Source organism: Mycolicibacterium brisbanense (genome assembly GCF_001570425.1).
GTDB lineage: Bacteria > Actinomycetota > Actinomycetes > Mycobacteriales > Mycobacteriaceae > Mycobacterium > Mycobacterium brisbanense.
Window position 1 is genome coordinate 56875 of sequence record NZ_BCSX01000046.1, and the last position, 56575, is coordinate 113449.

General features: G+C 67.2%; 59 protein-coding genes and 2 tRNA genes (2 of these 61 running past the window's edge). 22 read left to right on the forward strand and 39 right to left on the reverse strand.

From position 1 onward, the window contains the following. A protein-coding gene (locus tag RMCB_RS26745; RefSeq protein WP_029372130.1) for an Rv0361 family membrane protein crosses the window boundary here: on the forward strand, window positions 1-38 show its 3' end. Its footprint begins 604 nt before the window's first position; 38 of the gene's 642 nt are visible here — the last part of the coding sequence; its start codon lies off the left edge, out of view; it ends in the stop codon at window positions 36-38. Window position 39: 1 nt separating this feature from the next. Here RMCB_RS26745 and mutM read toward each other — a convergent pair whose 3' ends face one another. The 10 genes from mutM to RMCB_RS26795 form a co-directional block, all read right to left on the reverse strand. Continuing rightward, window positions 40-894, reverse strand: a complete 855-nt coding sequence (mutM, locus tag RMCB_RS26750) for a bifunctional DNA-formamidopyrimidine glycosylase/DNA-(apurinic or apyrimidinic site) lyase (RefSeq protein ID WP_062831174.1) — start codon at window positions 892-894, stop codon at window positions 40-42. Window positions 895-897: 3 nt separating this feature from the next. After that, window positions 898-1590: a ribonuclease III gene (gene rnc, locus RMCB_RS26755; RefSeq protein ID WP_029372133.1), complete on the reverse strand. Its 693-nt coding sequence runs from the start codon at window positions 1588-1590 to the stop codon at window positions 898-900. Then, window positions 1587-2174 (reverse strand): YceD family protein, encoded by a 588-nt coding sequence (locus RMCB_RS26760; protein WP_062831175.1) that lies wholly within the window; start codon window positions 2172-2174, stop codon window positions 1587-1589. Before RMCB_RS26760 ends, rnc begins: the two co-directional genes overlap by 4 nt. A 58-nt stretch (window positions 2175-2232) precedes the next feature. Next, complete coding sequence (gene sepIVA / locus RMCB_RS26765) at window positions 2233-2970, reverse strand: cell division protein SepIVA (protein ID WP_029372137.1); 738 nt, start codon at window positions 2968-2970, stop codon at window positions 2233-2235. A 148-nt stretch (window positions 2971-3118) separates the two neighbouring features. Then, complete coding sequence (gene coaD, locus RMCB_RS26770; protein ID WP_062831176.1) at window positions 3119-3607, reverse strand: pantetheine-phosphate adenylyltransferase; 489 nt, start codon at window positions 3605-3607, stop codon at window positions 3119-3121. 11 nt (window positions 3608-3618) lie between these two features. Further along, window positions 3619-4173, reverse strand: coding sequence for a 16S rRNA (guanine(966)-N(2))-methyltransferase RsmD (rsmD, locus tag RMCB_RS26775; RefSeq protein WP_072278550.1), 555 nt, complete (start codon window positions 4171-4173; stop codon window positions 3619-3621). Further along, window positions 4170-7589, reverse strand: a complete 3420-nt coding sequence (locus RMCB_RS26780; RefSeq protein WP_062831178.1) for a pyruvate carboxylase — start codon at window positions 7587-7589, stop codon at window positions 4170-4172. The genes rsmD and RMCB_RS26780 overlap by 4 nt, the downstream gene beginning before the upstream one ends. A 49-nt stretch (window positions 7590-7638) precedes the next feature. Then, entirely contained in the window at window positions 7639-8265 is a 627-nt protein-coding gene (locus tag RMCB_RS26785) for a vitamin K epoxide reductase family protein (protein WP_062831179.1), read from the reverse strand. Further along, window positions 8262-9134, reverse strand: coding sequence for a DsbA family protein (locus RMCB_RS26790; protein WP_062831180.1), 873 nt, complete (start codon window positions 9132-9134; stop codon window positions 8262-8264). Before RMCB_RS26790 ends, RMCB_RS26785 begins: the two co-directional genes overlap by 4 nt. A gap of 34 nt (window positions 9135-9168) precedes the next feature. Continuing rightward, the gene (locus RMCB_RS26795; RefSeq protein WP_062831181.1) at window positions 9169-10266 is read right to left on the reverse strand and encodes an alpha/beta hydrolase; all 1098 of its coding nucleotides are present in this window, start codon (window positions 10264-10266) and stop codon (window positions 9169-9171) included. Window positions 10267-10279: 13 nt separating this feature from the next. Between RMCB_RS26795 and RMCB_RS26800 the strand changes: the two genes are divergently transcribed. Beyond that, a complete protein-coding gene (locus tag RMCB_RS26800; protein ID WP_062831182.1) occupies window positions 10280-11098 on the forward strand; it encodes an aldo/keto reductase in 819 nt (272 codons plus the stop codon). Between the two features lie 5 nt (window positions 11099-11103). Then, on the forward strand, window positions 11104-11946 hold the full coding sequence (locus RMCB_RS26805) for an aldo/keto reductase (protein WP_062831183.1): 843 nt from the start codon (window positions 11104-11106) through the stop codon (window positions 11944-11946). Window positions 11947-12037: 91 nt separating this feature from the next. On the opposite strand, the gene RMCB_RS26810 is transcribed toward RMCB_RS26805, so the two are convergent. Further along, the gene (locus RMCB_RS26810) at window positions 12038-12625 is read right to left on the reverse strand and encodes a TetR/AcrR family transcriptional regulator (protein WP_062831184.1); all 588 of its coding nucleotides are present in this window, start codon (window positions 12623-12625) and stop codon (window positions 12038-12040) included. Between the two features lie 65 nt (window positions 12626-12690). On the opposite strand from RMCB_RS26810, the gene RMCB_RS26815 reads away from it, so the two are divergent. Then, complete coding sequence (locus tag RMCB_RS26815; RefSeq protein WP_062831185.1) at window positions 12691-13197, forward strand: GNAT family N-acetyltransferase; 507 nt, start codon at window positions 12691-12693, stop codon at window positions 13195-13197. A gap of 218 nt (window positions 13198-13415) precedes the next feature. Here RMCB_RS26815 and RMCB_RS26825 read toward each other — a convergent pair whose 3' ends face one another. Both RMCB_RS26825 and RMCB_RS26830 read right to left on the reverse strand, forming a co-directional pair. After that, the gene (locus tag RMCB_RS26825; RefSeq protein ID WP_062831187.1) at window positions 13416-14810 is read right to left on the reverse strand and encodes an amidohydrolase family protein; all 1395 of its coding nucleotides are present in this window, start codon (window positions 14808-14810) and stop codon (window positions 13416-13418) included. Between the two features lie 148 nt (window positions 14811-14958). Then, window positions 14959-15606: a TetR/AcrR family transcriptional regulator gene (locus RMCB_RS26830; protein WP_062831188.1), complete on the reverse strand. Its 648-nt coding sequence runs from the start codon at window positions 15604-15606 to the stop codon at window positions 14959-14961. 118 nt (window positions 15607-15724) lie between these two features. On the opposite strand from RMCB_RS26830, the gene RMCB_RS26835 reads away from it, so the two are divergent. Genes RMCB_RS26835 through RMCB_RS36120 form a run of 4 tightly spaced genes read left to right on the forward strand, consistent with a single transcriptional unit; the run spans window position 15725 to window position 19178 of the window. After that, a complete protein-coding gene (locus RMCB_RS26835) occupies window positions 15725-16567 on the forward strand; it encodes an alpha/beta fold hydrolase (protein ID WP_062831189.1) in 843 nt (280 codons plus the stop codon). Continuing rightward, complete coding sequence (locus RMCB_RS26840) at window positions 16564-17457, forward strand: alpha/beta fold hydrolase (protein WP_062831190.1); 894 nt, start codon at window positions 16564-16566, stop codon at window positions 17455-17457. Before RMCB_RS26835 ends, RMCB_RS26840 begins: the two co-directional genes overlap by 4 nt. 3 nt (window positions 17458-17460) lie before the next feature. Next, complete coding sequence (locus RMCB_RS26845) at window positions 17461-19035, forward strand: FAD-dependent monooxygenase (protein WP_062831191.1); 1575 nt, start codon at window positions 17461-17463, stop codon at window positions 19033-19035. Beyond that, complete coding sequence (locus RMCB_RS36120) at window positions 19032-19178, forward strand: hypothetical protein (RefSeq protein ID WP_165606332.1); 147 nt, start codon at window positions 19032-19034, stop codon at window positions 19176-19178. The genes RMCB_RS26845 and RMCB_RS36120 overlap by 4 nt, the downstream gene beginning before the upstream one ends. 63 nt (window positions 19179-19241) lie before the next feature. Here the strand turns inward: RMCB_RS36120 and RMCB_RS26850 are convergent, their stop codons facing one another. Genes RMCB_RS26850 through RMCB_RS26860 form a run of 4 tightly spaced genes read right to left on the reverse strand, consistent with a single transcriptional unit; the run spans window position 19242 to window position 23996 of the window. Next, a complete protein-coding gene (locus tag RMCB_RS26850) occupies window positions 19242-19952 on the reverse strand; it encodes an HNH endonuclease family protein (protein ID WP_062831192.1) in 711 nt (236 codons plus the stop codon). Further along, window positions 19949-20119, reverse strand: a complete 171-nt coding sequence (locus tag RMCB_RS36125; protein ID WP_165606333.1) for a hypothetical protein — start codon at window positions 20117-20119, stop codon at window positions 19949-19951. Before RMCB_RS36125 ends, RMCB_RS26850 begins: the two co-directional genes overlap by 4 nt. Beyond that, the gene (recG, locus tag RMCB_RS26855) at window positions 20116-22371 is read right to left on the reverse strand and encodes an ATP-dependent DNA helicase RecG (RefSeq protein WP_062831193.1); all 2256 of its coding nucleotides are present in this window, start codon (window positions 22369-22371) and stop codon (window positions 20116-20118) included. Before recG ends, RMCB_RS36125 begins: the two co-directional genes overlap by 4 nt. Continuing rightward, a complete protein-coding gene (locus RMCB_RS26860) occupies window positions 22371-23996 on the reverse strand; it encodes a fatty acid kinase ATP-binding subunit FakA (RefSeq protein ID WP_062831194.1) in 1626 nt (541 codons plus the stop codon). The genes recG and RMCB_RS26860 overlap by 1 nt, the downstream gene beginning before the upstream one ends. 261 nt (window positions 23997-24257) lie before the next feature. Here RMCB_RS26860 and rpmB point away from each other — a divergent pair, with 261 nt between their 5' ends. Together rpmB and RMCB_RS26870 are read left to right on the forward strand one after the other, a co-directional pair. Then, window positions 24258-24452: a 50S ribosomal protein L28 gene (gene rpmB, locus RMCB_RS26865; RefSeq protein WP_029372156.1), complete on the forward strand. Its 195-nt coding sequence runs from the start codon at window positions 24258-24260 to the stop codon at window positions 24450-24452. 112 nt (window positions 24453-24564) lie between these two features. Continuing rightward, window positions 24565-24927, forward strand: a complete 363-nt coding sequence (locus tag RMCB_RS26870) for a hypothetical protein (protein ID WP_131805585.1) — start codon at window positions 24565-24567, stop codon at window positions 24925-24927. Between the two features lie 12 nt (window positions 24928-24939). On the opposite strand, the gene RMCB_RS26875 is transcribed toward RMCB_RS26870, so the two are convergent. Next, the gene (locus tag RMCB_RS26875) at window positions 24940-25608 is read right to left on the reverse strand and encodes a uracil-DNA glycosylase (protein ID WP_062831196.1); all 669 of its coding nucleotides are present in this window, start codon (window positions 25606-25608) and stop codon (window positions 24940-24942) included. Between the two features lie 148 nt (window positions 25609-25756). Next, the gene (locus RMCB_RS26885) at window positions 25757-26728 is read right to left on the reverse strand and encodes a thiamine-phosphate kinase (protein ID WP_062831197.1); all 972 of its coding nucleotides are present in this window, start codon (window positions 26726-26728) and stop codon (window positions 25757-25759) included. Between the two features lie 122 nt (window positions 26729-26850). Here RMCB_RS26885 and RMCB_RS26890 point away from each other — a divergent pair, with 122 nt between their 5' ends. Further along, window positions 26851-27078: an Lrp/AsnC ligand binding domain-containing protein gene (locus RMCB_RS26890; protein WP_036425396.1), complete on the forward strand. Its 228-nt coding sequence runs from the start codon at window positions 26851-26853 to the stop codon at window positions 27076-27078. 10 nt (window positions 27079-27088) lie between these two features. After that, the gene (locus tag RMCB_RS26895) at window positions 27089-27673 is read left to right on the forward strand and encodes a DUF3515 domain-containing protein (RefSeq protein WP_062831198.1); all 585 of its coding nucleotides are present in this window, start codon (window positions 27089-27091) and stop codon (window positions 27671-27673) included. 1 nt (window position 27674) lies between these two features. Here RMCB_RS26895 and RMCB_RS26900 read toward each other — a convergent pair whose 3' ends face one another. From RMCB_RS26900 to RMCB_RS26910, 3 genes are all read right to left on the reverse strand, one after another. After that, the gene (locus tag RMCB_RS26900) at window positions 27675-28796 is read right to left on the reverse strand and encodes a D-alanine--D-alanine ligase family protein (protein WP_029372162.1); all 1122 of its coding nucleotides are present in this window, start codon (window positions 28794-28796) and stop codon (window positions 27675-27677) included. Window positions 28797-28858: 62 nt separating this feature from the next. After that, window positions 28859-29962 (reverse strand): cystathionine gamma-lyase, encoded by a 1104-nt coding sequence (locus tag RMCB_RS26905; protein WP_062831256.1) that lies wholly within the window; start codon window positions 29960-29962, stop codon window positions 28859-28861. Between the two features lie 5 nt (window positions 29963-29967). After that, entirely contained in the window at window positions 29968-30966 is a 999-nt protein-coding gene (locus RMCB_RS26910) for an NAD(P)H-dependent glycerol-3-phosphate dehydrogenase (protein ID WP_201028358.1), read from the reverse strand. A 65-nt stretch (window positions 30967-31031) separates the two neighbouring features. Here RMCB_RS26910 and cofC point away from each other — a divergent pair, with 65 nt between their 5' ends. From cofC to mutT1, 3 genes are read left to right on the forward strand one after another with little or no spacing between them, the layout of a single operon-like run. Beyond that, window positions 31032-31694 (forward strand): 2-phospho-L-lactate guanylyltransferase, encoded by a 663-nt coding sequence (gene cofC, locus RMCB_RS26915; protein WP_062831199.1) that lies wholly within the window; start codon window positions 31032-31034, stop codon window positions 31692-31694. A 22-nt stretch (window positions 31695-31716) separates the two neighbouring features. Further along, a complete protein-coding gene (locus RMCB_RS26920) occupies window positions 31717-33927 on the forward strand; it encodes an RNA degradosome polyphosphate kinase (protein ID WP_062831200.1) in 2211 nt (736 codons plus the stop codon). 55 nt (window positions 33928-33982) lie between these two features. Next, a complete protein-coding gene (mutT1, locus tag RMCB_RS26925; RefSeq protein ID WP_062831201.1) occupies window positions 33983-34912 on the forward strand; it encodes an 8-oxo-(d)GTP phosphatase MutT1 in 930 nt (309 codons plus the stop codon). Between the two features lie 63 nt (window positions 34913-34975). Here the strand turns inward: mutT1 and RMCB_RS26930 are convergent, their stop codons facing one another. From RMCB_RS26930 to leuC, 3 genes are all read right to left on the reverse strand, one after another. Further along, the gene (locus RMCB_RS26930) at window positions 34976-35590 is read right to left on the reverse strand and encodes an HU family DNA-binding protein (protein ID WP_062831202.1); all 615 of its coding nucleotides are present in this window, start codon (window positions 35588-35590) and stop codon (window positions 34976-34978) included. 203 nt (window positions 35591-35793) lie between these two features. Then, a complete protein-coding gene (gene leuD / locus RMCB_RS26935) occupies window positions 35794-36387 on the reverse strand; it encodes a 3-isopropylmalate dehydratase small subunit (protein ID WP_029366035.1) in 594 nt (197 codons plus the stop codon). 11 nt (window positions 36388-36398) lie between these two features. Beyond that, window positions 36399-37841 carry a 3-isopropylmalate dehydratase large subunit gene (gene leuC, locus RMCB_RS26940; protein ID WP_109784439.1) on the reverse strand — a complete coding sequence of 481 codons (1443 nt, stop codon included), beginning with the start codon at window positions 37839-37841 and terminating at the stop codon, window positions 36399-36401. A gap of 111 nt (window positions 37842-37952) precedes the next feature. Here leuC and RMCB_RS26945 point away from each other — a divergent pair, with 111 nt between their 5' ends. Further along, the gene (locus RMCB_RS26945; protein ID WP_029366037.1) at window positions 37953-38654 is read left to right on the forward strand and encodes an IclR family transcriptional regulator; all 702 of its coding nucleotides are present in this window, start codon (window positions 37953-37955) and stop codon (window positions 38652-38654) included. Between the two features lie 155 nt (window positions 38655-38809). On the opposite strand, the gene RMCB_RS26950 is transcribed toward RMCB_RS26945, so the two are convergent. The 5 genes from RMCB_RS26950 to RMCB_RS26970 all read right to left on the reverse strand — a co-directional run bounded on the left by RMCB_RS26950 (window position 38810) and on the right by RMCB_RS26970 (window position 42609). Beyond that, window positions 38810-38882: transfer RNA gene (locus RMCB_RS26950), tRNA-Glu, on the reverse strand. 58 nt (window positions 38883-38940) lie between these two features. Beyond that, a tRNA-Gln gene (locus RMCB_RS26955) sits at window positions 38941-39015 on the reverse strand. A gap of 115 nt (window positions 39016-39130) precedes the next feature. Then, entirely contained in the window at window positions 39131-40582 is a 1452-nt protein-coding gene (gltX, locus tag RMCB_RS26960) for a glutamate--tRNA ligase (protein WP_062831204.1), read from the reverse strand. A gap of 37 nt (window positions 40583-40619) precedes the next feature. Continuing rightward, the gene (locus tag RMCB_RS26965; protein WP_062831205.1) at window positions 40620-41396 is read right to left on the reverse strand and encodes a fumarylacetoacetate hydrolase family protein; all 777 of its coding nucleotides are present in this window, start codon (window positions 41394-41396) and stop codon (window positions 40620-40622) included. Window positions 41397-41433: 37 nt separating this feature from the next. After that, window positions 41434-42609 (reverse strand): alpha/beta hydrolase family protein, encoded by a 1176-nt coding sequence (locus tag RMCB_RS26970; RefSeq protein WP_062831258.1) that lies wholly within the window; start codon window positions 42607-42609, stop codon window positions 41434-41436. A gap of 101 nt (window positions 42610-42710) precedes the next feature. Between RMCB_RS26970 and RMCB_RS26975 the strand changes: the two genes are divergently transcribed. Next, entirely contained in the window at window positions 42711-43907 is a 1197-nt protein-coding gene (locus RMCB_RS26975; protein ID WP_062831206.1) for an MFS transporter, read from the forward strand. A gap of 19 nt (window positions 43908-43926) precedes the next feature. Here RMCB_RS26975 and RMCB_RS26980 read toward each other — a convergent pair whose 3' ends face one another. Together RMCB_RS26980 and RMCB_RS26985 are read right to left on the reverse strand one after the other, a co-directional pair. Continuing rightward, entirely contained in the window at window positions 43927-44682 is a 756-nt protein-coding gene (locus tag RMCB_RS26980) for a lytic transglycosylase domain-containing protein (protein WP_029366041.1), read from the reverse strand. 3 nt (window positions 44683-44685) lie between these two features. After that, window positions 44686-45684: a VWA domain-containing protein gene (locus tag RMCB_RS26985; protein WP_036422015.1), complete on the reverse strand. Its 999-nt coding sequence runs from the start codon at window positions 45682-45684 to the stop codon at window positions 44686-44688. A 116-nt stretch (window positions 45685-45800) separates the two neighbouring features. Here RMCB_RS26985 and RMCB_RS26990 point away from each other — a divergent pair, with 116 nt between their 5' ends. Further along, window positions 45801-46760, forward strand: a complete 960-nt coding sequence (locus tag RMCB_RS26990; protein WP_062831207.1) for a VWA domain-containing protein — start codon at window positions 45801-45803, stop codon at window positions 46758-46760. Between the two features lie 116 nt (window positions 46761-46876). Continuing rightward, a complete protein-coding gene (locus RMCB_RS26995; RefSeq protein ID WP_062831208.1) occupies window positions 46877-47056 on the forward strand; it encodes a hypothetical protein in 180 nt (59 codons plus the stop codon). A 15-nt stretch (window positions 47057-47071) separates the two neighbouring features. Here the strand turns inward: RMCB_RS26995 and RMCB_RS27000 are convergent, their stop codons facing one another. The 4 genes from RMCB_RS27000 to serA form a co-directional block, all read right to left on the reverse strand. After that, entirely contained in the window at window positions 47072-47632 is a 561-nt protein-coding gene (locus RMCB_RS27000; protein WP_029366045.1) for a hemerythrin domain-containing protein, read from the reverse strand. A gap of 125 nt (window positions 47633-47757) precedes the next feature. Further along, window positions 47758-48324: a hypothetical protein gene (locus tag RMCB_RS27005; protein ID WP_029366046.1), complete on the reverse strand. Its 567-nt coding sequence runs from the start codon at window positions 48322-48324 to the stop codon at window positions 47758-47760. A gap of 106 nt (window positions 48325-48430) precedes the next feature. Beyond that, window positions 48431-49441, reverse strand: a complete 1011-nt coding sequence (locus tag RMCB_RS27010) for a 3-isopropylmalate dehydrogenase (protein WP_062831209.1) — start codon at window positions 49439-49441, stop codon at window positions 48431-48433. Continuing rightward, window positions 49438-51024: a phosphoglycerate dehydrogenase gene (gene serA / locus RMCB_RS27015; RefSeq protein WP_029366048.1), complete on the reverse strand. Its 1587-nt coding sequence runs from the start codon at window positions 51022-51024 to the stop codon at window positions 49438-49440. The genes RMCB_RS27010 and serA overlap by 4 nt, the downstream gene beginning before the upstream one ends. Before the next feature lie 59 nt (window positions 51025-51083). On the opposite strand from serA, the gene RMCB_RS27020 reads away from it, so the two are divergent. The 3 genes from RMCB_RS27020 (at window position 51084) to RMCB_RS27030 (ending at window position 53494) form a co-directional block, all read left to right on the forward strand. Beyond that, the gene (locus RMCB_RS27020) at window positions 51084-52511 is read left to right on the forward strand and encodes a phytoene desaturase family protein (RefSeq protein ID WP_062831210.1); all 1428 of its coding nucleotides are present in this window, start codon (window positions 51084-51086) and stop codon (window positions 52509-52511) included. After that, a complete protein-coding gene (gene wrbA, locus RMCB_RS27025; RefSeq protein ID WP_062831211.1) occupies window positions 52508-53107 on the forward strand; it encodes an NAD(P)H:quinone oxidoreductase in 600 nt (199 codons plus the stop codon). Before RMCB_RS27020 ends, wrbA begins: the two co-directional genes overlap by 4 nt. A 102-nt stretch (window positions 53108-53209) precedes the next feature. After that, window positions 53210-53494 carry a hypothetical protein gene (locus RMCB_RS27030; RefSeq protein ID WP_081661221.1) on the forward strand — a complete coding sequence of 95 codons (285 nt, stop codon included), beginning with the start codon at window positions 53210-53212 and terminating at the stop codon, window positions 53492-53494. 71 nt (window positions 53495-53565) lie between these two features. Here RMCB_RS27030 and ilvC read toward each other — a convergent pair whose 3' ends face one another. The 3 genes in view from ilvC to RMCB_RS27045 are tightly spaced (at most 47 nt apart) and all read right to left on the reverse strand, a layout consistent with a single transcriptional unit that may run on beyond the window. Further along, a complete protein-coding gene (gene ilvC, locus RMCB_RS27035) occupies window positions 53566-54579 on the reverse strand; it encodes a ketol-acid reductoisomerase (protein WP_062831212.1) in 1014 nt (337 codons plus the stop codon). Between the two features lie 47 nt (window positions 54580-54626). Continuing rightward, window positions 54627-55142, reverse strand: a complete 516-nt coding sequence (ilvN, locus tag RMCB_RS27040) for an acetolactate synthase small subunit (protein WP_029366053.1) — start codon at window positions 55140-55142, stop codon at window positions 54627-54629. After that, window positions 55142-56575 carry the 3' portion of an acetolactate synthase large subunit gene (locus RMCB_RS27045; RefSeq protein ID WP_029366054.1) on the reverse strand. It continues 429 nt past the right edge of the window, so the window shows 1434 of its 1863 coding nt (coding positions 430-1863); its start codon lies beyond the right edge, outside the window; the stop codon is at window positions 55142-55144. The genes ilvN and RMCB_RS27045 overlap by 1 nt, the downstream gene beginning before the upstream one ends.

The following is a 56575-nucleotide window of genomic DNA, read 5'->3' on the forward strand; positions in this document are numbered from 1 at the left end:
ATTCGCCCGGGCTGGCGAATCTGCCGTCGCTGCCCTGACTTAGCGCCGGGTCCGCGGGCGCGGCTGGCACTTCGGGCAGTAGAACGACGACCGGTTCATGAACTTGTCCCGCTGCATCACCGCACCGCACCGCCGGCAGGGCTCACCTTCGCGGCCGTAGGCGTCCAATGATCGCTCGAAATACCCGGATTCGCCGTTCACGTTGACGTAGAGCGAATCGAACGACGTGCCGCCTTGGCCCAGCGCCTCGGTCATCACGTCGGCGGCCGCGTCGAGCAGCTCCCCGAGCCGGGCGCGCGGCAGCGCCGACGCCAACCGCGCCCCGTTCAGTTTGGTGCGCCACAGCGCCTCGTCGGCGTAGATGTTGCCGATACCCGATACCACGGTCTGGTCCAGCAGCTGGCGTTTGATCTCGGAATGCTTGCGCCGCAACACCGTAACCACGGCATCGCGGTCGAAACGGGGATCGAGCGGGTCACGGGCGATATGCGCGACGGGTTGCGGAACCTCGGAGCCGTCGACGTCGACCAGGTCGGTCAACTGCCAGCCGCCGAACGTCCTCTGGTCGACGAAACTCAGCGCGGTGCCGTCGTCGAGCAGCGCAGCGATCCGCAGATGACGATCATCGGCAATGGGGCCCAACAACATCTGCCCACTCATACCGAGGTGCACCACCAAGGCCGCCCCGTCGGAAAGCGTCAGCCACAGGTACTTTCCGCGCCGGCCCGTACCGGTGACCCGAACGTCGAGCAGTCGGGCGGTCAAATCGGCGGGGCCTGCCTCGTGCCGGCGCACCGCCCGCGGATGATGCACGCGCACCGCGGTGATGGTCTTGCCCGCGACATGCTCCTGCAGCCCCCGCCGAACGACCTCTACCTCAGGGAGTTCGGGCACCGATCACCCACCGTCGAGCGCCTGCCAGGCCGCCGCGGCAGCCTTCAGTTCGGCTTCTTTCTTGGTGCGGCCCACTCCGCTGCCGTACTCGACCTCACCGACCACCACCGTGGCGGTGAACTCCTTGTCGTGATCGGGACCGGTCGAGGTGACCAGGTAGCCGGGCGCACCCATTCCGCGTGCGGCGGTCAGCTCCTGCAGGCTGCTCTTCCAGTCCAGACCCGCCCCCAAAGTCGGTGCGGTGTCGAGGAGTTCGCTGAACAGCCGCAGGATCACCTCGCGGGCGGTATCCAGGCCATGCTCCAAATAGATTGCGCCGAGCAGCGATTCAACGCCGTCGGCGAGAATGCTGGATTTGTCGGCGCCACCGGAGTTTTCCTCACCTTTGCCCAGTAACAGGTGGGCACCGAGGCCGCCGTCGCTGAGTCCACGGCCGACATCGGCCAGCGCCTGGGTGTTGACGATGCTGGCCCGCAGTTTGGCCAGGTCTCCCTCGGACCGGTCCGGGTGACGGTGATACAGCTCCTCGGTGATGGTGAGCCCGAGCACGGCGTCACCGAGGAACTCCAGCCGCTCGTTGGTGGGCAGGCCGCCGTGTTCATACGAGTAGCTGCGATGGGTCAGCGCAATGGTCAGCAATTCACTGGGAAGCACGACCCCGAGTGCCTCCAGCAGCTGTGCATGCGCTTCACTCATGCCTGATGTTGATCCCCACCGTCGGGCGGCAGCAGCGTGGCCAGCTTCGCCCACCGCGGATCGAGCTGCTCGTGGTGATGCCCGGGTTCGGCGGTGGCCAGCGGGACGCCGCACTGCTGGCACAGTCCCGCGCAGTCCGGCCCGCAGAGCGGAGAGAACGGCAGCGCCAGGCCCACGGCGTCGATGATGGGCTGCTCGAGGTCGACGGTGTCATCGATGACCCGTCCCATCTCGTCGGATTCTGTGGTCTCGTCGGTGGCACTGTCGGGGTAGGCGAACAGTTCGGTGAGGTCGATCTCGATGTCGCCGGTGACCGGCGTGAGGCATCGGGCGCATTCACCGACCGTCGGTGCGGCAACCGTTCCGGTCACCAACACCCCCTCCGAGACAGATTCCAGCCGCAGGTCCAGCTCAAGTGGTGCCCCCGCCTCGATGGCGATGAGTTCCACACCGATGCGTACCGGGCTCGGCACCGTTTCGCGGTGAGTCATCATCGAGCCGGGTCGCCGGCCGAGTCGGGAGATGTTGATGACCAGCGGCGACCGTGGATCGCGGTGCCTTCCGGCGTTTGCGTGCGTCGCCATGCAGCAATCCTACGGCGACCGGGTCAGCCGAAAATAACGCCTACGGCACCCGGGGCGGTCACCGCGTGGCGTAGTCGTGCGTTCCGGCCGCGGTGCGTAGCTGGTGACGGCCGCGGCCGACCGAGCGCAGCGTTCCGTTGAGGAATTCCTCGAACTCGGCCAGTTTGCTGTCGACGTAGATGTCGCACTCGCCGCGCAGCCGGTCGGCTTCGGCATGTGCAGCGTCGACCAGCCGGGTCGCCTCTGCGGTTGCCGTCGCGACGATTTCGGTCTGCGACACCAGTCGCTGCTGCTCCTTGATGCCCTCCTGGACGGCCTTCTCGTACGAGAGGTTGCCGCTTTCGATCAGACGATCGGCTTCGGCCTTGGCCCGCCCGGTGCTGGCCTCGTATTCCCGCTTCGCCGCAGCGCTGACCCGCGCGGCCTCCTCGCGCGCCTCCCCGACCATGCGTTCGCTGTGCTGGCGGGCCTCGGCGACCATGCGATCGGCCTGCGATTTGGCGTCGGCCAGCAGGCGGTCCGCTTCGCTCCTGGCGTGGTTGATCATGCCGTCCGCGTCGGCGTTGACCTTTGCCATCACGGACTCGGAGTGTTCCTTGGCCTCGCGCAGCAGCGAGTCCCTGGCGTCGAGCACGTCCTGCGCGTCGTCGAGTTCGCCGGGGATGGCGTCCTTGATGTCGTCGATCAGTTCCAGGACGTCCCCGCGCGGAACCACGCAACCCGCGGTCATCGGTACGCCACGCGCTTCTTCGACGATGGCGCCCAGCTCGTCGAGCGCTTCAAAAACTCGGTACACGGCTATACCCTCCAGGCGTCGTTGTTAGTGACCAGTGTGCCTGGTGTTACGCCTGTGACTGGGGAGGATTGCCGGTGTGTCGCTACCGGCCGCTTCCCGCCCAACGTGAGCTTGTATGCGAGATTCCGGCGAAATCGCACACACAAGCTCAGACTGAGCGGCTTCCGCTCAGCTTTACCTGCAGCCGCCGGTTGACCGGTTCGGGCAGCAGAGCCGAGACGTCACCGCCCAGTGACGCCACCTCCTTGGCCAGCGACGACGATACGAACGAGTACCGCGGCGTGGTGGCGACGAAGAAGGTGTCGACCCCGGCCACGTGCTTGTTCATCTGCGCCATCTGCAGCTCGTACTCGAAGTCGGTGCCCGTTCGCAGTCCCTTGACGATGGCCGTCAGCCCCCGCGATTTGACGAAATCCACCACGAGCCCCTGCCCGGATTCGACGCGCAGGTTCGGGAGGTGCTCGGTCGATTCGACGATCATCGCGATGCGCTCGTCGAGGTCGAACATCCCTTTCTTGTTGGGGTTCACCAGAACCGCGACGACGACCTCATCGAACTGCGCGGCGGCCCGTTCGAAGATGTCGACATGGCCGAGGGTGACGGGGTCGAAGGATCCTGGGCATACGGCGCCACTCATGAGGCAGCACGCTACGCGAGTTCGGCGAACTCCACGCGGGTGTCCCCGTAGCGACGCTCACGCCACGGGTCCCAGCCGTCCGGCCAGCGCACCGAAGGCCCCGACGCTGCCCGTTCGATGACCATCACCGTGCCCGGCCGCACCCAGCCGGCGGCAGTCAGCCCGGCGACCAGCGCTTCGACGTCGGCGACGGCGACCTCATAGGGCGGATCGGCGAACACCAGGTCGACCGGACGGGCCGCGGCGCCTGCGACCACGGTCGCCACCGGCGCGCACCGCACCGTCGCCCCACTCGCGCCGAGCGCGGCGATGTTGTCGGCGATGACGGCAGCGGCCCGCCGATCGGACTCGACGAACAGCGCCGACGCCGCGCCACGCGAAAGTGCTTCCAGCCCAAGGGCACCCGAGCCCGCATACAGATCGAGCACGGCGACACCGTCGAGGTCGAGACGGGCCGCCAGCACGTTGAACAGCGACTCGCGCACGCGGTCCGTGGTCGGCCGCGTGCCCCGGGCGGGCACCGCGATGCGGCGCCCGCCATAGCTGCCGGAGACGATGCGGGTCAGGCTGATTCCTCGGTGGCTTCGCTCCTGCCCGACGAACCCACCACCACCAGCAGGTCCCCGCCTTCCACCTGGCCGGTCGGTGCGACGGCCACGCGAGATACGGTGCCGCCCTTGGGCGCGGTGATCGCGGCCTCCATCTTCATGGCTTCGATCGTGGCGATGGTGGCGCCGGCCTCGACGACGTCACCGACCTTCACGTTGACGGTGACCACACCGGCGAACGGAGCCGCGACATGGTCGGGGTTGTTGCGGTCGGCCTTCTCGGCGGCCGGGACGTCACTGGCGATGCTGCGGTCACGCACCAGCACCGGACGCAGTTGGCCGTTGAGAATGCACAGCACCGTGCGCATTCCGCGTTCGTCGGCATCGGAGATCGCCTCAAGCCCGATCAGCAGCTGGACACCCTTCTCCAACTCGACCCGGTGCTCCTCGCCCTGCCGCAACCCGTAGAAGAACTGGTTGGCACTCAATTGCGAAGTGTCGCCGTACTCTTCGCGGTGCGCCTCGAATTCCCTTGTGGGCCCGGGGAACAGCAAACGATTCAGGGCGGCCTGGCGTTTCGGCCCGGGCGTGGCCAGCAGCGCCTCGTCCTCCGCCGACAGCGGCTGCTCGGGCTTGGCCGGACCCCGCCCCGCCAAAGCCTTGGTGCGCAACGGTTCCGGCCACCCGCCCGCCGGGTCGCCGAGTTCGCCACGCAGGAAACCGATGACACTGTCGGGGATGTCGTAGCGGGCCGGGTCGGCGGCGAATTCATCGGCCGTCACGCCGGCACCCACCAGGGCCAGCGCCAGATCCCCGACCACCTTGCTCGAGGGAGTCACCTTGATCAGCCGGCCCAGCACGCGGTCGGCACCGGCGTAGGCGTTCTCCACATCCTCGAACCGGTCGCCCAGTCCCAACGCGATGGCCTGTTGCCGCAGATTGCTCAGCTGCCCACCCGGGATCTCGTGGTGATACACCCGGCCCGTCGGGCCCGGCAGTCCGGACTCGAACGGCGCGTACACCTTTCGCAGCGCCTCCCAGTACGGCTCCAGATCGCACACCGCCCGCAGGGACAGGCCGGTGTCGTACGGGGTGTGCGCGGTCGCCGCCACGATCGCCGACAGTGCCGGCTGAGACGTCGTCCCGGCCAGTGGCGCGGCCGCCCCGTCCACGGCCGACGCCCCGGCCTGCCAGGCGGCCAGATACGTCGCCAGCTGTCCACCCGGGGTGTCGTGGGTGTGCACATGCACCGGCAGATCGAACCGGGAGCGCAACGCCGACACCAACGCGGCCGCGGCCTGCGGACGCAGCAGCCCGGCCATGTCTTTGATCGCCAGCACATGGGCTCCGGCAGCGACGATCTCCTCGGCCAGCTTCAGGTAGTAGTCCAGGGTGTAGAGCTGCTCCCCCGGGTCGCTGAGGTCGCCCGTGTAGGACATCGCGACTTCGGCGATGGCCGTTCCGGTCTCGCGTACCGCATCGATCGCCGGCCGCATCGACTCCACGTTGTTGAGTGCGTCGAAGATCCGGAAGATGTCGATCCCGGTTGCCGTCGCCTCCTCGACGAACGCCGAGGTGACCAGCTCCGGATACGGGGTGTAGCCGACCGTGTTGCGGCCGCGCAGCAGCATCTGCAGGCAGATGTTGGGCACCGCTTCCCGCAGCGCGGCCAGCCGCTCCCACGGATCTTCCTTCAAGAAGCGAAGCGCCACATCGTAAGTCGCGCCACCCCAGCATTCGATCGAGAGCAGCTGCGGCATCGACCGAGCCACATACGGCGCCACCTTGAGCAGGCCCGTGCTGCGCAGCCGCGTGGCCAACAGCGACTGGTGCGCGTCGCGGAACGTGGTATCCGTGACGCCCAGCGCCGGGCTCTGAAGCATCCACCGCGCGAACCCCTCGGGCCCCAGCTCGACCAGCCGCTGCTTGGAGCCTGCGGGCGGGTCTGCCGCAAGATCCACCGCGGGCAACTTGTCCTGCGGGTACACCCTCGACGGACGCTCTCCGTGCGGCTTGTTGACCGTCACGTCGGCGAGGTAGTTGAGGATCTTGGTGCCGCGGTCGGCCGGGGTGTGCGCGGTCAGCAGCTGGGGTCGCTCGTCGATGAACGACGTATTGATGCGGCCCGCCCGGAAATCGGGATCGTCGAGCACCGCCATCAGGAACGGGATGTTGGTCGACACACCGCGGATCCGGAACTCCGCCAAGGCGCGCCGCGCTCGCACCACGGCCGTCGCGAAATCCCGGCCGCGGCAGGTCAGCTTGACCAGCATCGAGTCGAAATGTGCCCCGATCTCCGCGCCGGTGTGGGTGCCGCCGTCGAGCCGGATACCGGCACCACCGGGAGAACGGTAGGCCGTGATCCGCCCGGTGTCGGGACGGAAACCGTTGGCCGGATCCTCGGTGGTGATCCGGCACTGCAGCGCCGCGCCGCGGATCTTCACCGAATCCTGGCTCAACCCAAGGTCTTCCAGCGATTCCCCGGACGCGATGCGCAACTGGGAGGACACCAGGTCCACATCGGTGATCTCCTCGGTCACCGTGTGCTCCACCTGGATGCGCGGATTGCACTCGATGAACACGTGATGGCCACGCTCGTCGAGCAGGAACTCGATGGTGCCCGCGCACGAATAGTTGATCTGTCGAGCCAGCGCCACCGCGTCGGCACAGATCCGCTCACGCACCTCCGGATCGAGATTCGGGGCGGGCGCAAGTTCGATCACCTTCTGGTGACGCCGCTGCACGCTGCAGTCGCGCTCGAACAGATGGATCACATCGCCCTGGGTGTCGGCCAGGATCTGCACCTCGATGTGGCGGGGGTTGATCACCGCCTGCTCGAGGTAGACCATCGGATCGCCGAACGCCGATTCGGCCTCGCGGCTGGCCGCCTCGATGGCCTCGGGCAGTGCGGCGGGATCGCTCACCCGGCGCATACCGCGGCCGCCGCCACCGGACACCGCTTTGACGAACAACGGGAACTGCATACCGGCGGCCACCGCAACGAGCTCGTCCACCGACGCCGAGGGCTCGGAGGACGCCAGCACCGGAAGACCCGCCGCCCGCGCCGCCGCGATCGCGCGGGCCTTGTTGCCCGTGAGCTCCAACACCTCGGCGGACGGGCCGACGAACGTGATGCCTGCTTCCGCGCACGCCGAGGCCAGCTCGGGATTCTCCGAGAGGAACCCGTAGCCCGGGTAGATCGCGTCGGCCCCGGCATGGCGAGCCACCCGGATGATCTCGTCCACGGACAGGTACGCCCGCACCGGATGGCCGGCCTCACCGATCTGATACGACTCGTCGGCCTTGAGGCGGTGCAACGAATTGCGGTCCTCATAGGGATAGACCGCGACGGTCGCGATGTTCATCTCGGTCGCCGCGCGGAATGCGCGGATGGCGATCTCGCCACGGTTGGCCACCAGCAGTTTGGAAATCACGCGGGTAACCCTAGCCGCAGCACTGTGACGCGGTGTTACATCGGCTGCGTTACAGCAGCGTCGACCAGTAGTTCCAGAACCGCGCCGTGATCAGAAGGATCACCGCGGCGAACCACAGCGCCACCAGCGACCATCGCCACTGGTGGATGACCCGTAGCACCGCGTTGCCGTGCAGCGGCTCCAGGGCGATCGAGGAGGCCACCACCAGCAGCGGAATGGTGACCGCCCAGACCCCCATGCAGTACGGGCACAAGGCGCCGATGCGGTAGAGGCTCTGGAAGATCAGCCAGTGCACGAACACGGCCCCGAGCAGGGTGCCGGCCGCCAGACCCGCCCAGTACCAGCGCGGCAGACGCACATTCGCGACCGCGAGGACACCGGTGACGACGACGACGGTGAACCCGACGATGCCAATCAACGGGTTGGGGAAGCCGAACACCGACGCCTGGGGCGTGACCATCACGGAGCCGCACGACAGCACCGGGTTGATGCTGCACGACGGGACGTACTTGGGGTTGATCAGTATTTCGATCTTCTCGTACGTCAGCGTCAGCGCGGCGGCCAAGCCGACCACCCCGGCGATCAGCACCCATACGGCGCTGGCCTTGGCGACCTCGACGCCGGGCTGTTCGACGGACTGCGCGGCTTCTGCCTGCGACTCCGTGGTCACGGTCACGAACCCGGTTTGGCCGGGGCCGGCGAACCCGCGGAAGCAGGTTGCTGCGGTGCGGCCGGGGTGCCGCCTGCAGGAGCCGCGGGAGCGCCTGCCGCGGGAGCGGCCGGAGCACCGGCAGCCGGGGCCTGCGGCGTGACGGCGGTCAGCCCGGGCACGTCACCCACGATTTCCTTGACCTTGGCGACCAGCGCATCCGGCGTGCTGGGCTGGTAGTCCTCGCCGTTGATCCGGACCGTCGGCGTCGAGTTGATGCCCCCGGCGGCGGCCATACCCTTGACCATGTCGACGTAGGTGCCCTTGGTGATGCAGTCGGGCGCCTTGCCCGCGGCACCGGCCTGGCGGGCGAGTTCGATGAGCCGGGCGTTGTCCGGGTAGATGCCGCCCCCTTCTTGGGGCTGCAACTCCTTGGTGTACAGGGCTGTGTGGAAGCGGCGGAACGCTTCGATGGACTCGTCGGCGACGCAGTAGGCAGCCCCACCAGCGCGCGACGAGTACCCATCGCCGGACCGATCCAGGATGGCCACCATGTGGTAGTCGACGGCCACCGCGCCCGAGTCGATCATCTTGCTGATGGTCGGGCCGAAGGCGCGCTCAAGGTTGCCGCAGGCCGGGCAGAGGAAGTCCTCGTACAACGACAGCACCGCTTTGGGTTCGCTGGTGCCTTCTTTGGTCACCACGTTGCTCGCCGCCACCCGGATGGCCCTGGCCTCACCGGAAGCCGGCTTCTTGTTGCCGGTCATGACGATGTAGAGCACCAGCGCGGCGGCGAATATCACCACAACAGCGGTCAGGCCGATTTGGATCAACAGGTTGCGTTTGCGATCCGCTGCCTTCAGGTCGTACTTGGCGGTCTTCTTGGGTTTGGCCACGGCGCCAAGCGTACCGGCGGCTCGGGTGTGGGCCTCAGGCGTGGCTGAGATGTGCTCGCAGGGCAGAGATCATCGCGGTGGTCGCGGTGGCGCTGCCGCCGCCCAGCGGGAAGAAGTTGCCGAAGGCGTGGATCAGCGAGCGTTCCACGCGAAGATCGACCAACACCCCGGCCTCCTTGAGGGCGGCCGCATATCGGTTGCCCTCGTCGCGCAGCGGATCGAAACCCGCGGTGAAAACCAGGGCCGGCGGCAGTCCGGACAGGTCTGCGGCGAGCAGCGGTGACACGATCGGGTCCTCGGGGCTGATGTCGGATCCGCCGAGATAGTGCTCGAAGCACCAGTCGATATCGCGCTTGGTCAAGAAGAACCCGTCGGCGAACAACGTGCGCGAGCGGGTCTCACTGGAGAAATCCGTGACCGGGTAGAGCAGAAGTTGCAGGTCGGGCAGGGGTAAGCCGTCGGCGTGGGCCCGCTGGCTGACGACGGCGGCGAGATTGCCACCCGCACTGTCGCCGCCGACCACGATCCGTGTGGCGCCCAAGCCCGCGGCGTGCTGCAACGCCCACTGGTAGGCCGCGTAGGCGTCCTCGGCGGCGGCCGGGGCCTTGTGTTCGGGAGCCAGCCGATAGTCCACCGACAGCACCTGGATTCCGCCGTCACGGCAGATCAACCGGCACAGGCTGTCGTGCGTGTCCAGGTCGCCCAGTACGAATCCGCCGCCGTGAAAGAACACCAGCAGCGCCGACGTCGGGGCCGGGCCCGATCCGTCGGGCACGTAGTGCCGCGCAGGAATGGGTCCGGCCGGTCCTGGAATCGACATTGCGGAGACGTCGGCGCGGATCGGCGGACTCAGCAGCGACGCCTGCGCCCGCAACTGGGCGCGCGAGGATTCCACGCCGCCGTCGGGCCGGAAGTCGCCGACCAGGCCACCCAGTCCGGCGGCGCGCTGCGCCAACAGCATCATCTGCAGCGTGGAGTCCAGGGTGTTGCCGTCCAATTCCACGGGGTGGGCGCCGAGCAGCAGTCGTTTGCTCCGCTCGGGGATCCGCGGCAACGCGGCGAAGGTGAGCTGGGTCGCCCGGTGGAGCAGGACCTGCTTGGCAGTGCCCCGGCCTGGCAGACTTTCACTCATGGCAGCTCCCTCTGTGAACCCACGCGTCACACTCAACGACGGTAATTCCATACCTCAGGTCGGCCTGGGTGTCTGGCAGACCCCTCCGGACGAGACCGAGCGCGCGGTCACCGCTGCTCTGCAGTCCGGCTACCGCCACATCGATACTGCCGCTGCTTACCAGAACGAGGTCGAGACGGGTAGGGCCCTGGCTTCCGCGGGCGTCCCGCGCGACGAGGTGTTCCTGGTCACGAAACTGTGGAACAGCGACCAGGGTTACGACGCCACCCTGGCCGCATTCGAGGCAAGTCTGGACCGGCTCGGTGTGGATTACCTGGACCTTTACCTGATCCACTGGCCGGTGCCCGCCAAGAACGCCTACGTCGACACCTTCAAGGCGTTCGCCCATCTGCGGGATCAGGGCCGCATCCGGTCGATCGGCGTCAGCAACTTCGAACCGGAGCACCTCAAGATCCTCATCGACTCCACCGGCATCGTGCCCGCGGTCAACCAGATCGAACTGCACCCGTTGCTGCCGCAGCGCGAGCTCCGTGAGGTTCACGCCCAGCTCGGGATCGCCACCGAGGCGTGGAGCCCGCTGGGCCAAGGCTCGCTGCTGGCCGATCCCGTCATCACCGAGATTGCCACCGCACATGGGAAAACACCGGCCCAGGTGCTTATCCGATGGCACATCCAGCTGGGTAATATCGTCATCCCCAAGTCGGTGAACCCCGAACGGATTGCGAGCAATTTCGACGTGTTTGATTTCGAGCTCAGCGAGCAGGACATCGCGTCGCTCGAGAACGGCACCCGGTTGGGCCCCGATCCTCGAACCTTCAATTTCACAGGGTAGGTGACATGACCCCATCGGACGGGTCGGCGATTCCCACTATCACGCTCAATGACGGCAATACGATTCCGGTCGTCGGTCTGGGAGTCGGAGCGCTGTCGGATTCCGAAGCCGAGCAGGCGGTTTCGGCCGCATTGCAGGCGGGCTACCGGTTGATCGACACCGCGGCGTCCTACGGCAACGAGGCCGGGGTCGGTCGCGCGATCGCCGCGTCGGGCATCCCGCGAGAAGAGATCTACGTCACCACCAAGCTGGCCACGCCCGACCAGGGCTACCAGTCCTCGCAGAACGCCGCACGCGCCAGCCTCGAACGGCTCGGCCTGGACTACGTCGACCTCTACCTCATCCATTGGCCCGCCGGCGACACCAGCAAGTACGTCGACAGCTGGGGCGGCCTGATGAAGGTCAAGGAAGACGGCGTCTCCCGCTCGGTCGGTGTCGCGAACTTCAGCCCTGAGGATCTGTCGACCATCATCGGCCTGACCTTCTACACGCCGGCGGTGAACCAGATCGAGCTGCACCCGCTGCTCAATCAGAGCGCGTGGCGGGCGGCCAACGCCGAGAACAACGTCGCCACCGAGGCCTACAGCCCGCTCGGCGTCGGCAACCTCCTGGACAACCCCGCCATCACCTCCGTCGCCGAAGCGCACGGTAAGACCGCGGCCCAGGTGCTGATCCGCTGGAGCGTCCAGCTCGGCAACATCGTCATCTCCCGGTCGTCCAACCCTGACCGGATCGCCTCCAATCTCGGCGTGTTCGATTTCGAGCTCACCGACGACGAGATGACGACCATCAACGGGCTCGACGACGGCACCCGGTTCCGACCGGACCCCGCGACCTACACCGGATAACTCCCGCTAACTCCGGCGAGACTTTCTCCGGCGAGCAGACACTCCGGTCCGCGACACGCCGCGGTTCCGGGACCGCCATGTCTGCTCGCCGTCAGTCGGTGCCCAATGTCGCCAGGTGGACCCGGACCGCTCGGTTGACCCGGTCCTTGTCACCGGTGGCCAGAAGATCGAGCAGGCCGCCGCGGAGCACGGCCAGCGCCAGGGTGCGACGCGCGATCCCGTCGGCACTGCTCTTCTCTTGCGGCGCTTGATATTCCGCCAAGACTTCCAGCCAGTCCTCGACCGTGTCACGCGCGAAACCCGCCCACGCACCGTCAGGTTCCACCAGTGAGCGGGCGTAGGCCTCGGCCCACAGTTTGAGCAGCGGCTGATGCTCGTCGGCGGCGAGCCATCCCCAGATCTCTTTGACGGCTGCGCCGAATCCGACGCGATCGCAGTCAGCGGCGTGGCGTATGCGGTCTATCAGGGCCAGCTCGTCGGCGCGGGCTCGCGCCAGCAGCGCGCGTACCAGGCCGTTCTTGCTCCCGAACAGGAACAGCAGCACCCGTGGGCTGGACCCGATCGCCGCCGCCAACGGCCGCAACGACATCTCGGCCAGACCATGGGTCAGCGCGTACCGATAGGCGCTCTCCAGAAGTTCGATCTGCCGAGCGGACGGGGTTGTCGGATCCGTGGCCACGTTGATAGCCTAGCGCTACTGAAACGAGTGTGTCAGTGATTTGTTTGACGATCGGAGGCGCGTCGATGTCGTTGAGTGTCGACCAATCGCGGGTCGTGGTGCGCCGCGTGGACCGCCCGGGCGATCTCGGCTGGGTGGTGATGGCCCACGGCGAGATCTACCACGAGCAGTTCGGCTGGAACGCCGATTTCGAGGTTCTGGTCGCCAGGATCGTGGCTGACTTTGCCGCAGAACACAATCCGGCAACCGAGGCGGGCTGGATCGCCGAGGTCGACGGTGAACGAGCCGGGTGCATCTTCTGCGTCAAGGGCGACGAGCCCGGCGTTGCGAAGTTACGGATCCTGCTGGTCGCCCCGCGGGCCCGGGGCCTGGGACTAGGTGCTCGACTGGTCGACGAATGCTTGCGGTTCGCGCGTGACGCAGGCTACCGGCAGGTCACGCTATGGACCAACGACGTACTGACCTCGGCTCGAAAGATCTACCAGGGGTTCGGGTTTCGACTCATCGATGAAGAACCTCACCGCAGCTTCGGACAGGACCTCAACGGCCAGAACTGGATTCTCGACCTCTAGACGCCGACGCTGGTGCGAATGGTGCTGGCGCTGAACCACTCGACGCCGCTACTTCCGGGACGATTCCAGCAGGGGCCGCAGCCCCAGAACGTCGAACAGGTTGAACTCGAGGTCACGAACGTTGCTGGAACGCCACGCGGGCTGTACGCGGCCTTGTCGTCCGAAGCCGATCGCGAACCACGGCGGAACCCCTCGGACGCGATGTACTGCGGCTTTCGCTAACTATCGCAGCGCGTTTGGCGACGGAGGTGCCGGTGCACCACCGTGCGCACGACGCGGCGACGTGTGCGGGCGAGCGGACCGGTCGCGCGGATCTTGTGTGCGAATCGTTCGCCCGACTGCTGCAACCGATCTTGGACTTCGTCGACGTCCGTGTCGACAAGCGCGTGGTGGCGCTTGCGCCAGCGCCCGGCGATCATGACCGCTTCGATGTTGGCGATGCTGGCCTGCAACGCCGCGGCGATCGGGTCGTGGGCCGGCCACAGGTTCAGCGCGCGGGCGTCGATGACGACGAGATCGGCTTGCATTCCCGGGGCGAGGTGACCGACCTTGTCAGCCAGGCCGAGGGCACGCGCACCGTGGACGGTCGCCCACGACAGCGCCTGCTTGCTGGTGAGTGCGGCGGTCGGCGCACTCAATCCGGTTCGTTGAAACTCCTGGTCGTGGGCCAGGCCTCGTTGGCGGGCCAGGTTGATCCGGGCGGCGGTGAGAACTTCGCCGGATACCGCCGTTTCGGTGTCGGTACCGAGCGACGGCGCGGCACCGACGCGCAGCAGTTGTTCGGTGATCGCGGTGCAATGCCCCTGACCCAGTTCGTTTTCTGGGGTGGAGGTGAAGCTGACTCCGGAGTCGGTGAGCTTCTTGACCCACTCGTCGCTTAGGCCGGTGCCGTGCACGATGTTGACGTGGGGACCCCACAAGCCCGCAGCGCCGACGGCATTCCAGCCCGGTCCGGGCGTCCCGGCGCTCTGATGCATCGACGCGATCACGCCACGGTCGACGGCAGCCCGCAGGTCCGCGATCGCCACATCGGAGGCCGATAGTTGTGGGCCCTTGATCGCCATTCCAGCGGTAAGCAATGAGTTCCGGGAGATGGGTCCGTCGAGGAGGCGATCGATTTCGCGCACGTCATGAGGTTTGGTCGGGCCGCCATGGCCTGTGCCGTGCAAGAAGACTGCGCGGATGCCGGCGGTGGTCAGCGCGTCGATGGCGGCGTCGGCATGGCCAGGTGTCAGGCAGTTGTGACACCAGTCGCCCACAGTCGTTGTGCCACAGTTGATTTGATTCAACGCACCGGCCAATGTCCCGATGTGCATGTCGCCCTGGGTGTATCGGCGGGCGACGTGGCCGTGAGTGTGGGCCAGGTATTCCAGCAGCGACCAGTCCCCGCCGGCGAACCGTAGCGCGGTCTGCCACGTGTGTAGGTGGGCGTTGACGAGTCCGGGGATGACGATGTGGTCCTTGACGTCGACAACGTCGGTGCCGGTCGGATCGAGGTGGTCGCCCATCGCCGCGATGCGATCGGCCTCGACGAGGACGTCGATGCGTTCAGTGTCGGGGCGATGCGGCGCCATGGTGATCACCCGCGCACCGCGTAGCAATATTCGGCTCACCGTTGTCTCCGATTCTCAACTGGGGCTCGCCATAGACCGCGCCCTCACGCCGTAGGCGACTCTGGGCAACTCGACGCCACTATTTGTGGTTACACCGTATCCATTAAGGCGTCGGGATGTCAACCACTGTTTCGGCTGACCGCCACCCTCACGTCGAAGTCGGGACGGCTGTCGGTAGATCGGCGTCGTCGAGCAGCTGGGTCAGGCCGTTGAGGATCAATTCCAGCCCGAGGCTGAACTCGCGTTCCAGGCCGACTGGCAGGTGGTCGGCCACCGCCACGGTGGCGGGATAGGACTGCGGGTCCTGGGCGCGCCAGGTTTCAGGGAGTTCGGCGTCGTCATCGGTCGGGTGCTCGCCGAGCTGGATGGCGAATCCGAGGACGAAACGCGCCACTGTCGCATAGGCCTGTGCGGCCAGCTCGGGGCCGAAACCTGCGGCCAGTAAAGCTGCGATCATAAATTCGCGCTGCCGCATTGCGTTGGGTCCCATCGGAATTCGCTCGGCCAGCAACCGCGCCACTTGCGGGTGTGCACGGAAGACTTCGAACAGCGTGCGTGCGCCCGATTCCACCACCTGCCGCCACGGCATTTCGCGTGCCGCGGCCGCATCGATGTCGGCCTCACCAAGCACGGTGTCGATGACATGGGCGATCAGCTGCGCGCGCGATCTGAAATGCCGGTACAGGGTGGCAGTGCCTGAATCCAAACGCTGGGCCAGTGTCCGCATGGTCAGCGCCTCGGCGCCGTCCTCGTCGACGATCTCGGTGGCCGCGGCGATGATGCGCTCCACCGGCACGGCGGGTCGCCCTCGCGACCGTTGAGTCGACCGCGGTGCCGGTTTTGAAGTCGAGGTCACCGCCCCAGTATCACTGATTCTTGACATACGACGGAATTATGGCAACACTGTATCCATTATGGCTCTCCGTGATATCGATGTTCACTCGGACTCGCAGTTCGCCGCCGTCGACGGGATGCGGATCCATTACCGACGGTCGGGGACGGGGCCGACGGTGGTGCTGCTGCATGGCAGTGCGTCCTCGCTATACGGCGTGGAGGCTGTCGCGCATCGGCTGTGGGGTTCTTTCGACGTCATCCGTCTGGATCTGCCGGGCTTCGGCGTGACCGGGCCGCGGCCCGACCGTGATTACCGGGTCGCCACCTACGCTGCGACGCTCGCCCGGTTCCTGGACGTTATCGGCGTCGGGCGATGCGCGGTGGCTGGCAACTCGTTGGGCGGCAACATCGCCTGGAATCTTGCCCTTGATCACCCCGAGCACCTGCAGCTGACCGGGCTGGTGTTGATCAACGCTACCGGCTATCCGGACAAGCAACTGCCGGCCGGCATGGCACTGGCGCGCAACCCCGTCATCGGTCAACTGTTGAGACGGTTCATGCCCCGGCGCGCCGTCGAGCGCAGCCTGCGTCAAGCCCTCGGGCCGAACTGCGACATTGTCGATGCCGCGATGGTGGAGCGTGCGCACCGGTTGTGGAATCGGCCCGGTAACCGCTCGGCGTTCGTTGATTTCCTGACCACCGACCAACCCGATCGCAGCGCCGAGATCCAGAACATCGACGTGCCAACCCTGGTGCTGCGCAGCGCCGACATGGATGGCCAACACTTCACCCGTGACATCGCCGGCAGCGTCGAAAAAGTCCATCCGGTCGGTGGGCATCTGCTGCCCGAGGAAGACCCCGCATGGGTGGCCGACGCCATCACCCAGTTTCTGCAATCGCTCCCATCAAGGAATGCGCAATGAAGTACTTTGTCGCAGCCGGAGAAGGCCGCCGACTCGATGCCACCACGCGGCGCAGTCTGCGCGGCAGCTACATTCAATTGAGCGATGGTGTCACGCATTACGAGCTGACCGGGCCTGACGGCGGCGACGTCGTCGTCCTGGCCGGCGGGCTGACCATCCCGTTGTTCTACTGGGATGAGCTGGCCGCCGAGCTGCACACGCGCGGACTGCGGACCCTGGCCTACAGCGGCTACGGGCGCGGCTATTCCGACCGCATCGTCGCCCGCTATGACCAGACGCTGTTCGTCCGCCAACTTCGCGAGCTCATCGAGCGCCTCGAGGTGCCTGTGCCGTGCCATGTCGTGGGCACGTCGATGGGCGCGCTCGTCGCGATGGCGTATGTGAGCAACCACGTCGCAAGTACCGCCACCCTGACTCTGGTGGGACCGGCTGGCCTCAGCCGCCAACCGGTGATCCCGAAACTGTTGCTGGGCAACGACTTCACCGCCAGCGTCGTCGCCAAGCACCTCGGCCGCCGCATCCTGCAGCAGCATCTGGGACACAACGTCGCCGACCCCGCGCGCGCCGCGGAACTGGGGGTCATGGTCGGTGACGCCTACCGCTACGAAGGCTCGATCTACGCCTTTTTCCAGACACTTAAGCACTTTGGGTTGTTCGACCGCGCCGAGCTCTACCGGCAGACCGGCACGCTGCCGGTGCCGATCCAATTGATCTGGGGCAGCGAGGATCACGTCACCCCGATCAGCAGCCTGGATCAAGTCCGCAAACTGCTGCAGCCCAGCCAATGCCACATCATCGACGACTGCGGCCACATGGCCCCCTTCGAACGCCCCGCCGTCGTCGCCGACCAACTGGCGACCTTCTATGACACCTTCGACAGATCGGCTTAACCCATGACAACGACCACTACCACCGATGTCTTGATCGTCGGCGCGGGACCCGCGGGCACCACCCTGGCCATCGACCTCGCACGCCGCGGCGTGACGGTACGCCTCATCGACAAGGCACCGCACGCCTTCGACGGGTCCCGCGCCAAAGGCATCCAGCCCCGCACCCTGGAGGTTCTCGACGATCTGGGTGCCCTGGGCGACATCATCAACCAGGGCGCCCTCTACCCCCCGATGGGCATCCATCTCGGCCCGATCACCATCCCATTCCGGATGATGGAGAAAGGGAAACGCGGCCCCGATGTCCCCTACCCCGATACCTGGCTGATCCCGCAACACCGCACCGACCGCGCGCTGCGCGCCCGGTTCGAATCCTTGGGCGGCCGTGTCGAATTCGGCACCGAACTGATGGAGTTCACCGATCACGACACCCATGTGACCGCGCACGTCGCGACCTCCGGCGGCGCCGAGGACATCACCGCGCGCTACCTCGTCGGCGCTGACGGCGGCGCCAGCCGAGTCCGCAGAGCCCTCGGCATCGAGTTCGGCGGCTCCACCGACGAGGCCGACCGCATCCTCATCGTCGACGCCGCCGTCTCGGGTGGGCTGTCTCGCAAGTACTGGCACGTGTGGCCGGGCCTCAAGGGACGTTTCGTGGGCGCCTGCCCGCTGCCGCACAGCGACAAGTTCCAATGGATGATCCGGCTCTCACCCGACGAAGCAGCCCCCCAAGAACTCGCGCAGATCAACGCCCGCATCCACGCGCACACTCGCAACAAGCGACTCGCACTGCATGACATCGCCTGGCAGTCGGTGTTTCGCCCCAACATCCGCCTCGCGGCCAACTACCGCCGCGGCCGTGTCCTGCTGGCAGGTGACGCCGCCCACGTCCACACCCCCGCCGGCGCGCAGGGCCTCAACACCGGCATTGGCGACGCCTACAACTTGGGCTGGAAACTCGGCCAAGTGTTGGCAGGAGCCGACGATCAACTCCTCGACACCTACGAACACGAACGCCAACCCATCGCCGCTAGCGTGCTCGGCCTGTCTACCAAGAAATACGAAGGTATCGGCAAGTTCGACCCGTCGAGCATCCGGCGCGGCAAGGACGAAAAACAACTCGCCCTGACCTACCACGGCGGTCCACTGGCTCCCCTGGCTGCGGACCGCACCAAGACGCTGCAAGTCGGTGACCGCGCGCCGAACGCCGACCTCGTCGACGCCGATGGCCACCGCGTACGACTGTTCGATTCCTACCGCGGAGCGCATTTCACCGCGCTGGCCTACGGCGCACATGCCGCCGGCGCGTTGGCCGAACTCGACTGGCCCGCCGCCGGCGCGCAACTCACGCGCGTCATCGTCGACACCAGTAACAAGGGCGATCTACCAGACGGGGTGCTCACCGACCCTACGAGAGAATTCGCCCGCATCTACGGGTTGTCTCGAGACACACTGTTGCTGATTCGCCCCGACGGCTACATCGCCCACATCGCGATCCACAACATCGCCGAAACGACCCGCACCGCTGTACAATTCGTGACCCCGCACAGCGTGAGATCAGCGCCATCGAAGCGATCATGATCGTCGGCGCCGGAGCGCGTACCCCGGACGATCAAAACGGAAGGCGCAGTGGCGGTGTGGCCACGGTGCTACTGGCGTATGCGTTCGCCGTGATCATGGCCGGCACCACGCTGCCCACCCCGCCGGTGCGTTGGCTCCGTTGATGGTTTCAGCAGGTGGCGTGCATGCTCGGGGCCCTCATCGTGACGGCGCGAAAAACCCCACACTCATCGGCTGCTCGGGCATGTTGCCGCCGCGTCACGCAAGACTGGCACCGACGGTTCATCAACCGCCAACCCATAGCCCCGCATCACCGCGATGAACTGCATCGCGTACTGGCAGTGAAACGCTGCATTCGGCGGCATCCACGACGCCGGCTCTTTATCGCCCTTGTCCTGGTTCGCCTGCCCCTGCACCGCAAGGAGATTGGCGGGATCGTTGGCGAACCGGACGCGCAACGATTCCGGCCATGTCCACGCACCCTGATCCCATGAATAGGCCAGCGGCACGATGTGCTCGATCTGTATTGCCGCACCAGACTTGTTGCCGCGCTGGAAGTTTACCGTCGTACTGGTGTATGGATCGTGCAGCACACCCGTGGCCACCGCACGCGGGCAGCGACTGATCGCCACATAGGTCTTGTCGATCAGATCGCGATCAAGGATGTCGTTTCTCGTATCACACTGGTTATGTCCGCCAGGCGCATCGGTGTCATCGGTCCACGCCTCCCCGAACGCCGCACGGCGATAATCTCCATGACGGACACGGACCGGCACCACCGGCACTCCAGCGAGAACATCAACCCCAACAGTTACCGTCGGCAGATCAGCCCCGGCCACCGACATCGATGGACCGGCCGACGACATTACCGTTTGCACAGCCACCACAACTGCCAGCACCGCAGCCGCACCCGACCAAGCCATCCTCGCCCGGCTCATCGGAGCGTTCCCGACTTGAACTCAACCTCTTGTAGCGTTTTGCCCAACACAGCAAACCCCCCAAGGAAGCGGGTGTCGCAGCCGTCCCGGACCGGAATCTCGGCGATCCCGGCGAGCACGTCGATGCCCGGCGCGACCGCGATGGCCAGCCATGCCGGCCGGTTCATGACTTGTCCAGGTACTCGACCCGGTCGGTCTCGACGAACTGGGCTGCCAGCAAGGCCATCCCGGCATTGTTCGGGTCGGTCTCGTAGAGGGATTCGCAGTATTCCCTGGCGTCGGTGATCACCTCGAGGTGTTCCCGCAGCGACAGGAAGCGGAGATTGATGGTCCGTCCGGACTGGTTGAGCCCCAACACATCTCCCTCACGACGCTCGTCGAGGTCGAGATCGGCGAGGGCGAAGCCGTCGAGGGTGCCCGCGACGGCCTTGATGCGCTCCCCCGCCTTGGAGGTCTCCGGGAGCCGGGTGGCCAGCAGGCACAAGCTGGGATGCTGCCCCCGACCGATGCGGCCGCGCAGCTGGTGCAGCTGGCTGATGCCGAATCGGTCGGCGTCCATCACCACCATCACCGTGGCGTTGGGCACGTCGACGCCCACCTCGATGACGGTGGTGCACACCAGGACGTCGAGGTCACCGGCGCGGAACGCCGACATGACCGCATCCTTCTCGTCGCCGGACAACCGGCCGTGCATGAGGCCCAGCCGCAGCCCGGCCAGGGGCCCGCGCTGCAGCCCGTCGAACAGCTCGGTGACGGTGACCGGCGGGGGCCCGGCCTGCCTGCCCTCCTTGGCGCCGTTGGTGTCCTTGTCGGATTCATCGATGCGCGACGCCACCACGTACGCCTGACGGCCCGCGGCCACCTCCTCGCGGATCCGCGCCCACGCCCGGTCCAGCCAGGCCGGCTTCTGCGACACGAAAATCGTGTTGCTCGTGATGGGCTGGCGGCCGCGAGGCAGTTCCCGCAGCGTCGAGGTCTCCAGGTCGCCGTACACGGTCAGGGCGACGGTGCGCGGGATCGGGGTTGCGGTCATCACCAGCAGGTGCGGAGTCAAGCCCTCAGGCGCCTTGGCACGCAAGGCATCTCGCTGCTCGACTCCGAACCGGTGCTGCTCGTCGACCACGACCATGCCGAGGTTCGCGAACTCCACCGCGTCCTGCAGCAGCGCGTGGGTGCCGATCACGATGCCCGCCGCGCCCGAGGCGACCTCCTCACGCGCCTGCCGCTTCTGCGGCGCCGACATCGATCCGGTCAGCAGCGCGACCCGCGTACCGTGCTCAGCTCCGCCGAGCTCGCCCGCCATCGCCAACGGCCCCAACGCGTCGCGCACCGACCGGGCATGTTGGGCGGCAAGGACTTCCGTCGGCGCCAGCAACGCGCACTGGTAACCGGCATCGACCATCTGCAGCATCGCCAGCACCGACACGATGGTCTTGCCGGAGCCGACCTCGCCTTGCAGCATGCGGTTCATCGGGCGGGTAGAGGCGAGCTCGGCCGACACCACGTCGAGCACCTCACGCTGGCCCACGGTGAGGTCGAACGGCAGTGTCCGCAACAACTCGGCGGCCAGCCCGTCGTCGGTCCACGGCGCGGGCGGGCCGGACTCGCTCAACTCGCCATGGCGCCGGGCCACCAAACCCCATTGCAGTCCGATGGCCTCGTCATAGGTCAACCGCTCGGCGGCCCGATCGCGCTGCGCCGCATTCTCCGCGAGGTGAACCGCCCGCAACGCCTCGTCTTCGGTCATCAGATTCCGTTGCCGCACAAAGGATTCCGGCAGTGGATCGGGCACCGGGTCGAGCACGTCGAGCACCTGGCGCACACACGAGTAGATGTCCCAGCTCTGCACCTTGGCGCAGGCCGGGTAGATCGGGAAGAACTCCCGCTCGAACGCCGCCAGCATGTCGTCGCCGCTGGCCCCCGAAGCTGTCGCAATGGTTTTCAGCGACTTGGTGCCGAATTGCTTGCCCAGCGGCGAGCCGAGCACCAGGAACGCCGGATGGTCCAGCTGCAGGGTGTTGCGGAAGTACTTGACCTCACCGGAGAGCATGAGCCTGGTGTCGACCGGGAGCTTGTCGATCATCCATCCCGCATTGAAAAACGTTGCGGTCACCGCCGGCCGGTGCTTGCCGAGCGTGACGCGCAGCCACTTGCGGGTCTTCTGGCGCCCGGTCTTCTTGTCGAAGACCGGCTTCATCGTCCCCTCTTTGGTCTCGGTGACGACCTCGATGAAGGTGACGTGTTCGCCCTCTTCCAGATCGAGCGCCTCGCCTTCCCCGCGGACCGTCATGCCGTCGCTGTATTTGCGGGGATAGTGCCGCAACAGATCGTTGACGGTGCGGATACCGAAGTGCTCCTCCAACGGCTTGGCCGACTTGGCCCCGATCACGAGGTCCAGCCGGTCGGAAAGGACGGCCACTACTCGACTCCGATCAGCAGGGCATCACCGCGGTGGCCGGTGTGATACGTCACGAGTTCGGCCCCGAGATGTGCGCGGTGCACGTGTTCTTGCAGCGCCTTGCCCACCTCAGGGTTGACCCCTTCGCCCGTCAGCACGGTGATCAACTCGCCGCCGGCAAGAAGCAGCAGATCGATGAGACCGGCCGCCGCGGTGGTGATGTCGGGGCCGACGATCAGCACCTCGTCGCCGGCGATGCCGAGGCCGTCACCCGGTTTACATGTGCCCGCCCACGTCAGGGCCTCCTCGGTGGCCACGCGGACCGAGCCGTGCCGGGCGCCCGCGGCTGCACGGGCCATCGTGTAGCCGTCGTCGACGGCCTGCCGGGCGCCGTCGTGGACGGCCAGCGCCGCGAGCCCCTGCACCATCGAGCCGGTCGGCACCGGCACCACGTCGATACCCCAACCGATGGCGGCCGTGCAGCCCGCGACGAGTTCCTCGGCGGCCACATATCCGTTGGGCAGTACCATCACCTGTGCGGCTCCGGTGTCGACGAGCGCGCGCAGGAGTTGCTTGGCGCTGACCGCCTCACCCTCCTGGGGACGCAGCACGGCCGCACCCTCGCCGGCGAACAGTTCGACTCCACCGTCGCCGTCGACGACGGCCAGCACGGCCCGCGGTTTGGCCCAACCGCCCGCGGGTCGCGTGTCCGGGCCGCCGAGCAACGCGGTGATCTGGATGCGGCTCAACGTGCCCACCGCCAAACCCGCCTCGACGGCCGCACCGGCATCGTCGACGTGCACATGGACCGAGAACTCGTTGCGGCCCGAGGTGGCGATGGTCACCGACTCGCCCAGCTGGTCGAGCGCAGCCCGTAATCCCTCGAGAGCGTCGGCGTCGCATCCGCTGAGCAGATACATCACCTCGAACTGCGGCGGAGCCGAGGTGACTGCGGCAGGCAGGGACGGCTGCGCCGACGGCTGGTAGGCCGGCCGCCGCGCCGTATGGCCCGCGATCGTGGATGCCATCGCGTCCAGCAGCACCAGCAGGCCGCGGCCACCGGAATCGACCACTCCGGCTTCCGCGAGCACGTCGAGCTGGTGCGGTGTCTGGTCCAGCGCTGCGGCAGCGGCGTCCGCGGCGGCCACGGTGACCGCCGCCAGATCGGCGCCGTCGGCGGCGCGGTGCTCGGCAGCACCGGCAGCGGCCTGCAGAACCGAGACGATGGTGCCGGGCACCGGCTCACCCATCGACGCGACGACGAGCGCGACGGCATGCCGCAGGCACGCGCCGAACAGCACACCGTCGATGTCGTAGAGATCACCGTCGCGCTGCGCCGCGGCCGACGCGACCACCTCGGCGACGGCCAGCAGGATCTGCGACAGGATCACCCCGGAGTTCCCCCGGGCGCCCTGCAGCGCGCCCGCGGCCAGGGCGGCGGCTACCTGCGCGACGTCGCCCGCCGGTTGGGCATCCACCTGCGCCCAGGCCGAGCGCATGGTGAACAGCATGTTGGTGCCGGTGTCGGCGTCGGGCACCGGGAAGACATTGAGCCGGTTGATCTCGTCGGTGTGCGCGATGAGGTCACCGACGGCAGTGTGCGCCCACGCGCGCAGAGCGGAGGCATCGAGCCGTCCAGCAGCCACCGAAACCCCCTCCAGATCCCGAGCCGTTCGCCTGAGAACACACGCCGCGCGGCATGGCCGCCGTGCGCGTCAGCCTAGCCAGTGCCTGCGACAATGCTGATCAGACCATCGGGTCCTGTGCATAACCTGACACGCGGCTCACCGGCGATTTTGGCGATACCCTGGCCTCTCGGTATCCTGGTCAGGTTGTCGGGTCGAGCCGCGCAGTTTTGCGGCGACCAAACCCAGACCCCCAAGAACTGATTTCAAGGAGTTGTTGATATGGCTGCCGTGTGCGATATCTGCGGGAAGGGGCCGGGCTTCGGCAAGTCGGTGTCGCATTCGCATCGGCGGACCAACCGACGCTGGGACCCGAACATTCAGTCGGTCCGTGCCGTGGCACGCCCGGGCGGTAACAAGCAGCGCGTGAACGCCTGCACCTCCTGCATCAAGGCCGGCAAGGTCTCGCGCGGCTAAGCGCTTGCGCCAAAACGACGACCAACACCGCTGACCGCTCGCGCGAAAGCGCGGGCGGTCGCGTGTTCGGCCGTCGTTTAACCGTCGGGTGGGCAGGGTACCTCCTGCCGTCATGAGCCCTCTTCGCCTGTCCGGTCGATTCCTGTACGGATGCGCCTGCATGCTGGCCGCCGCTTCGGCGCTGTCGGCATGCGGGAGCAACAACTCCGGCGACCAGACCACCGGAACCACCACGTCGACGACCTCGAGCACCACGCCGAGCCCAGCGCCGACAGAGCAGACCACGGTCTCGCTGGCGCCTACGGCGCCCCCGGAAGAGACCACGAGTGGTGGCGGCAACGGGACTGTCATGATCCCGTCACCTCCGGCGATCCCATCACCTCCGGCCATCCCTGCCCCGCCGGCAATCCCGTCACCGCCCGCCATCCCGGCACCCCCGGCGATCCCGTCGCCGCCCGGCGTGCCGATGCCGTAAGCGTCGGCACCGTCAGGGCAATTGCCAGTCGATGGGCTCGACGCCCTTCTGCCGCAAGAGCTCATTGACTCGGCTGAACGGCCTCGACCCGAAGAATCCCCGCGATGCCGACAACGGTGACGGGTGCGGCGACTCGATGATGGCGCAATCCCCCTCGGCGAGCATCGGTTTCAGGGTCGACGCATCACGCCCCCACAGCACCGCGACCAGCGGCTGATCGCGCGCCACCAGCGCCCGGATCGCGCATTCGGTGACCGCCTCCCACCCCTTGCCGCGGTGCGACGCCGGTGTGCCGGGCCGCACGGTCAGTACGCGGTTGAGCAACAGCACACCACGCTCGGCCCACGGGGTCAGGTCACCGGTACTCGGCTGCGGAAAGCCGAGATCCTCGGTGTATTCGGTGAAAATGTTGGACAGACTGCGGGGCAACGGCCGCACTTCCGGTGCGACCGAGAAACTCAGGCCGACCGCGTGTCCGGGCGTCGGGTACGGATCCTGCCCGACGATCAGCACCCGCACCTGATCGAACGGAAAGCTGAAGGCGCGCAAGATATTCTGGCCGGCAGGCAGATACCTTCTGCCCGCACTGAGTTCTTCGCGCAGGAACTCCCCCATCTGCGCCACCTGAGCCCCGACAGGTTCCAGTGCCCGCGCCCAACCGTCCTCGACAAGCTCACTCATCGGTCGCGCTTTTGTTGAACTGCTCCTCGCGTCCGCCACCCCTGAATTGCTCCTCGCGTCCGCCACCCCTGAATTGCTCCTCGCGTCCGCCACCGTCGAACTGCTCCCCGCATCCATCACCACGAAAAGCCAACCTAGCGTGAACCCGTCAATCGAACGACTGCCATCCCGGGTTTCCCGCCCACGCGTCGCCGTCGAGCAGCACCGCCGCCGGCCCGTCGAGCACCCGCCCGATCACCCGCCAGCCGTCCGGCGGTGAGCCGCGGAACGTCGCCACCAGGGCGTGGTCCTCGCCACCGCCGAGCACCCACGCCAGCGGGTCGGCGCCGATTGCCGTGGCAGCGGCGGCGACGGCAGCCGTGTCGCTCTCGAGCGCCGCGGCGGCAAGATCGATGACGGCCCCGGACGCCGAGGCGATATGACCCAGATCAGCCAATAATCCGTCCGACACGTCGGTCATCGCGGTGGCGCCTGCCCGCGCCGCGGCCGCGCCTTGGCCGTACGGCGGTTCCGGCACCAGATGGCGCCGCCGCAACTCGGGATGGTCGTGAATTCCGTTGTGCCACAGCGCATATCCGGCTGCCGATCGCCCGAGCTCACCGACCACGGCAACGGTGTCTCCGGGCCGGGCGGTGCTGCGCAGCACCGGGGGTCGGCCTTCGAGATCGCCGAGCACGGTGACCGATACCACCCACTGTGGCGCCCGCACCAGATCGCCGCCGACGATGCCGGCTCCGAGCCGCCGCGCCTCGTCCCACAGCCCGTCGGCGAGTTCGACCGCTGCGGCACTTGGGGTGTCGGCGGGCGCGCCGAACGCGACCACGAATGCCGTGGCCCGCCCGCCCATCGCTTCGATATCGGCGGCGTTCTGCGCGATGGCCTTGCGGCCGATGTCGTGCGGCGTCGACCAGTCCAGCCGGAAGTGCCGGTCCTGCACCAGCATGTCGACCGATATGGCGGTGCGGCCGTCATCGGCGCGTACCAGCGCGGCGTCATCACCCGGACCGAGCGTCACCGCCGCGGGCTGTACCCGCCCAGCCACGAGCCGATCGATGACGGCGAACTCACCGACGCCGCCCAGAGTCTCCGAGTCGTGCCCGCTCGAATTTACGCCGGCCATAGCCCCCTCCTACCGGTCGCGGCCGTGCTCTGAACACCGGGCGGACCTACGGTAGTTTGTTTGTCTGCGGCGAGTGAGTCTATGCAGCGACACGGAGGAGACAGCGGGTGGTGGAGGCTTACATGCTGATCCAGACCGAGGTGGGCCGCGCCGAGGTCGTCGCGAAGGCGCTGGCGGTCCTGCCCGGTGTGCAGTCGGCCGAATATGTCACCGGCCCCTACGACGTGGTCCTGCGCGTCGGCGCCGATACGCTCGCGGCCCTGCAGTCCGAGGTGGTTCCCAGTGTGCAGCAGGTCACCGGGATAACCCGGACGCTCACCTGCCCGATCGCCAACGGAGCTCAGCCATAGAGTTGGCTGCGTGAGCGACCCGCAGACCACCGACGGACCACCCCGCGCCCTGCTCATCGCAGCGGTAGTGGTGGCGGTGTCGGTGTTGATCACCGTGCTGGGGATCGCGGCGGCGCGCCAGCAGTCCCCGGACCATCCACCGGTGGCGATCTCCACGGTTCCGGCCCCGCAGGCGCAAAGTCCCGAATGCGGTGCCCTGCTCAACGGCCTGCCCGAGCAGCTGGGCGATTTCCTGCGCGCGCCCACTGTCGAACCCACCCCGGCGGGTACCGCGGCATGGCAGGGCGAATCCGGTACCGAACCGGTCATCCTGCGCTGCGGCCTGGAACGTCCCACCGATTTCGTCGTGGGCACGCCCCTACAGCTGGTCGACGATGTGCAGTGGTTTCGCGTGGGAGATGAGGGGGCGGCACCGGGGGCAGCCCCGGCAGGCACACCCGACCAGGCGCGGAGCACCTGGTACGCCGTCGACCGGCCCGTCTATGTCGCACTGACGCTGCCGGCAGGGTCCGGGCCGACGCCGATTCAGCTGATCTCCGCGCAGATCACCCGCACCATGCCGGCCCGCCCGCCGGATCCGGGCCCGGCGCGCTGACTCAGCGCAAGCCGGTGCCGCGGGCCAGTGCCGTGTCGACCATCGCCGCGAGCAGGGTCGGATAGTCGACGCCGCTGGCCGCCCACATGCGGGGGAACATCGAGATCGTGGTGAACCCGGGCATGGTGTTGATCTCATTGATCACCGGACCGTCGTCGGTGAGGAAGAAGTCGACACGCGCCAGGCCTTGGCCGTCGAGCGCGGTGAACGCCCGTACCGCGAGGTCACGGATCTCGTCGGCGGTGTCGTCCTCGATCTTGGCGGGCACGTCCAGTTCGGCGGCGTCGACGAGATATTTGGTGGCGAAGTCGTAGAAGCCGTCCTCACGACCCCGCACGCCGGCCACCCGGATCTCCCCCACCGTGCTGGCTTCCACTGAGCCATCAGGGAATTCGAGCACGCCGCATTCCAGTTCGCGCCCGGGGATCGCGGCTTCGACGATGACCTTCGGGTCGTGGCGGCGGGCCAACTCGATGGCGGCGGGCAGCTCGTCCCACGCCGTGACGCGGCTCACCCCGATCGACGATCCCCCGCGGGAGGGCTTGACGAACACCGGCAGCCCGAGCCGCTCGCGCTGCTCGAGATCCACCGTGGCGTCCTTCGGGCGCAGCACGACGTGGTCGCCGATCGGCAGACCCTCGGCGGCCAGCAGCTTCTTGGTGAATTCCTTGTCCATGCCGGCGGCACTGGAGAACACGCCCGAGCCGACATACGGCACACCGGCCAGCTCGAGCAGGCCCTGGATGGTGCCGTCCTCGCCGTAGGGTCCGTGCAGCACGGGGAACACGACGTCGACGGACGCCAGCACCTGTCCTGGGCCGGAGCCCAACGACAACAGCTGACCGCTGCGCATGGGGTCCGCGGGCAGCGCAAGGGCGGTGCCGGAGGTGTCGGTGACGCCGGGTAGCTGACCGTCGGTGATGGCCAGGGTCTCCGGCCTGCCGTCGGTGAGCATCCAGGAGCCTTCGGGCGTTATGCCGACGGCGACCACCTCGAACCGTTCCGGGTCGAGGTTGCGCAGGATACTGCCCGCCGACACGCAGGAAATCGCATGTTCGGAGCTGCGTCCGCCGTACACGACGGCGACGCGGATCCGGGACCCGGGCTGATTGCGGACAGTCACAACCTAGAGAGGCTACCGCCCTGGGCGGACCTCACCTTTCAGCGCGTCCTGACCTGCGGTTTCTACCTGAGCGCCTGGCTGATGTCGGCGATCAGATCGTCGGTGTCCTCGATGCCCGCCGATATCCGGGCGAAACCGGCCGGCACCGGGTCGCCCCAGCGGGCGCGCCGGTCGACCGATGTGTGGATACCACCGAAACTCGTCGAGGCGATGAGCAGTGCACTGCGCTCGACCAGCGCATGCACCGCCGCGGCGTCGGCCAGTTCGATCGACACCAGCCCCCCGAACCGCTGCATCTGTGCGGCGGCCAGATCATGCGAGGGATCTTCGGGCAGCCCCGGGTAGCGCACCGACCGCACGGCCGGGTGATTGCGCAGCATCACCGCGAGCGCTTGCGCGTTCTGGCACTGCCGCTCGAAACGCAGCCCGGCGCTGCCCAGGCTGCGCAGGACGAGCCAGGCCTCGAATGCTCCCAGAATCGGCCCGGCCAGTAGGCGCTCGCGTTCCACCGCGGCCATCAGCTCGGGCTGGCTGCCGGCGACGTAGCCGGCGATGAGATCGCTGTGTCCCGACAAGGATTTGGTGGCGCTGGCCACGACCAGGTCCGCGCCGAGCGAGAGCGGTTGCTGGCCCAGCGGGGTCGCGGTGGTGTTGTCGACGACGAGCGTGGCGCCGCGGCCCCGGCAGGTCAGCGCCAGGCGGTGCAGGTCGACGACGTCCAGAGCGGGATTGGCCGGCGTCTCGGCCAGCACGACGTCTGCGTTCGACGCGGCGTGGCAGATCTCGCCAGCGCTGGCTTCGATGACGGTAACCCCTTGTGGGGCAAGGTATTCCGATGCGTACCGCCGAACCTGGTAGTAGCCGTCGGCGGGTACGACGAGCGTCGAGCCCGGCTTGGCCAGCACGCGCAGCACCGAGGTGATGGCCGCCATACCGGATCCGAAAGTCAGCGCCGCGGACGCGCCTTCCAGTTCGGCCAGCGCCGTTTCCAGCTGCCGCCACGACGGATTGGAGCTGCGCCCGTAACTGTCCAGCGGCTCGGTCTCGTCCGGCGACAGGTGATAGGTCGACGCCGGAACGGGCATCGGCGCCACCGGTACGCCCGGAATCGATTCGGACCCAACGGCTTTGACGCTGCGGGTGGAATCGCCGTACGTGCCTTCGATCATGTCTACTCCGGTTTGGTGCTGCGCCCCAGCAGGTGTGCGACGGCCTCGTGTACCGACAGCCCCTTGTGACATACCCGGTGGACGGCTTCGGTCAGCGGCATCTCGACGTCGTAGCTGGATGCCAGGGCCAACACCGATTCACACGACGACACCCCTTCGGCGACGTGTCCACCCGCCGCCTGCAATGCCGACTCCATGGTGCCACCCCTGCCCAGCCGTTCACCGAACGTACGGTTGCGGGAGCGCGGTGAGGTGCAGGTCGCGACGAGATCGCCGACCCCCGCCAACCCGGACAATGTTGCGGGCTTGGCGCCCAGTGCGATGCCCAGGCGCAGGATCTCGGCCAGTCCGCGGGTGATGATCGCGGCGATGGTGTTCTCCCCCAGCCCGACACCGACTGCCATCCCGCACGCGAGGGCGATCACGTTTTTACAGGCACCGCCGATTTCGGCGCCCACCACGTCGGAATTGGTATAGGGCCTGAAGTATCCGGTGGCCATCGCCCGCTGCAATGCGACCGCGCGCCCCGAATCGCTGCAGGCGATCACCGTGGCGGCCGGCTGCATGGCGGCGATCTCACTGGCCAGGTTCGGCCCGGTGACGACACCGATACGGGACGGGTCGGCGCCGGTGACCTGGACGATGACCTGGCTCATCCGCATCAGCGAATCGAGCTCGATGCCCTTGGCGAGGCTCACGAGTGTGACGTCGTCGCCGATCAGGTGCTTCCAGCCCTCGAGGTTGGCACGCAACTGCTGGGCGGGCACTGCCAGAAACACCGTGCACGCGCCGGTCAGCGCCTCGGCCGGGTCGCTGGTGGCCCGTATCGCCTGGGGCAGGACGACATCGCCGAGGTACTCGCTGTTGCGGTGCTCGGTGTTGATCTCGTCGGCGACTTCCGGACGCCGCGTCCACATCGTCACGGGGTTACCCGCGTCGGCCAATACCTTCGCAATCGCCGTGCCCCATCCGCCGGCGCCCATCACCGCAGCCTCCACCACGGCATCACCCTAGCCGCTGCGCGCAGGTACGCGGCGGCAGCGGCCCGGCTGGCAGGATGGCTGGCATGAGCGGTACCCGTCCCGCCGGCACGACGCCGGATGCCGAGGTCGCGCTGGTGATCGCCGTCAAGCGCCTCACGGCGGCCAAGACCCGTCTGGCTCCGATCTTTTCCGCGCCCACCCGGGAAGCGGTGGTGCTGGCCATGCTGGTGGACACCATCACCGCAGCCTCGGCGGTCGGCGCGGTCACCGTTGTCACGCCCGACGAGGACGCCGCCGACGCCGCCCTGCAGCTGGGCGCCCGGGTGATCTCCGACCCGACGCCTGCCGGGCACCGCAACCCGCTGAACAACGCGATCACCGCCGCGGAGCTGGAACTGCGCGAATCGACACCGAATATCGTTGTGCTGCAAGGTGATCTACCCGCACTGCAACCGCAGGAACTGGCGGGCGCACTCGCCGCGGCGCAGGCCCACCCGCGCAGTTTCGTCGGTGATCGGCACGGCACGGGGACCTCCGCGCTGTTCGCCTTCGGGGTGCCCCTGCAACCACAGTTCGGCGCCGATTCCGCTGCGCGCCACCGGCACTCCGGCGCGATCGAACTGACCGGCCCGTGGCCGGGGCTGCGTTGCGATATAGACACACCTGACGATCTGTCTGCAGCGCGGCGGCTGGGCGTCGGACCGGCCACTACGAAAACCCTCGCGCGACATCACCAACGCGGGTAGCCGGACGGCTGGCAGATAAGGAATGATCGGACAGGTGAGCGAAGCCACCGAAGCCGAGCCGACCCTGCGGGCCGACGACACCGATCGCGGCGACACCTCGAACGGGGCCGAACCTTCAGGCGGTGCCAATGCGACACCCGAGGCGCCACCGGCGGCCACGTCCCCCGCGGTCGACAACGCGCTGCCCGAGGATCGCTATCTCAACCGCGAGCTGAGTTGGCTCGACTTCAACGCTCGCGTGCTGGCGCTGGCGGCCGACCAATCGCTGCCGCTGTTGGAACGCTTGAAGTTCCTCGCGATCTTCGCGTCCAATCTCGACGAGTTCTACATGGTCCGGGTCGCCGGTCTGAAACGCCGTGACGAGATGGGGTTGTCGGTACGGTCCGCCGACGGGTTGTCCCCGCGCGAGCAGCTGCGCCGGATCAACGAACGCACCCAGCAGATCGCCAGCCGGCACGCCGCGGTCTTCCTCAACTCGGTACGGCCGCAGCTCGCCGAAGAGGGCGTCATCATCGTCACATGGGCCGATCTCAGCGCGGCCGAACGCGACAAGCTCTCCACCTACTTCCACGAGCAGGTGTTCCCGGTGCTGACACCGCTCGCGGTGGACCCCGCGCATCCGTTCCCGTTCGTCAGTGGCTTGAGCCTCAATCTGGCGATCACCGTCCGCCATCCCGACGACGGTGGCCAGCACTTCGCCCGAATCAAGGTGCCCGACAACGTCGACCGCTTCGTGCAACTGCCGCCTCCGGCCGACGGGCCGCAGGTCCTGCGGTTCCTGCCGATGGAAGCGCTCATCGCCGCGTTCCTTCCGGTGTTGTTCCCCGGCCTGGAAGTCGTGGAGCACCATGCCTTCCGGATCACCCGCAACGCGGACTTCGAGGTCGAGGAAGATCGCGACGAGGATCTGCTGCAGGCGCTCGAACGCGAATTGGCCCGCCGCCGCTTCGGCAAGCCGGTCCGTCTCGAGGTCGCCGACGACATGACCGACAACATGCTTGAGCTGTTGTTGCGTGAGCTCGACGTCGATCCCGGCGACGTGATCCAGGTGCCGGGACTGCTCGACATGTCGACCATGTGGCAGATATACGGCGTCGATCGTCCCGATCTCAAGGACCCGCCGTTCGTGCCCGCGACACCACCGGCTTTCGGCGAGCGGGAGACGCCCAAGAGCATCTTCTCGACGCTGCGCGACGGCGATGTCCTGGTGCATCATCCGTACGACTCGTTCTCAACGACCGTGCAGCGCTTCATCGAACAGGCCGCCGCGGATCCGAATGTGCTGGCCATCAAGCAGACGCTGTATCGCACGTCGGGTGACTCGCCGATCGTCAACGCGCTCATCGACGCGGCCGAGGCAGGAAAACAGGTCGTCGCGCTGGTGGAGATCAAGGCCCGGTTCGACGAGCAGGCCAACATCAAGTGGGCGCGCGCACTGGAACAGGCGGGCGTGCACGTGGTCTACGGCCTGATCGGGCTCAAGACGCACTGCAAGACCTGCCTTGTGGTGCGCCGCGAAGGCTCGGTCATTCGCCGTTACTGCCATATCGGGACAGGCAACTACAACCCGAAAACCGCTCGCCTGTATGAGGATGTGGGCCTGTTGACGGCCGACCCCGATATCGGCGCCGATCTGACGGATCTGTTCAATTCCCTGACCGGCTATTCCCGCAAGGATTCCTACCGCAACCTGCTGGTGGCGCCGCGCGGTGTACGCAAGGGCATCATCGAGCGGATCGACCGGGAGATCGCGGCACACCTGGACGGTGCGCCTTCCGGAATTCGCATGAAGGCCAACGCATTGGTGGACGAGCAGGTGATCGACGCGTTGTACCGGGCGTCCCAGGCAGGCGTCCCCGTCGAGATCGTGGTGCGCGGCATCTGCGCGCTGCGGCCCGGCGGTGCCGGCTATTCCGAGAACATCACCGTGCGGTCGATCCTCGGCCGCTTCCTGGAACACTCGCGGATTATTCACTTCCGCGCCATCGACGAGTTCTGGATCGGCAGCGCCGACATGATGCATCGTAATCTCGACCGGCGTGTCGAGGTGATGGCTCAGGTGAAGGACCCGCGACTCACCGCACAACTGAACGACGTTTTCGAATCGGCCATGGACCCCGCCACCCGGTGCTGGGAACTGCAGCACGACGGCCATTGGACGGCGCTGCCGCAGGAAGGCCAGACGGTACGCGACCACCAGGTGTCGCTGATGGAACGTCACCGGCAGCGCTGATCGGGTCGGGTACGGGCCAGCAAGCGGCACCGGAGAATGACCTGCAGGAGTTGAGGTGTCGAACAACAACACGACCACCGACAAGAAGGTCGTGCCCGCGGCCGGTGCGGTGCTCTGGCGGCGCAGCAGCGATCTGACCACCGACAGCGCCGTCGAGATCGCTGTGATCCACCGGCCCCGCTACGACGATTGGTCGCTGCCCAAAGGCAAGGTCGACCCCGGCGAAACCGAACCCGTGACCGCGGTGCGCGAGGTCTACGAGGAGACGGGCCACACCGCGCTGCTCGGCCGCAGGCTCGGTTCGGTCTCATACCCGATCCCCCCGGGTACCAAACGGGTCTGGTACTGGGCCGCGAAGGTGACCGGTGGAGAGTTCACCCCCAACGCCGAAGCGGACAAGTTGATCTGGCTTCCCATCGATGCGGCGATGGAGCAGCTGCAGTACCCCTACGACCGTAAAGTGTTGGGGCGCTTCGCAAAACATCCGCCTGACACCAAAACGGTACTGATCGTGCGGCACGCCACGGCGGGCAGCCGGTCCCGCTACAAGGGCGACGACCGGGCTCGTCCGTTGGACAAACACGGCCGGGCACAGGCCGAGTCGTTGGTCGGCCAGCTGCTGTCGTTCGGCGCCAGCACGCTCTACGCGGCCGATCGTGTCCGCTGCCATCAGACCATCGAACCGCTCGCTCAGGAGCTCCAGGTGGACATCCACAACGAGCCCGTTCTGACCGAAGAGGCCTACGCGAGCGACCACAAGTCGACCCGTAACCGGGTCGTCGAGATCGCCACGCGTGCGGGCACCCCGGTGATCTGCACGCAGGGCAAGGTGATTCCCGATCTCATCGCCTGGTGGTGCGAACGCGACAACGTCCGCCCGGAGACCACAGGCAACCGCAAGGGCAGCACCTGGGTGATGTCCCTCGTCGACGGCCGACTGGTGGCCGCCGACCACATGTGCAGTCCCCTGCCGACGAAGAAGTAACAGACCCGCACAGAAAGGCACGCCGTGACCGCATGGCGGGTCACGGCGTGCCTGACAGGGAATCTACTTGCGGCCCTTCCTGGCCGGAGCCTTGGTCGCGGCCTTCTTGGCCGGAGCCTTGGTCGCGGCCTTCTTGGCCGGAGCCTTGGCGGCGGCCTTCTTGGCCGGAGCCTTGGTCGCGGCCTTCTTGGCCGGAGCCTTGGTCGCGGCCTTCTTGGCCGGAGCCTTGGTCGCGGCCTTCTTGGCCGGAGCCTTGGTCGCGGCCTTCTTGGCGGGGGCCTTGGCCGGAGCCTTCTTGGCGACTGCGGCCTTCTTGGCGGGGGCCTTCTTGGCTGCGGTGCGCTTGGCCGGGCCTGCGGTCACGCCACGCTTGACCGCGGGGCCGTCTGCCGGGAGACGCTGTGCGCCAGAGACAACCGCCTTGAACTGCGCTCCGGGACGGAACGCCGGCACCGAGGTGGGCTTGACCTTCACGGTTTCGCCCGTGCGCGGGTTGCGCGCCACACGGGCCGCGCGGCGGCGCTGCTCGAAAACGCCGAAGCCGGTGATCGTGACGCTCTCGCCCTTGTGCACCGCGCGCACGATGGTGTCGACAACGTTCTCCACCGCGGCGGTAGCCTGCCGACGATCGGTGCCCAGTTTGGTTGTGAGTACGTCGATGAGCTCCGCTTTGTTCATCCAAAACCTCCGAAACCAGTGGTCCACTTTGAACCGACTAGTGGACACGGTAAACCCTGTGACCACTGATTTCCAAGAGCCACGCGCAATTTCGGGGGTAGCTAGCGAACATTCCGGCAATCCGCTTGCCCCCCTTGGACTCCTGTCGGGTGGGTGCAGAACCGGTTTGGTGGGCGGCGAATTCGGGTCGCCGAGGCCCGGGATCAGCCCTGCAGGGTGCGCGGCTTCCAGGGCGGTCGGCCCTGCTCATAGGCCTCGATCTCGGGGAGTTTCCGCAGCGTAAGGCCTATATCGTCGAGTCCCTCGAGCAGTCGCCAGGCGGTGTAGTCGTCAATCCTGAACGGCACCACGACCGTTCCCGCGGAGATATTTCGATCTTGAAGATTCACAGTGATTTCCAAGCCCGGGTGCTGCTCGATGAGCTTCCAGAGCAGTTCGACGTCATCCTGAGAAACTTCCGCCGCCAATAGCCCGGCTTTGCCCGCATTGCCCCGGAAAATGTCTGCGAAGCGGGACGAGATAACCACCCGGAAGCCGTAGTCCATCAGCGCCCAGACGGCATGCTCGCGCGACGAGCCGGTGCCGAAATCGGGCCCGGCCACCAATACCGAGCCTTTGTCGAATGGTGCGAGATTCAAAATGAATGACGGATCGGAACGCCAGGCGGCGAACAACCCGTCCTCGAAACCCGTTCGGGTTACCCGCTTCAGGTAGACCGCCGGAATGATCTGATCGGTGTCGACATTGGACCGCCGCAGCGGAACGCCGATGCCGGTGTGGGTCTGAAAGGCTTCCATCGTCTTCTCCTCTAGCGGGTGGTGGCAGCGGGCAGGTCGGCGGGCGAGGCCAACGTGCCACGGACGGCAGTGGCGGCGGCGACGGCAGGCGACACCAGATGCGTCCGACCGCCCTTGCCTTGGCGGCCCTCGAAATTGCGGTTGGACGTCGAGGCGCAGCGCTGCCCCGGCGAGAGCTGGTCGGGGTTCATGCCCAGACACATCGAGCAGCCGGCCTGGCGCCACTCGGCTCCGGCGGCGATGAATACCTGGTCCAGCCCTTCTGATTCGGCCTGGGCGCGCACGCGCATCGAGCCGGGCACCACCAGCATCCGGACGCCCTCGGCGACCTTGCGATCTCGCAGAACATCGGCCACCACCCGCAGATCCTCGATGCGGCCGTTGGTGCACGAGCCGACGAACACGGTGTCCACGGCGATATCCCGCATCGCCGTACCCGGGCGAAGATCCATATAGGCCAAAGCCTTTTCCGCGGCCTGGCGCTCGCCGTCGTCGCCGATCAGCTCGGGATCCGGCACTGCCGCCGACAGCGGCACGCCCTGGCCGGGGTTGGTGCCCCAGGTCACGAACGGGCTCAACGACGCGGCGTCCAGGTAGATCTCGGTGTCGAACTCGGCGCCCTCGTCGGTGCGCAGTCGACTCCAGGCCGCCACCGCGGCGTCCCAGTCCGCACCCTTCGGGGCGTGCGGGCGACCCTTGAGGAACTCGAATGTCGTCTCGTCGGGCGCGACCATCCCGGCCCGCGCCCCCGCCTCGATGCTCATGTTGCAGATCGTCATCCGGCCTTCCATCGACAGGGATTCGATGGCGCTGCCCCGGTATTCGATGACGTGACCCTGGCCGCCGCCGGTGCCGATCTTGGCGATCACCGCCAGGATGATGTCCTTGGCGCTCACGCCGGGCGGCAGCACGCCGTCCACGTTGACCGCCATGGTCTTGAACGGCTTGAGCGGCAACGTCTGCGTCGCCAGCACGTGTTCCACCTCAGAGGTGCCGATGCCCATCGCGATCGCACCGAACGCACCGTGGGTGGAGGTGTGGCTGTCGCCGCACACCACCGTCATCCCGGGCTGGGTGAGACCCAGCTGGGGCCCGATGATGTGCACGATGCCCTGCTCGGCATCGCCCATCGGGTGCAGCCGGATGCCGAATTCCTCACAGTTGCGCCGCAATGTCTCAACCTGGGTGCGCGAGACCGGGTCGGCGATCGGCTTGTCGATGTCGATGGTCGGGACGTTGTGATCTTCGGTGGCGATGGTCAGATCCGGCCGTCGCACCGGCCGCCCGGCCATCCGCAGCCCGTCGAAAGCCTGCGGACTGGTGACCTCGTGCACGAGGTGCAGGTCGATGTAGATCAGGTCGGGCTCTCCCTCCTGGGAGGCCACAACATGGTCGGCCCACACCTTTTCGGCCATGGTGCGCGGCTGTGCAGACGTCGGTGTCGATTGGTCCATCGCTACTACTCGATTCGGTTCAGGGCACTGCTGGGCTGCAGTCAACGGGCTGGGAGCTACAGTCGCGATCTCACGTAGCTATCTCAGTATGCGAGACGTTAGTATCTCTCTGTGAGAAATGATAGCGGCATCGGCGTGCTCGACAAAGCGGTGGGTGTGCTGCACACGGTGGCCGAGTCCCCGTGTGGGCTGGCCGAACTGTGCGAGCGGACCGGGCTCCCCCGCGCGACCGCGCACCGACTGGCGGCCGGGCTGGAAACCCACCGAATGTTGGCGCGCGACGGCGACGGTCGCTGGCGCCTGGGCCCCGCCCTGACCGAATTGGCCTCCCACGTCAACGATCCGCTCCTCGCGGCCGGCGCGGCGGTACTGCCCCGGCTCCGCGAAATCACCGGCGAGAGCGTCCAGCTGTACCGCAGAGAGGGCCTGTCCCGCGTGTGCGTGGTGGCCCTGGAGCCCCCGGCGGGCCTGCGCGACACGGTGCCGGTCGGCACGCAGCTTCCGATGACGGCCGGATCGGGCGCCAAGGTGCTGCTGGCGTACGCCGACGCCGCGACCCAGCAGGCGGTACTGCCGACGGCCAAATTCACCGACCGCACGCTGGCCGAGGTTCGCAAACGCGGCTGGGCCCAGAGCGCGGCCGAACGGGAGGCGGGCGTGGCGAGCGTCTCAGCCCCGGTCCGTGACGGGCGGGGCAATGTGATCGCAGCGGTGTCGGTATCGGGACCGATCGACCGCATGGGACGGCGCCCCGGAGCGCGCTGGGCGGCCGACCTTCTCGCCGCCGCAGAAGCCCTGACCCGCCGACTGTGAGACACCTCTCATCGCGCACAGTCGGTGTGTCGAGCCGTAGGCCGGCGACGGATGCGCGCGTGTGACGTTCGCCACGCAGCGCCGCACGCGGCGTGATCGAACCCGGACAAACAAAAAGGCACCCGGTCCGTGTGGACCGGGTGCCTTTTCGTCTGTACCCCCGATGGGATTCGAACCCACGCTACCGCCGTGAGAGGGCGGCGTCCTAGGCCGCTAGACGACGGGGGCTAGAACTTCCGGTTGCTCAGCTTAGCTCAGGTGATCATCCTGACCTAATCGCTCCGGATGGCTGGGGTACCAGGACTCGAACCTAGAATGGCTGAACCAGAATCAGCTGTGTTGCCAATTACACCATACCCCATTGGCTGCCCATCACCGCAGGTCACGGGCATTTGGCCGAGATCACGCGGCGGGGGTGTTCCCCGCTTGTGCTTTCCGGGCCGACGAGCAGACTACCAAAGATTTCGACCTACTTTTCACACCCGGTCCCGAGCAGCGCGCAGCCGCGCCAAACTGCGGCTCCGCCCGAGCAGTTCCATCGACTCGAACAGCGGCGGGCTGACCGACGCACCCGTGACGGCGACGCGGATCGGGCCGAAGGCCTTCCGCGGTTTGAGCTCAAGACCGTCGATCAGCGCGCCCTTGAGCGCAGCCTCGATCGACGCCGTAGTCCACTCCTCGGCCTTCTCCAGGGCACCCAGCGCGGCATCGAGCACGGGCGCGGCCTCGGCCTTGAGTTCCTTGGCCGCGGACTTCTCGTCGAGTTCGTAGTCGGCGTCGTTGAAGAACTTCAGCAGCCCCCACGCGTCCCCGAGCACCACGATGCGGGTTTGGACCAATGCGGCGGCTTCGGCGAACGACGCGTCGTCCAGACCCGTGTCGTGCCCATGTGCCACGAAGTACTCGCGCAGTCGCGCAGTGAACTCCTCAGGGGCCAGCAACCGGATGTGTTCGGCGTTGATGGCATCGGCCTTCTTCTGGTCGAATCGGGCCGGGTTGGAGTTGACGTTGGCGACGTCGAACGCGGCCACCATCTCCTGCAGGCTGAAAACGTCGTGGTCGTCGGCGATACCCCAACCCAGCAAGGCCAGGTAGTTCAGCAGCCCCTCGGGAATGAACCCGCGGTCGCGGTGCAGGAACAGGTTCGACTGCGGGTCGCGCTTGGACAGCTTCTTGTTCCCCTCGCCGAGCACGCTTGGCAGGTGCGCGAATTCGGGAACCCGCTCGGCGACGCCGATGCGCATCAGGGCGCGGTAGAGCGCGATCTGCCGCGGTGTCGAGGGCATGATGTCCTCGCCGCGCAGCACGTGCGTGATCTTCATCAGCGCGTCGTCGACGGGATTGACCAAGGTGTACAACGGATCCCCGCTGGCACGCGTGATCGCGAAGTCAGGAACCGAACCGGCCGGGAACGTCGTCGGACCGCGCACCAGATCGTTCCACGACAGGTCCTCGTCGGGCATCCGCAGTCGCAGTACCGGTTTGCGGCCTTCCGCGGCGAAGGCGGCGCGCTGCTCGTCGGTGAGGTCGCGGTCGTAGTTGTCGTAGCCCAGCTTGGGGTTTCGGCCCGCGGCGATGTGCCGGGCCTCGACCTCCTCGGGCGTCGAGTACGCCTCGTACACCTCGCCGGCCGCCAACAGTCGTGCGATCACGTCGCGGTAGATCTCGCTGCGTTGCGACTGCCGGTAGGGCTCGTGCGGACCGCCGACCTCGGGCCCCTCGTCCCAGTCCAGCCCGAGCCACCGCAACGCGTCGAGGATCGCGTCGTAGCTTTCCTGACTGTCCCGCGCGGCATCGGTGTCCTCGATGCGGAACACGAACGTGCCGCCGGTGTGTCGCGCGTACGCCCAGTTGAACAACGCGGTACGGACCAGCCCCACGTGCGGGGTCCCGGTGGGTGACGGACAGAACCGAACCCTGACGGTCATTATTTCGCTCCTCGCGTCCGCGGCATCTGCTTTACCGCTACTTCTTCTTGCGCACAACAGGATTGGCGAGGGTGCCGATGCCCTCGACCGTGATGCTCACGGTGTCACCGTCCTCGATGGGGCCGACGCCCTCGGGGGTGCCGGTGAGGATGAGATCGCCCGGCAGCAGCGTCATGACGGCCGAGGCCCACTCGACGATGGCGCCGATGTCATGGATCATCAGCGAGGTGCGGCTGCGCTGCCGGACTTCGCCGTTCACCTCGGTACGAATCTCAAGATCCGCTGGGTCGATCGAGGTGTCGATCCACGGACCCACCGGGCAGAACGTGTCGTGGCCCTTGGCTCGCATCCACTGCCCGTCCTTCGCCTGCTGATCGCGCGCCGACACGTCGTTGGCGATCGTGTAGCCCAGGATGTTTTCCGCGGCGCGAGAGGCGGGCACGTCTTTGCACGGCCGGCCGATGACGGCGGCGAGTTCGCCCTCGTGATGCACCGGGAAGGCGTCGGCCGGCAGCTGGATCGGCACACCGGGGCCGATGATGGCGGTGTTGGGTTTGAGGAAGATCACCGGATCCTCCGGTGCTACCCCGCCCATCTCCTCGGCGTGCGCCGCGTAGTTCTTGCCCATGCAGATCACCTTGCTGGCCAGGATGGGCGCCAGCAGCCGAACGTCGGCCAGCGGCCAGGTCCGTCCGGTGAAATTGGGCGTACCGAACGGATGCTCGGCGATCTCTCTGCAGACGGCGTCTGCCTCGTCGCCCTCGATGCTCACGAAGGCGACCCCGGCGGGACTGGCGATTCGACCTAGACGCATGCGGCCAGCGTAGTGACGGCCCGCCGGTCGGCCGCCGTCAGCTCCCGTCGAACAACGACCGCAGGAAGCCGGTGGAATCGCGCATGGACGCCAGCACCGTGCCCGAGTGATCCTCGTCGGGATAGATCTTGAGGGTGACGTCCTGCCCGTTGGCGACCAGCTGCTCGTTGAAGTCGATCGAGAGTTTCGGCGGCACATCGCGGTCCAGCAGTCCCACCCCCAGGAAGATCGGCCGGTCGTAGCCGCTGGTCGGTGTTCCCATGTAGGCGCCGAGCGCGTCGGCGATGCCGGGCAGGGTCGCCAGCGGGGCACGGAAGAACCCGGTCGGGGTCATCCCCACCAGTGCCCGGTCCAGGTCGGCCTTGCACAGCGTCTCGGCCTTGGCCACCGCGTCCAGCCCGGCCGGGGTCAGCACACTGTTGATATCGAGGTCCGGCCGCGCGTCGCGCAGCCCCGCGAGGATGTAGGCGGTGTAACTGTTGGCCGCGGGCCCCAGATTGGGTGGCAGGGCCATGTCGGGGCCGGCCTGCTCGACGATGTTCTGGACGTTGGCCGGTGTGCCGGTCGCCACCACACCGCGGTAGTCCAGCCCGGTGCCCCGGCTGAATTCGGTGGCCCGCCGGGCGGTGTCGACAGCAGCCGCGCCGCCTTGAGACTGGCCGACGACCGCCCACTTGGGCGATAGCGGCAGATCCATGTGATGCATGGCGATCACCGAGTCGACGACGCTGTGCGCGGTGGCCACGCTGTTGAGGTAGCTCATCAGGCCCGGCGTCCCCAACCCCGCGTAGTCCGAGCCCACCACGGCATAACCCTCGTCGAGCCAATGGGTCAGGTACTCGTCGTCGCGTTGGCTGCGCGGATGCGCCGAAGGCGTGCAGTCGTCACCGAGACCGACGGTGCCGTGTGCCCACGCGACCGTCGGCCAGCCTCCCGGCGGCGCCTCACCGTGCGGCAGAAACACCGCAGCGGTGCTGACCGCCGGCGAATCATGCTGATTCACCGTCGAATACAGAATCCGGTAGGCACGCGCGGCCCCGGACACCGACAGGGCCGGATTGAGCGGCACCGTCGAAATCAGCGTTCCTGGTGCCGGGATCGGCCCCGCGTGGTCACGGGCGTCCAGCCCCGACCAGTCCGGCGCGTCGGCCGCCATCGCCACTGGAGCCGTTCCGGGGAACAGGGCACAGATCAGGGCCGCCGCGCCGGCCATCAACCGCAGTTTCACCGTGCCAGGCTATGGCTTTCGCGCGGCCGTTCTATATATTGGGATACCAGTTCGATATTTTGGGAGCGTGGTGCGACCATGGCGAGGTGGCACGCACAACGATCGGAACCGCGCGCCGCTGGTCCATGTTGGCGATCGCCCTGTCTGCGACGACGTGCGCCAACGTGTTCATCAACGGTGCCGCGTTCCTCATACCCACCCTGCACACCGAACGACACCTCGATCTGGCCCAGGCCGGCCTGCTGTCGGCGATGCCCAGTTTCGGCATGGTGACCACGCTGATCGCCTGGGGCTACGTGGTGGACCGGGCCGGAGAGCGACTGGTGCTGGCCTTGGGGTCGGCTCTGACCGCGGCAGCCGCATTCGGCGCCGCGTCGGTGAATTCGCTTGTGGCCACCGGGATTCTGTTGTTTTTCGGCGGGATGGCCGCCGCGAGCAGCAACTCGGCCAGCGGCCGTCTGGTGGTCGGATGGTTTCCGCCCGAACGGCGCGGCCTGGTGATGGGCATCCGACAGACCGCGACTCCGCTGGGAGTCGGGTTGGGCGCGTTGGTGATTCCCCGGCTGGCCGAGGCATACGGTGCCGGGCCGGCCCTGCTGTTCCCCGCGATCGTCTGCGCGGTCGCCGCAGTGGTCAGCGCGGTCGGTGTCATCGATCCGCCGCGCCCACCGCGGGCCGAAGCCCCGGCCGAGCATTTGGCCAACCCCTATCGCGGTTCGGCAGTGCTGTGGCGCATCCATGCGACGTCAGTGCTACTGGTGGTGCCGCAGGCCCTGCTGTGGACTTTCGCGCTGACCTGGTTGATCGCCGACCGCGGCTGGTCGCCCGCCTCGGCCGGAGCCATCGTCACCCTGGCCCAGCTGCTGGGTGCCGGCGGTCGCATCGCGGCGGGTCGCTGGTCGGACGTCGTTGGCGACAGGCTGCGTCCCATCCGCACGATCGCGGTGGCGGCGTCGGTCACCATGGCCCTGCTGGCGCTGACCGACTGGCTGGGCTCACCGATCAGCGTCACCCTCATGGTGATCGCCTCGGTGATCACGGTGTCCGACAACGGTTTGGCCTTCACCGGTATCGCCGAGATCGCCGGGCCGTTCTGGAGCGGGCGCGCGCTGGGCGCCCAGAACACCAGTCAACTCCTGGCTTCCGGACTCACGTCGCCGATCTTCGGCGGCCTGATCGGCCTGGCCGGCTACCCGGCGGCTTTCGCGGTGTGCGCGGTATTGCCCGCGCTGGCCGTGCCGTTGGTTCCGGTACAAGCCGAACCGCTGCGCCAAACCGCCTAGGACTGACCGGATTCGGTGCTCAGAGCGAGTGCCCTGCCGCGTAGGCCGTGGCCCAGTCCCGCACCGTACGCAGGTACAGACCTGAATTGTTGTACGCCAGTAGCGCATCCATCCAGCCGATCGGTGTGGACAGATCGTGTCCGCGATAACACAGGTAGCCTGCGGCGGCCAGGGCGGCGTCGTCGATGTTGTCGACGTTGACCACCCCGTCGTTGTGTGCGTCGACGCCGTAGAGCCGCCAGGTCTCCGGGATGAACTGCATGGGACCCATCGCCTGGGCGTATTCGGGACCGCCCGCGTCGGAGTCGACGATGCGCAGATTGCCGTTGGTGCCGTCGAGCTTCACGCCGCGGATCGGCGGGACCACGTCGCCGTTGGGCGCGATGCGGGCGCCGCGGTAGGTGCCGTTGCGGCTTTCGACAGTGCCGATCCCGGCCAGCGTGGTCCAGCCGATGTGACATCCCGGGTTGACGATCTCGGCCACCTTGGCCGCATACGCGTACGCCTCCAACGCGGTGACGGGTAACTCGAGCGCGGCAGCTCGCGGTTTGGCCCACGCGGCGAGCTGGTCGGCGGGCCTGCCCCTGGCCGAAATGTCGATATCGGGCACGTGATCGCCGGGCGGCGGTGGAATCCCCTCAGGTATCGGTGAACCGAAATGACCGGTGCAACTCGAGGCCATCAGGATGGCCGTGGCGGCGACGACTGCCGCAGGCTGCAGCCAGCGCCTACGCAGGTTGTGCGGTGCGCGGGGATTCCGACGCCTCAGCACCATGACCTACAACGGTAGTCGGCGGTTGACGAGGATGCCCACGGCGACAGCCGCGGTGAGCGCCAACAGCGCCAACGCGATCCAGCTCGCGCTGGCATCCCCGCGCACGGTCTCATAACCGACCTGCTGCTCCAATGCCGAATAGACAGCATCGAGTTCACCGAGCGTGCCCGCGTGATAGGCCTGTCCACCGGTGATCTCGACGATGGTCTGCAGCGTGCTGTCATCGACCGGAACCGGTATCTGCTGGCCGTCGAGATCGACGCTGCCATAGGGAGTCCCGAACGAGATCGTGGATATCGGCACGTTCTGGGCCTTCGCGGCCCTGGCCGCGGAGAACGCGCCCCTCGGCTCATCGGGATCGGAAGGAACTGTCTCCTTGCCGTCGGACTCCAACACGATCCTCGCCGGCGGTGGGCCGTCGCCCCCGCCCATGACCGCCCCCGCCGTCGCGATGGCCTGCAGCGCGGTGAAGATGCCCTCTCCCGTCGCGGTGCGCGGCTCGGGCTGCAGCGTGCCGATCGCACGCTTGACGGCGTCGTGGTCGGCGGTCGGGGCCACCAGCATGACCGCGCTCGACGAGAACTTGACCAGGCCGAGATTGATGCCCGGCGTCAGCTGGTCGGCGAAGTGCGTCGCCGCCGTGCGGGCCGCCTCGATGCGGCTCGGTGCCACATCGGTGGCCGCCATCGATTCCGACACGTCGATCACCAGCATCACCACGGCCCGATTGCGCGGGACCCGGACGTCATCGGTGGGCCCGGCCATGGCGGTGGTCATCAGCGCGAGCGCGGCGACCAGCAGCGCGGCAGGCACATGCCGCCACCGGCTGGGCTTGCGTGCGGGAGCGACCTGATCCAGCACCGCCATGTTCGCGAAACGCAATACCCGCTTGCGCCGGGCCCGCTGTATCCACAGGTAGATCGCGACCAGCAACACGACGGCAAGCAGGCCCAGGAAGTACCACGGGTGGGCGAACCCGGAAAGACTCAGCTCATTCAGCATGAGGATTCCGACCTTCCGATGACGCCACCACGATCAAACATTTGCTTGAGTATATAACTGAGGTAGGAGTGCAGCCCGTGACTCAAGAGGGCTTAGCACGCAGACTGGATGGTGATATGACGACTTTTGCCGTACCGGGCGCACTGGCACTGCTCGTGGTACCGGTCGCGCTGCTGGTGCTCTACGTCGTCGTCCAGGTCGCCAGGAAACGCCGCTTCCACAGCTTCACCGGAGCCAGCGTGCCGCGTCGGTGGACTCGGCACCTGCCGGTGGCCCTCGCGCTGTGCGCCACGGTGCTCCTCACCGTGGCGCTGGCCGGCCCGACCCGCGAGATCCACGTCGCACGCAACCGCGCGGTGATCATGCTGGTGATCGACGAGTCCCGATCGATGGGGGCAACCGACGTGGCGCCCACGCGGCTCGCCGCCGCCCAGACCGCGGCCAAACAGTTCGCGAACCAGCTCACTCCAGGGGTCAATCTCGGTCTGGTGGCGTTCGCGGGCAATGCCGCGCTGCTGGTGTCCCCGACTCCCGACCACAAGGCCACCGTGGCGGCTCTCGACCATCTGAGCCTCGATGATTCCACGGCCACCGGTGAAGCGATATTCACCGCGCTGCAATCGATCTCGTCGGTCGCCGCGGTGCTCAGCTCCGACAACACCGACGCCCCGCCCGCCCGGATCGTGCTCGAATCCGACGGCGCGGCGAACAAGCCTGCGAATCAGGACAATCCACGCGGTGCCTACACCGCCGCACGCGCCGCGAAAGACCAAGGGGTGCCGGTATCCACGATCGCCTTCGGTACCAAAGACGGTGTCGTCGAACTGAAAGACGAACATATCCCGGTACCTGTCGACGACAACATGCTCAAACGTATCGCCAACCTGTCCGGCGGGCAGTCCTACAACGCCACCAGCATCGACGAGTTGAGCCACAACTATCAGTCGATCCAAGAGCAGATCGGCTATCAGACCGTCAACGGACCCGACCGGGGTTGGTGGCTGCGCACCGGCGCCCTTGCCGCGTTCCTCGCCGCGGTGTCCGCTCTGCTGATCAACCGCCGGCTGCCGGTGTAGGCGGCTGCGCAGCACCCATCCCGCTCCCCCACGCGCAAGACGAGTAGTGGACTACTCAAGCCGGTCGGGCCCAAACGCGAGAAGGTGATCTGGACACGCAATCGAGGGAGATCGCCATGCCACACCACGGTGTCGACGATGCTGCACGCCGGGCCAGAATCCGAGGCGCACAGCAAGCGCGCGCTCACCTGCGACTCGTTGCCGGTGGCGCCGACGGGTCGCCCGACGACGCAGACACCCAGCCGCCCAACGACGGTGACGACGCACCCGCCGGTTTCACTCTGCTGACGTGGTAGCTGGGACGCCTCCGGCTACGTCTTGCGATGAGTCATCGCGTCGCGCAACCGGTCGATCAACCCCTCCCCCGGCGCGAGAATCTTGTTGAGCGGTGCGCGGTTTGGTGCCGACGGATGCGGCCGTGTCGGCGCCAGCCGCCTGCTGTGCTCGAACTTCTCCCCGAGGTGCCGAAGGTCTGCCTCAGTGCACGCGTCACGCACCGCGGGCAGCACATCTCGTTCTTCATCCTCGAAGTGGCGCCGAACGTCGGCGATGAGCTTGGTGATCAACTCGCCGAACTGGGCGTCGTCGATGTGGGACGCTTCGAGCCTCTTCATGACCCACTCAGCCTCGGTGTGCTCCTTGAGCTTCCGATTGGCGACCTCGTCGCCGGTGGGCAGCACCCGGCGGGCGATGGGATAGAGGTACTCTTCCTCGCCCACCGAATGGCGCACGAGCTCGGCGATGACGTGCTCGACGAGTTCACGCCTTTTCTCTCGCGTGACGCTGCTCTCGATTTCTTTGAAGACCTCGTCGACCTCACGGTGGTCGGTGATGATCATGTCGACGAGATCGTGCGTATCTGACGTCGTCATATCGACTCCTCAGCCAGGGCCGCCCGGACTACAGGCAACTCTGAGGCTAAGCCTGCCGCCTGCCAGATTCAATTAGCCCGGCTAGCGGTGAAATGCTCTGAGCACAGCTGATTTTGGCCGTTCGGTCACCTCGACGACCGGCGCGGCAGAATCAGCAAGGCCGCGGCGAAAAAGCACACTGCGCCGATGAACGTGCCAAGGTTGGCCACCCGCTCGTCGACGGTGACGCCCGTCTTACGGACGAAAGCCGCCAGCGCCGACACACCGAACGCCACACAGCCCATCATGTTGATCCAGGCGGCCCGCCAGTCGATCGAATGAGGCGACCACAGGCCTACGGCCAGCACGGCCAACGCGCCGCTGATCAGGAATGCCAGTGAACCGGTGGCATCCGGCGCCCACACGTAGCGACGCTCGGCCATCACGGCATGGGCCCACACGGCGGCACCGGTGCTCACGTTGAACAGGATGGTTCCGGCGAACTGCACGGCCGCCGACCACCATTGGATACCCCGCGGCGCCAGGGCGTACTGCATCCAGCCCGCGGTGGTGAAGAACCACGAGCCGATGAAACACAGCACATTCGTCGCCCCCGCCCCGGCCAACGCAGGGAAGCCGGGCACGGTGGCGACAGCGAAAAACGACGATCCGATCGCGAACAACCAGCATTGCCGCTGCAGCGTCGCGAACATCGCGGATTACGCTGAGCAGTCGACTAGCACGGCGTTGACTCTGCAACTACGGCGCGAAAGCCCGAGAGAGCAACGCCGCGAACGCAGAGTGAACACGAAAGGGTACTCAGAGCAGCGACAGGATCCGCTCGCCGACCTCGCTGGTGGAGAGCTTCGCGTCTCCGCGCGTGGCCAGATGCTCGGAAACCGCCTTGTCCACCCGTGCGGCTGCATCGGTCTCGCCGACATGGGCCAGCAGCAGCGCGACACTCATCACGGCAGCCGTCGGATCGGCGATGCCCTGCCCGGCGATGTCGGGCGCACTGCCGTGCACGGGCTCGAACATGGACGGATTGGTCCGCGTCGCATCGATGTTGCCGCTGGCCGCCAACCCGATGCCACCGCACACCGCGGCCGCGAGGTCGGTGATGATGTCGCCGAACAGGTTGTCGGTGACGATGACGTCGAACCGGCCCGGGTCGGTGACCATGTGGATGGTGGCGGCATCGATGTGCTGGTAGGCGACCTCGACGTCGGGGAATTCCCTACCGACCTCGGCCACCACGCGCGACCACAGGCCACCGGCGAACGCCAGCACATTGGTCTTGTGCACCAAGGTCAGGTGCTTGCGCCGGGACTGGGCGCGCGTGAAGGCGTCCCGTACCACGCGCTCGACGCCGTAAGCCGTGTTGACGCTGACCTCGGTGGCCACCTCATGCGGCGTACCGACCCGCAGCGCCCCGCCGTTACCGGTGTATGGACCTTCGGTGCCCTCGCGGACCACAACGAAGTCGATGGCCGACACACCCGAAAGTGGGCTGCTCACACCGGGATAGAGCCGCCCGGGGCGCAGGTTGACGTGGTGGTCCAGCGCGAAACGCAGCTTCAGCAGCAGGCCGCGTTCCAGCACACCGCTGGGTACCGACGGGTCGCCGATGGCGCCGAGCAGGATGGCGTCGTAGCCGCGCAACTCCTCGATGGTGGCCTCGGTCAGCAGTTCGCCGGTGGCGTGGTAACGCCGGGCACCCAAGTCGTATTCGGTCTTGTCGACGCCAGGCAGCACCGCGTCGAGCACCTTGACGGCCTCGGCGATGACCTCGGGACCGATGCCGTCGCCGGCGATGATCGCTAGTCTCACGACAGATCAACCACTTTCAGCGTCGTGGCGCCGACCGCGGAGGCGATCGCGGCGCGCACATCCTCGGGGACGTCGGTGTCCAGGCGCAGCATCACCGTCGCGTGATCACCGCTGGTGTCCTGGCTCAACTGGGCGGCAACGATGTTGACGTTCGCGCCGCCGAGCAGGGTACCGATCTTGCCGAGAGCTCCCGGCTGGTCGCTGTAGTTCACGATCAGGTTGTAGCCCTCGGCGCGCAGATCGAAGTTGCGACCGTTGATCTGGACGATCTTCTCCACCTGCTGCGGGCCGGACAGCGTGCCCGCGACATTGAGCGACGAACCGTCGGCGTGGACGGCACGGACGTCGACCACGCTGCGGTGGTTGGGGCTTTCGGTCGCGGTGCTGATCTCGGACGCCACCCCACGATCCGCGGCGAGCGCGGGTGCGTTGACGAACGTCACCTGCTCGTCGACCACCGCGGAGAACAGCCCGCGCAGCGCCGAGAGCTTCAGGATCTCAACGTCTTCGGAGGCCAGCTCACCGCGGACCTGCACGGCCAGCGTCACCGGCGGCGCGTCGGACAGGACACCGACCAGCAGACCCAGCTTGCGGACCAGATCGAGCCACGGCGCCACCTCTTCGCCGACGGCGCCACCGCCGACGTTGACGGCGTCCGGCACGAATTCCCCGGCCAGCGCCAGCTTCACACTGGCCGCGACATCGGTGCCGGCCCGATCCTGGGCCTCTTCGGTGGAGGCGCCCAGGTGCGGCGTGACGACGACCTGCGGCAGCTCGAACAGCGGGCTGTCGGTGCACGGCTCGGTGGCGAACACATCGAGGCCGGCGGCACGCACGTGGCCGCTGTTGATCGCATCGGCCAGCGCCTGCTCGTCGATCAGGCCACCGCGCGCGGCGTTGACGATGATCACGCCCGGCTTGGTCTTGGCCAGCGCTTCCTTGCCGATCAGGCCCGCGGTTTCCTTGGTCTTGGGCAGGTGCACCGAGATGAAGTCGGCGCGGCCGAGCAGCTCGTCGAGGGACAGCAATTCGATACCGAGCTGGGCCGCGCGGGCCTGCGACACATAGGGGTCGTAGGCGACGATGTGCGCACCGAATGCGGCGAGCCGCTGGGCGACAAGCTGGCCGATGCGGCCCAAGCCCACCACGCCGACGGTCTTGCCGAAGATCTCGGTGCCGGAGAACGACGAGCGCTTCCAGGTGTGCTCACGCAGGGTCGCGTCCGCGGCCGGAATCTGGCGGGCCGCGGCAAGCAGCAGGGCCAGGGCGTGTTCCGCGGCGCTGTGGATGTTCGAGGTCGGGGCGTTGACGACCAGCACGCCACGCGCGGTGGCGGCGTCGACGTCGACGTTGTCCAGACCGACACCGGCGCGGGCGACAATCTTGAGTTTCGGGGCAGCGGCGAGCACTTCGGCGTCGACGGTGGTGGCCGAACGCACCAGCAGGGCATCCGCCTCGGGCACCGCGGCCAGGAGTTTCTCGCGGTCCGGTCCGTCGACCCACCGGACCTCTACTTGGTCGCCGAGAGCGGCGACAGTTGATTCGGCGAGCTTGTCGGCGATCAGTACAACGGGGAGACTCACGCGGACAGCCTAGTGTGTCGGCCTTACCACGCCTGCACCGCGTGCGGTGTACTGGTGGCGTGGACGTCACCGTCGTCGGGAGCGGCCCCAACGGCCTGGCCGCTGCCGTGGTCTGTGCGCGGGCCGGCCTGTCGGTACGGGTGATCGAGGGCCAGCCGACCGCAGGTGGCGGCACAAGCACCGCAGCCGACCCCGAGTACCCCGGTGTGGCGCACGACGTGTGCTCGGCCGTGCACCCGCTGGCCTACGCATCGCCGTTCTTCGCCGCGTTCGGGCTGGCTGACCGCATCGAGCTGAACGTGCCTGAGATCTCGTACGCCAATCCGCTGCCCGGCCGGCCTGCGGCGCTGGCCTACCGCGACCTCGATCGCACCTGCGCCGAATTGACCGACGGCGCATCGTGGCGGTGGCTACTGGGTCCGATGGTGTCGCGCAGCGATGCAGCGACCGCATTCGTGCTCGGCGACAAGCGTTCGGTGCCACCCGATCCCGTCACCTCGGCCCGGCTTGCCCTGCGAATGCTGACTCAGGGCGGCCCCGCATGGGGGCTGCTGCGCGGTGAGGATGCCCGCGCCTTGTTCACCGGCGTGGCCGCACACACGATTTCGCAGATGCCGTCGATGACGTCGTCAGGGCTGGGCATGATGCTTGCGGTACTGGCCCACTCGGTGGGGTGGCCGGTGCCGACCGGCGGCAGCCAGGCCATCGCCGACGCACTGATCGCCGACTTGCTCGACCACGGCGGCGAATTGGTGCTCGGCCAACCGGTCACCGAACCACCGCCGGGCGTGGTGCTCTACGACACCCCGGCCAAGGCGCTGTTGGGCATCTACGGTGATCGGCTGCCCTCGCGGTACGCCGCGGCGCTGCGCCGTCTGCGGCCCAATCCCGGAGTGGCCAAGGTCGATTTCGTCCTGGCCGACGAGATTCCCTGGCGCGACGGGCGACTGGCGCGCTCTGTGACGTTCCACTTGGGCGGCACCCGCCCGCAGATGGCCCGCGCGGAGCGCGCGGTCGCCGCGGGCCGGCACGCCGACTGGCCCATGGTGCTGGCCGCGTCGCCGCATGTCGCCGACCCGAAAAGGATTGACGCACAAGGCCGTCGGCCGTTCTGGAGTTACGTGCACGTGCCCCGGGATTCACCGGTCGACCAGACCGAGACCGTCATCGAGATCATGGAACGCTTCGCACCCGGATTCCGCGACATCGTCGTGGCCACCCGCGGTGTGCCCGCGTCCCGGATGGCCGAGCACAACGCCAGTCTCACCGCCGGGGACATCACCGGCGGTGGCAACAGCGCATGGCGTGCCCTTGCCGGGCCCACACTGCGGCTGAATCCCTGGGCCACGCCGGTTCCCAAGGCCTACCTCTGTTCGGCGGCGGCTCCGCCCAACGGCGGCGTGCACGGCATGTCCGGTTTCTACGCCGCCCGCACCGCACTGAAACGCGAGTTCGGCATCACGACCATGCCTAAGCTGGCGCCATGACCAAAGTCGCCGTCATCTACTACTCCGCCACCGGGCACGGCTCGTCCATGGCACGCCGCGTCGCGGCCGCGGCCGAAGCCGCGGGCGCCGAGGTTCGGGTGCGTCCCGTCGCCGAGACCCAGGACCCGCAATCCTTCGCCTTCAACCCGGCCTGGACCGCGAATTATCAAGCGACCAAAGACCTTCCGACCGCGACGGGCGACGACATCGTGTGGGCCGACGCGGTGATCTTCGGCTCCCCCACCCGGTTCGGTTCTGTCGCTTCGCAATTGCGCGCCTTCCTCGACTCACTCGGCGGGCTGTGGTCGCAGGGACAGCTCGCCGACAAGGTCTACGCGGGATTCACTTCCACCAACACCGCCCACGGCGGGCAGGAGACCACGCTGCTGACGCTGTACGTCACGCTGATGCACTGGGGCGGCATCATCGTGCCGCCCGGCTACACCGAGCCACTCAAATTCGCCGATGGCAACCCGTACGGCGCGAGCCTGCTGGCCAACCACGACAACATCGCGGAGTTCGACGAGACCACCTACAACGCGCTCGATCACCTGGCGCGTCGCGTGGTGCACGTCGCCGATCGGCTCGGCGGCTGAAAACTGCTGCGCTCGGGCGGCATTGGCCGGCCCTAGGGTTGAGCCGTGAGCACTTGGGGAGTCGCGCGCCTGGTCGGGTCCGTTCCACATACGGACCCAGTCATGATGATCATCGGGGTCGGCGATCTCGAGCTGTATCAGGTGAGCCCGCCGCTGTGCGGCTATCACGTGATCGCTGCGGAGCAGACCACGTGGGCCATGCGGGCGCAGTGCATCTACCCGGACGGACGCATCGATCCTGCCGAGCCCGACGACCCGGTGTCGACCGACCTGTACGGGGTGACGGGCGAGGGGCTGCAGATCGACAGGGACGCGAAGCTGCCCGGCAGCGCGGACGGCAGAAACGTCGCGCGCACCCTCGCCGCCATGGGCTATCGGATCATCTAGAACGCGAAAGGCCAGTTATTGCACGCTTTTTCGATGTTCGCGTGCAATAACTGGCCAGTCGGCAGGTGAAACTAGGCCGTTTCGGTGATCGGCCGGTCGACCCAGCTCATCAGGTCGCGCAGCTTCTTGCCGGTGACCTCGATCGGGTGCTCGGCGTTGGCCTTACGCAGACCTTCGAGCTCCTTGTTGCCGTTCTCGACGTTGGCGACGAGGCGCTTGACGAAGGTGCCGTCCTGGATGTCCTTGAGGATGGCGCGCATCCGCTCCTTGGTGTCGGCGTCGATGACCCGCGGGCCCGACAGGTAGCCACCGAATTCGGCGGTGTCGGACACCGAGTAGTTCATGCGGGCGATGCCACCCTCGTACATCAGGTCGACGATGAGCTTGAGCTCGTGCAGCACCTCGAAGTAGGCCATCTCGGGGGCGTAGCCCGCCTCGACCATCACCTCGAAGCCGGCCTTGACCAGTTCTTCGGTGCCACCGCAGAGCACGGCCTGCTCACCGAAAAGGTCGGTCTCGGTCTCTTCCTTGAAGGTGGTCTTGATGACGCCGGCGCGCGCGCCGCCGATCGCCGCGGCGTAGGACAGCGCCAGCGCCTGGCCCTCACCCTTGGGGTCCTGGTCGATGGCGATCAGGCAGGGCACACCCTTGCCGTCGACGAACTGGCGACGCACCAGGTGGCCGGGGCCCTTGGGGGCGACCATGCCGACGGTGACGTTGGCCGGGGCCTTGATCAGGCCGAAGTGGATGTTGAGGCCGTGGCCGAAGAACAGCGCATTGCCGTCCTCGAGGTTGGGCTCGATGTCGTTCTTGAAGATCTCGGCCTGCGCGGTGTCGGGCGCGAGCACCATGATCACGTCGGCCCACTTGGCCACCTCAGCCGGGGTGTCGACCTCCAGGCCCTGCTCCTCGACCTTGACGCGGGACTTCGAGCCCTCTTTCAGACCGACCTTGACCTGCACCCCCGAGTCGCGCAGCGACAGCGAGTGGGCGTGGCCCTGGCTGCCATAGCCGATCACACCGACCTTGCGGCCCTGGATGATCGACAGATCCGCGTCGTCGTCGTAGAACAGTTCGATTGCCATGCGTGAGTTTTCCTTCTCTTTCCTAGCTTTACCGCTTGATAGTGACGCTACTTCGCGGTCCCGATGCCGCGCGGACCGCGTGACACCGACACCACACCGGACTGCGCGAGCTCCCGGATACCGTACGGCTCCAGGACGCGCAATAGGGCTTCCAATTTCTCCTGCGTGCCGGTGGCCTCGACGGTCAGCGACTCGGTCGACACGTCGACGACCTTGGCCCGGAACAGGTTGACCGCTTCGATCACCTGGCTGCGGGTGCTCGCATCGGCCCGCACCTTGATCAGCGCCAGCTCGCGGGCCACCGAATTGTCCTCGTCCTGCTCGACGATCTTGATCACGTTGATCAGCTTGTTGAGCTGCTTGGTGATCTGCTCCAGCGGCGAGTCCTCGACGCTGACCACGATGGTCATCCGGGACATGTCCTTCTGCTCCGTCGCACCGACGGCCAGCGACTGGATGTTGTACCCGCGCCGCGAGAACAACGACGCCACGCGCGCGAGCACGCCCGGCTTGTCCTCGACGAGCACCGACAAGGTGTGGGTGGGGGTTGCACTAGCGCTCATCAGGCGTGTCCCTCGTTGCCTTCGTCGTCGAACAGCGGCCGGATGTCCCGCGCCGCCATGATCTCGTCGTTGCTGGTGCCGGCGGCGACCATCGGCCACACCTGCGCGTCGGCACCGACGATGAAGTCGATCACCACCGGGCGGTCGTTGATGGCCTGCGCCTGCCGGATCACGTCCTCGACGTCTTCGGCGCGCTCACAACGCAATCCGACGCAACCCAGGGCCTCGGCCAGCTTGACGAAGTCAGGAATCCGGTGCGAGTGGGTGGCCAGGTTGGTCTGGCTGTAGCGCTCGTCGTAGAACAGCGTCTGCCACTGCCGCACCATGCCCAGGTTGCCGTTGTTGATCAGCGCGACCTTGATGGGCGCACCTTCGACGGCGCAGGTGGCCAACTCCTGGTTGGTCATCTGGAAGCAGCCGTCGCCGTCGATGGCCCACACCTCGGCGTCGGGCCTGGCGAACTTCGCACCCATGGCAGCCGGAACGGCGAAGCCCATGGTGCCGAGACCACCCGAGTTCAACCAGGTGCGGGGCTTCTCGTACTTCACGAACTGCGCGGCCCACATCTGGTGCTGCCCCACGCCTGCGACGTAAACGGCGTCGGGGCCGGCCAGCTTGCCCAGGGTCTCGATCACGTATTCGGGGCTCAGGCTGCCGTCACTCTGCGGGCCGTAGCTCAGCGGGTACGTGCTCTTGACGCCGGTCAGGTACTCCCACCAGCTGTCCAGTTTCAGCGTGGAGGCGCTCGTGCCGATCTTGCGCAGCGCCTCGGTCAGATCGGTGATGACGGCCTTGACGTCGCCCACGATCGGCACGTCGGCGTGCCGGTTCTTGCCGATCTCGGCCGGATCGATGTCGGCGTGGATCACCTTGGCGTCCGGGGCGAACGAGGACAGCTGGCCCGTCACCCGATCGTCGAAGCGGGTGCCCAGGGCGATCAGCAGGTCGCTCTTCTGCAGCGCCGCCACCGCCGACACCGCGCCGTGCATGCCCGGCATGCCCATGTGCTGCGGATGGCTGTCCGGGAATGCACCGCGGGCCATCAGCGTGGTCACCACCGGGATCCCGGTCAGTTCGGCCAGTTCCAGCAACTCTTCGCACGCGTCGCCGCGGATCACGCCGCCACCGACGTAGAGCACCGGCTTGCTGGCCTCCGAGATCAGCTTGGCGGCCTCGCGGATCTGGCGGTTGTGCGGCTTGGTGTTCGGCTTGTAGCCGGGCAGGTCGATGCGCGGCGGCCAGCTGAACGTGCACTCGCCCTGCAGGATGTCCTTGGGGATGTCGACGAGGACCGCGCCGGGCCGACCGCTCGCTGCGATGTGGAAGGCCTCGGCGATGACCTTGGGGATGTCGTCGCCGTTGCGGACCAGGAAGTTGTGCTTGGTGATCGGCATCGTGATGCCGGAGATGTCGGCTTCTTGGAAGGCATCGGT

Bases quoted from the DNA above. Each gene is read 5' to 3' on its own strand.
- RMCB_RS26835 (WP_062831189.1), top strand. From the start codon at position 15,725: ATGGCTCTCCGTGATATCGATGTTCACTCGGACTCGCAGTTCGCCGCC.
- RMCB_RS26870 (WP_131805585.1), top strand. From the start codon at position 24,565: ATGAGCCCTCTTCGCCTGTCCGGTCGATTCCTGTACGGATGCGCCTGC.
- RMCB_RS26970 (WP_062831258.1), bottom strand. From the start codon at position 42,609: ATGGCCGGCGCGGCGGCCCTGATCTGTGCCCTGTTCCCCGGAACGGCT.
- RMCB_RS26885 (WP_062831197.1), bottom strand. From the start codon at position 26,728: ATGGCCGGCGTAAATTCGAGCGGGCACGACTCGGAGACTCTGGGCGGC.
- RMCB_RS26965 (WP_062831205.1), bottom strand. From the start codon at position 41,396: ATGCGTCTAGGTCGAATCGCCAGTCCCGCCGGGGTCGCCTTCGTGAGC.
- RMCB_RS26845 (WP_062831191.1), top strand. From the start codon at position 17,461: ATGACAACGACCACTACCACCGATGTCTTGATCGTCGGCGCGGGACCC.
- RMCB_RS26875 (WP_062831196.1), bottom strand. From the start codon at position 25,608: ATGAGTGAGCTTGTCGAGGACGGTTGGGCGCGGGCACTGGAACCTGTC.
- RMCB_RS26995 (WP_062831208.1), top strand. From the start codon at position 46,877: ATGCCACACCACGGTGTCGACGATGCTGCACGCCGGGCCAGAATCCGA.
- RMCB_RS26980 (WP_029366041.1), bottom strand. From the start codon at position 44,682: ATGGTGCTGAGGCGTCGGAATCCCCGCGCACCGCACAACCTGCGTAGG.
- coaD (WP_062831176.1), bottom strand. From the start codon at position 3,607: ATGAGTGGCGCCGTATGCCCAGGATCCTTCGACCCCGTCACCCTCGGC.
- leuD (WP_029366035.1), bottom strand. From the start codon at position 36,387: ATGGAAGCCTTTCAGACCCACACCGGCATCGGCGTTCCGCTGCGGCGG.
- wrbA (WP_062831211.1), top strand. From the start codon at position 52,508: ATGACCAAAGTCGCCGTCATCTACTACTCCGCCACCGGGCACGGCTCG.
- RMCB_RS26815 (WP_062831185.1), top strand. From the start codon at position 12,691: ATGTCGTTGAGTGTCGACCAATCGCGGGTCGTGGTGCGCCGCGTGGAC.
- gltX (WP_062831204.1), bottom strand. From the start codon at position 40,582: ATGACCGTCAGGGTTCGGTTCTGTCCGTCACCCACCGGGACCCCGCAC.
- cofC (WP_062831199.1), top strand. From the start codon at position 31,032: ATGAGCGGTACCCGTCCCGCCGGCACGACGCCGGATGCCGAGGTCGCG.
- leuC (WP_109784439.1), bottom strand. From the start codon at position 37,841: ATGGACCAATCGACACCGACGTCTGCACAGCCGCGCACCATGGCCGAA.
- RMCB_RS27005 (WP_029366046.1), bottom strand. From the start codon at position 48,324: ATGTTCGCGACGCTGCAGCGGCAATGCTGGTTGTTCGCGATCGGATCG.
- RMCB_RS36125 (WP_165606333.1), bottom strand. From the start codon at position 20,119: ATGAACCGGCCGGCATGGCTGGCCATCGCGGTCGCGCCGGGCATCGAC.
- ilvN (WP_029366053.1), bottom strand. From the start codon at position 55,142: ATGAGCGCTAGTGCAACCCCCACCCACACCTTGTCGGTGCTCGTCGAG.
- rpmB (WP_029372156.1), top strand. From the start codon at position 24,258: ATGGCTGCCGTGTGCGATATCTGCGGGAAGGGGCCGGGCTTCGGCAAG.
- RMCB_RS26985 (WP_036422015.1), bottom strand. From the start codon at position 45,684: ATGCTGAATGAGCTGAGTCTTTCCGGGTTCGCCCACCCGTGGTACTTC.
- RMCB_RS26990 (WP_062831207.1), top strand. From the start codon at position 45,801: ATGACGACTTTTGCCGTACCGGGCGCACTGGCACTGCTCGTGGTACCG.
- RMCB_RS26850 (WP_062831192.1), bottom strand. From the start codon at position 19,952: ATGAGCCGGGCGAGGATGGCTTGGTCGGGTGCGGCTGCGGTGCTGGCA.
- RMCB_RS26920 (WP_062831200.1), top strand. From the start codon at position 31,717: ATGATCGGACAGGTGAGCGAAGCCACCGAAGCCGAGCCGACCCTGCGG.
- RMCB_RS27030 (WP_081661221.1), top strand. From the start codon at position 53,210: ATGATGATCATCGGGGTCGGCGATCTCGAGCTGTATCAGGTGAGCCCG.
- RMCB_RS26840 (WP_062831190.1), top strand. From the start codon at position 16,564: ATGAAGTACTTTGTCGCAGCCGGAGAAGGCCGCCGACTCGATGCCACC.
- RMCB_RS26930 (WP_062831202.1), bottom strand. From the start codon at position 35,590: ATGAACAAAGCGGAGCTCATCGACGTACTCACAACCAAACTGGGCACC.
- RMCB_RS27000 (WP_029366045.1), bottom strand. From the start codon at position 47,632: ATGACGACGTCAGATACGCACGATCTCGTCGACATGATCATCACCGAC.
- RMCB_RS26760 (WP_062831175.1), bottom strand. From the start codon at position 2,174: ATGGCGACGCACGCAAACGCCGGAAGGCACCGCGATCCACGGTCGCCG.
- RMCB_RS26890 (WP_036425396.1), top strand. From the start codon at position 26,851: ATGCTGATCCAGACCGAGGTGGGCCGCGCCGAGGTCGTCGCGAAGGCG.
- ilvC (WP_062831212.1), bottom strand. From the start codon at position 54,579: ATGGCAATCGAACTGTTCTACGACGACGACGCGGATCTGTCGATCATC.
- RMCB_RS36120 (WP_165606332.1), top strand. From the start codon at position 19,032: ATGATCGTCGGCGCCGGAGCGCGTACCCCGGACGATCAAAACGGAAGG.
- rnc (WP_029372133.1), bottom strand. From the start codon at position 1,590: ATGAGTGAAGCGCATGCACAGCTGCTGGAGGCACTCGGGGTCGTGCTT.
- RMCB_RS26795 (WP_062831181.1), bottom strand. From the start codon at position 10,266: ATGAGTGAAAGTCTGCCAGGCCGGGGCACTGCCAAGCAGGTCCTGCTC.
- RMCB_RS26805 (WP_062831183.1), top strand. From the start codon at position 11,104: ATGACCCCATCGGACGGGTCGGCGATTCCCACTATCACGCTCAATGAC.